Source organism: Methylobacterium sp. P1-11 (assembly GCF_008329595.1).
In the GTDB taxonomy this organism is placed as follows: domain Bacteria; phylum Pseudomonadota; class Alphaproteobacteria; order Rhizobiales; family Beijerinckiaceae; genus Methylobacterium.
Genome location: NZ_NPKS01000021.1, coordinates 1 through 56185 on the forward strand (window position 1 = coordinate 1; position 56185 = coordinate 56185).

Consider the following 56185-nt stretch of genomic DNA (forward strand, 5'->3'; position numbering starts at 1 on the left):
CGCGATGATCCTGCTGCATCTGGAAGCTGTCCCGGAGGAGAGCGCGGAGGAGCGCAGGCTCAATGAGGGCTGGCGTCACCGCTTCCACTCGGGGCGACGATAGGCAAGATCCAGCTCTGACGGAACAGCCCTGACGGCCAGAGCCTTCGGCCAATGACCTCCCATGTCTGCAATGGCGCTTGTCAGCCGCCGTTCACTGGCTCGGCTTGTTCGCAAGAACCTATCGTTTTGTTGGATTCAGGTCTCCGGAGCGATCATTACACTTGAAGTCTTTATCGGCAAAATCTCGCCACCGCTTCCTTCGGGAACCGGAAAAGGGGGAAACCTCGCGCTGAGGATTTGACTTGCGCCTCGTCGTGTTATTCAGGGGCGATCCAGCCATCCACAAGCACCATCTTCGATGGCGCGGTGTCTAGAGGCTGTGATGAACCTGTGGCGAGTTGAGCGGCCTGCCTGAGCATGAGGCTGACGAAAGCGACGAGGTGCAGGTCTGCCAGGGTGATGGCATAGTGCTCGTAATCTTTGACAAGCCTGCGGAAACGGGTGGCCCAGGCGAAAGAACGCTCCACGACCCAACGGCATGGGAGAAGCACGAGGCCGCGATTGGCCTCGGGCAGCTTCACCACCTCCAGTTCGACGCCGTGCTCGCGGGCTGCCGCGGCCGGCTTCTCACCGGTGTAGCCCTGATCGACGAAGGCGACCTCGACACTCTCACCGGTCGCCGCCTGCACGGCCTCTGCCAGCCGGCCCACCTGTGCCCGATCATCGGCATCGGCGGAGGTGACGTGCAGCGCCAGGAGGTGGCCGAGCATGTCCACCGCCATGTGCAGCTTCGAGCCCTTCTTGTGCTTGGCCCCATCGTAGCCGGCCCGCTCGCCGCTCTCGGGAGAAGAACGTAAGGTTCGGCTGTCGAGCACGGCCGCCCTCGGCTCCGGCGCCCGACCCGAGGCGCAGCACCGCGCGTAGATTTTCGGCCAGTTGCTCGAAACAGCCGGCTGCTAGCCAGCGCTGGGCCTGCTGATACACGGCAAACCAGGGCGGCAGGCCGTGAGGCATCAGCCGCCACGGGCAGCCGCTCCAGACAACGTATCGCAGCCCGTTGAAGACCTCGCGCAAGGCATGCTCACGCTGACCGGCATCCTCGCGCAGCAGTGTCAGGTAGGGCGCGACCAGAGCCCACGCCTCATCGGAAACGTCGGACGGATACGGCTTGCGGGCAGGGCTCATCTCCACTCATCTGAGCATCGGCCCCAACCAGGTCTATAACAGCCTCTAGCATCCGGAAGGCCGGCAGCGAGTTCGCGCGCCATGGCAGGCGGGGTTGCTTGGTCATGCTCGCCGACCAGCACCAGAACGGGGACGCGGACCTCGGATCGCTGTTTGGGCGCACTGCGGCCGGCCGGTCCAGGCCGATCGCGGCCTGTCCGCTTCGAGACCTGGGTCATCGGCAAGCGGACGGCCGCCGCGGCTCAGGTGAAGGCCTTGAGGCGTCCCTGACCGGTCAGTGGCTCGAACAAATACGGAGGACTGCTCACCGTGGCGCAGCGGTGCTTCGGATGACAGTTGAAGGGCAAGCCAAGCTCAGATTCGCCACGCCCCCGATCATTTTTACGGTTTGCGGCGGTTGGCTGAAGCAGGGAGCGCCATTCAGGCGCGCGTGCGCACGGTAGCCGAACGCTCCGTCGGCTTGAGGCGGGCGCGCCAAACGGAGCGCTCGACAAGACCGCCGATCACGCCCGCCAGAATTTCGGCGACAGCCTCGCTGCCGCGGGCATTCAGCGTTCGTTGGGAGACCACCACCGAGAGCCTCCAGGATGGCGTTGGATCGACGATCGGTATCGCGACCATCTCGCCACCCTCGATTTCCGCAGCCAAGGCGAAATGCGGCATGACGGTCGCGAAGGCCTGAGCGCGCACGAGCTCCGCGATCGCGGGCAGGCTCTCGCAGTCCGTTGCCGTCGGTGTGACATCGTGGCGGGCCGCGAGCTGTTCGATCACGGTGCGCAGCACGTTCGGGCGGCCCGGGAGTACAACCGGAAGCGCTTGGTTGAAGACCTGCCGGAATGAGATCTGGCGGCGGGCGGCGAGCGGATGAGCCGCCGGCACAATGAACATCAGGTCTTCGACCATCATCTCGGTCCAAGCCACGTGCTCGAAGGCTTTGTGGTCGTAGAGCAGGGCGACGTCGAGTCGGCCCGACTGGATCCACTCGTCGAGCGTGCCGCTCATTGCTTCGACGACGTGCAGGGTGATGTTCGGCAGCGCGTCCGAGATCGCCCGGTACAGCGGCAGCGACAGACCCCGGCAGGCCGAAGTCGGCAGCCCGACCGAGATGCGTCCGCTCGGGCTCGTCGCCTGGGAGCGCACGACCTCCTTCGCACGCTCGACCTCCTGCAGGATGCGCCGCGCGTGCTCGTAGAACTTGAGCCCGAGTTCCGTCGGCGTGACTCCGCGGGCATGTCGAAACAGCAGATCGACACCGAGTTCCTCCTCAAGGTTGAGCATCTGCTGGCTAAGCGAGGGCTGCGCGATTCGCAGCACCTCGGCAGCCCGCGAGACGTTCCCGCTCTCTGCGATCTGCGCGAAATACCGAAGCTGACGGAGATCCATGGCGATCCTACCGGGGACGTTCGCCAGGATCCGCGGAACACCACGGTGATGTCAAACTGCTCTCGACCTGGGCAATCTGCGCAAGCTATGTGCACCGCGCCAAAATTTCGTTTTGCAATGCAAGGGTTTGGCAAACTGATACCAGCCGCATCTCAGCCTATGATCCATGCTCATAGGAATTTCCAATAGCTCGTATCGGAAATTTGTCTTTGATGTCTGCTGTATTCGTTGCGTAGCCTGACGCTCGTCGACCGAGGATCGGAACCGAGCCCGGATCATCATCAGGAAATCGGAGTCCATTCATGGATGCGCGCAAGTATTTGCGCGGCCTATTCCTGGCTGCGCCTTTTGCTATCACGATTCCTGGTACGGCACTGGCTCAGCAAGAGCCCTGCATCGGTAACTCCGCCGCGATCACTGGCCCAGCGGCGTTCGGTGGCCAAGCAATCAAGATGGGGGCCGAGATCGCCATCGACGAGATCAACGCGAAGGGCGGCGTACTCGGCAAGCCGCTGCGCTTCGTCCAGTACGACGACGCCGGCGCCCCGCCGCGGGGCATCGACAACACACGGCGCATCGCGCTTGCCGACAAGTGCGTGGTAATCCTCGGCGGCTATCACTCCACTGTCTCGGTGGCGCAGGTCGAACCGGTGCACGCCATCGGGATTCCCTTCGTCGGCGTACTCGCCGCCAACACCCAGGCGATCGAGAACGGCCGCAGCCCGAACTACATGTTCCGGGTCTCCGCCAAGGACAAATGGGTCGCCCGCTTCCTCGTCGAGCAGGCCGCCAAGGTCTCGAAGACTGGTAAGATCGCCTTCTTCTACGAGAACACCGGCTGGGGCAACGGCGCGGTTCCTGACGTGAAGGCGGCCATCGCCAAGGGCGGCAAAGAGCTCGTCGCCGTCGAGACCTTCAACTGGAACGACCAGGACATGACCGCGCAGGCGATCCGCGCGCGGGATGCCGGTGCCGACGTCGCCCTGTTCTGGGCCCTTGACCGCGAGGGCAACCAGCTCGTCCGCTCGATGGACAAGGTCGGGTTCAAGCCCACCATCATCGGCGCCTGGGGCATCGCCGGCAATCTCGGCGAGCTCGCCGGCCCGCTCGCCAACGGCGTCGAGGTCGTGCAGACCTACAGCTTCATGGGCGACCTCGACCCCAAGGGCCAGGCGCTCTGGCAGAAGATCCAGGCGAAGTACGGCCTGAAGGATCCGGCGCAGATCAAGATGGGCTCCGGAATCGCCAATGCCTACGACGCCGTCCACATCGTGGCGCAGGCGATCGAGAAGGCCGGCGCCTACGACTGGAAGAAGGTCCGCGAGGCGCTCTATCAGGTCAAGTACGACGGCCTCGTCGCCAAGTACGACCCCGCCTTCGACGCCTCCGACCCCGAGCGCCAGGACGCGATCCTGCCGAGCTACTACAAGCTGACCGTCTGGTCCGACGGCAAGCTGCTGCCGATCGCGCAGACCCCGTACGGCAAGACGAACTGAAGGCGCGCGCGCCTCTCGCTCCTTCCCCAGCGGGAGGGGCCGGGGCGGTTCGTCCGGATCCCCCCTCACCGGGCCGGACCGCCCCGACTCCGCTGAACGACCCGCCCGCCTCGCATCGGGAGCCCCCGCGGCAGCCATGACGACCGCCCTGCAATACACCCTTTCGGGCCTCGCGATCGGAGGCATCTACGCCCTGGTCGCGCTCGGCTTCCACATCATGTGGTCGGCCGCCAAGGCCGTGAACTTCGCCCACGGCGACACTCTGATGATCGGCGCGGTGCTCGCGGTGATGGGCGTCGATGCCGGCCTGCCGCTGCCGCTCGCCTGCCTCCTGGCGATCCTGGCCGGGGCCCTGTTCGGCGTTGTGCTGGAGCGCTTCGCGGTGCGTCCCTTCATCGGCGCCAACGCCTCGATCGGCTGGATGCTGACCACCATCGCGGTCGGGATCATGGCGGAATCGCTCGCCACCATGCAGTTCGGCGGCTTCTCCCGCCCGCTGCCGTCGCCCGGCGTCGCCGGCCCCATCTCGATCTTCGGCGCAGGCGTCTACCCGCAGGAACTCGTCATCCCGGCGGTCGCGGTGCTGGCGATGGTGGGGCTCCACGTGATGCAGCGGCGAACCCTGGTCGGGCGCGCGATGCAGGCGGTGGCCTACAACCGGCAGGCGGCGGCCCTGATGGGCATCGACGTCGATCGGATCGTGATGTTCTCCTTCGGTCTCGCCGCCATGTTCGGGGCAGGCGCAGGCGTACTCGTCGCACCCGTGATCCAGGCCTCGGCCAGCATGGGCGTGCTGCTCGGGCTGAAGGGCTTCGCGGTCGCCATCATCGGCGGCATCACCAGCGGGCCGGGCGTCGTCCTGGCCGGCCTCGCCTTCGGGGTCATGGAGAAGTTCGTCGAGGGCTACGTCTCGACGGCGGCGCGCGAGATCGTCGGCTTCAGCGCCATGATCCTCGTGCTCCTCGCCTTCCCTCAGGGCCTGTTCGGCCGCCGGGAGATCTTCAAGGTATGAAGGCCCTCCACATCCTCGGCTTCGCGCTGCTCGCGGCCATCCTCGTCGTCGTGCCGCTCACCTCCGGCAACGAGTACGAACTGCGCCTGTTCATGCTGTTCCTGATCTACGGCGTTATCGCGGTCGGCCTGAACGTCCTCGTCGGCCTCACCGGCCTCGTCTCCCTGGGGCAGGCGGGTCTGTTCGCGCTCGGCGCCTATACCGGCGCGATCCTGGCGATCCGGTTCGGCCTCGACCTCGTGCTCGCAAGCGTCGGCGCGGCAGTCGTCGCCGGCCTCTTCGGCGCGGCTCTCGCCTATCCGAGCGTGCGGGTGCGGGGCGTCTATCTCGCCGTGGTGACGATCGCCTTCGGCCTCATCGTCGAGAACGTCGCCATCGAGTGGCAGAGCCTCACCGGCGGGACCACGGGGCTCACCGGCATCCCCGGCCCGAACCTCTTCGGGTACCCGCTCTCGGGCTACACCTTCTACGCGGTGCTCGCGGTCACGCTCTTCCTCGCCACGCTGGCGACGCACAATCTGAAACACTCGGGCTACGGCCGCGCCATGCTGGCGGTCGCCCAGAGCGAGACGGCCGCGCGCAGCCTCGGCATCGGCGCCACGGGGATCCGCACGCTCGCCTTCGCCGTCGCGGCGGTCACGGCGGGAATCGCCGGCAGCTTCTACGCCTTCCTGAACGCCTATATCTCGCCCGACATCTTCACCTTCGCCGATTCCGTCCGCTTCCTGCTGATGGTGATCTTAGGGGGAGCGGCCTCGACCTTCGGCCCCGTGCTCGGGGCCTTCATCCTGACCTATCTGCCGGAAGTGCTGCAGCGCTTCGCCGAGTGGCAGAAATTCGCCTACGGCGCCCTGCTCCTCGCGGTGATGTTTGGTCTCCCCGGCGGCGTTCTGGGTACGCTTGGCAGCCTTTACGCTCGCCTACGCCCCGGCCCGCGCGGCGTCGATCCGGCCGAGGGTACCCCCGTCGCCGAGATCATGGCGGCCCGCGAGCCCGCGAGCCTGGAGACCGACCGCCTGACCGTTCGCTTCGGCGGGCTCACGGCCCTGGACGCCGCGAGCATCCGGGTCGCCCCGGGCGAGATCCATGCCCTGATCGGACCGAACGGGGCCGGCAAGTCGACCTTCGTCAACACGATCTCGGGCTTCTACCGGCCGAGCGAAGGAGGCGTGCACCTCGACGGGACCGACCTCGTCGGCTGCAAGGTCCACGGCATCGCGCGGCTCGGCCTCGCCCGCACCTTCCAGAACACCGAGCTGTTCGGTCAGATGACGGTTCTGGAAAACGTCATGGTGGGTGGCTTCCACCATCTCGGCTACAGCCTGCCCAGCGCGATCCTGCGCACGCCCCGCTTCCGCCGTGAGGAGGCCGCCTGCCGCGCTGCCGCGATCGGCCTCCTCGACTTCGTCGGCCTCAACGACGCGGCCAACGAGCAGGCACGCTTCCTGCCCTTCGGCCACCAGCGCCGCCTGGAGATCGCCCGGGCGCTGGCCACGCGTCCGCGCCTGCTGCTCCTCGACGAACCCGCCGCCGGACTGACAACGCACGAGATCGACGAGCTGGAGGCGATGATCCGGAAGATTGCCGGGCTCGGCGTCTCGGTGCTGCTCATCGAGCATCACGTCGACCTTATCATGGCTGTGGCCGACACCGTGACAGTGCTCGACTATGGCCAGATCATCGCGAGCGACCGGCCGGAGGCGGTGCAGGCCGACCCGCGGGTGATCGAGGCCTATTTCGGCGGTCCCTCCGCCATCCTCGACGAGGAGGCCGCCTGATGACCGATACTCCCCTTCTGGTGGTCGAGGACTTGGAGGTCCGCTACGGCGCGGTGACGGCACTCCGCGGTGCGAGCCTGACCGTACGACGCGGTCAGTTGGTTGCCGTGATCGGCAACAACGGCGCCGGCAAGACGTCCCTGATGCGCGGCCTCACCGGGCTCGTGCGCCCGAGCGCCGGGCGCGTCCTGTTCAAAGGCGAGGAGGTCACGCGGCTTCCCGCCCATGCGAAGGTGGCCCGCGGACTCGCGATGGTGCCGGAGGGGCGGCTCATCTTCCCGGACCAGACGGTCGAGGACAACCTCATCCTGGGCGCCTATGCCCACGGGGGGCTGAAGACCAAGCGCTCGAGGGAGGCCCTGGAGCGTTCACTCGCCCTGTTCCCGCGCTTGCGCGAGCGCGTTCGCCAAACCGCCGGAAGCATGTCGGGCGGCGAACAGCAGATGCTCGCCATAGCCCGCGGGCTGATGGCCGAGCCCGACCTCCTCGTCATCGACGAACTTTCGCTCGGCCTCGCTCCCCGGGTCGTCGAGCAGTTGATCGGCGTCCTGCGCGAGCTCAACCGGCAGGGCCTCACCATTCTTCTCGTCGAGCAGCTCGCATCCTACGCGCTGGCCATCGCCGACCACGCCTACGTGGTGGCGCAAGGGCGCGTGGTGCGGGACGGCCCGAGCAGGCTTCTCGCCCGCGACCCGGAGGTCATGGAGACCTTCCTCGGCAAGAAGAAAGCCGCCTGAGAACGGCACCTCCGAAGACCCGATCCGACGCGGCACCGGGCGGCGCCGCGAACGGTCTCCCATGCCCGACAAGGAACCGTCATGCCCCAGCGCGTCGTCGACCTGAGCCTCCTGATCGAGGACAACATGCCGGCCCACAAGCTCTTCCAGCGGCCGGTGCTCACCACCCATCTCAGCCACGAGAGCTCGGCCGCCCTCGGACTCGGCGTCCCCGGCGACGCGATGACGTTCCAGACCAACTTCATCGCGATGCTCGATCACGTCGGCACCCACGTTGACGCGTTCCTTCACGTCAACCCGAACGGACAGCCCGTCGACGAGATGCCGCTCGAGATGTTCATGGGCAAGGCCGTGTGCTTCGACCTGCGCCACATCCCCGACCTCGGCGACATCACGGTCGCCGACATGGAGGCGGCCGAGGCCAAGAGCGGCGTGACGGTCGACGGTCACATCGTCCTGCTCTGCACCGGCTTCCATGCCCGCAACTACCCGGGCCCCGACTCGGTCTGGAAGAACCCGCTGCTCACCGCGGAGGCGACCAGGTGGCTGCACGCGCGCGGCTCGAAGATGCAGGGCGTCGAGGGGCCCTCCACCGACAAGCCGAGCGACAACATCTTCGCCCAGCACCGCCTCTGCCGCGACCTCGGCATGAGCCACTGGGAATGGCTGGTGAACCTCGAGGAACTCGTGGGCAAGGGCGAGGTGCAGTTCTTCGGCGTGCCACTGAAGTTCAAGGGCGGCTCCGGCTCGCCGGTGCGTGCCTTCGCCATCGTCAACGACTGATGCGACCGCGGCGCCCCCAGGGCGCCGCACCGCGATCTCCGGAGAGTGGGCGATGACGAGCGACCTGGACTTCATGACCGCGCTGGAATTGCGGGGTTTGATCGCGAGCCGGTCGGTCTCGCCCGTGGAACTCACGGAGCTCTCCCTGGCGCGTGCGGAGGCGAGCCAGGGAACGCTGAACGCCTTCTCCCATCTCATGCCCGAGGAGGCCCGGTCCGCGGCCCGCCGGGCCGAGGAAGCCGTGATGCGAGGGGGCCCGCTGGGGCTGCTCCACGGCCTGCCGGCCTCGGTGAAGGACCTGATCGCGGTGGGCGGTCAGCCCTACGCCTCAGGTTCGCGGGCCATGATGGGCAACATCGCCGCCGCCGACGCCCCCTCGGTCGAGAGACTGCGCGCGGAAGGCGCCATCATCATCGGCAAGACCACGACGAGCGAGTTCGGGGCCAAACCTGTGGGTGACTCGCCGCTCACAGGGATCACGCGCCATCCCTGGGACCTTACAAAGACCCCGGGCGGATCGAGCGCCGGCGCGGCCGCATCGGTGGCGGCTGGGATCACGCCCTTCGCTCTGGGCACGGACGGCGGGGGCTCCCTGCGCATTCCGGCGGCGCTGACGGGCCTCGTCGGCCTCAAGGCGCAGTTCGGGCGCGTTCCGGTCTGGCCGACTTCGGCGACACCGACACTCGCCCATGTCGGCTCCGTCGCGCGCAATGTGGCCGATGCCGCGTTGATGACGTTGGCGGTTGCAGGCCACGATCCCCGTGATCCCTTCGCAGTGGCCGGGCCCGTGCCCGACCTTCTGGGCGCGGCGAAGGCTTCCGTCGCCGGACTCCGGGTCGCCTGGAGCGCGACGCTCGGCTACGCAAGGCCCAACCCCGACGTCGCCGCCGTTGCCCGTGCGGCGGCGATGGCGTTGGCAGACCAGGGCGCGATCGTGGAGGAGGTCGACGAGGTCTTCGAGTCCGATCCGGCCGATCTCTGGACCGCCGAGTTCTATGCCGGCATCGGCACACGCCTGCGTAGCGTTCTCGAAGCACGACGCGACCTCCTTGACCCGGCAGTCGCGGATGTGCTCGACGCCGCCCTCGCCCAGGAGATGCGCGCCTACTACGAGACGGTCTTCGCGCGCTACGCGTTGCGGGACCGGATGGTTAGCTTCTTCACCGGCTACGACGTCCTTCTGTCGCCGACACTGCCGATCTCCTCCCTGGAAGCAGGCCGGAACATTCCCGAAGGTCTGGAAGACCGCAGCCTCGTCTCCTGGGCCTTCTACACCTATCCTTTCAACCTAACGGGCCAGCCCGCAGCCTCCGTCTGCGCGGGACTAGCATCGGACGGCATGCCGGTCGGTCTCCAGATCGTCGGCCGCAGCCTCGGCGAGATCGACGTGGTGCGAGCGGCTGCGGCGGTCGAGAGAACGCAGCCGCAGGGCTATAATCTTCGGCCGTTTACAGGACAGTGAAGAGCAGCTGCGGTGGGGATGGCCGGAGGCAGGCTCCTGCTCCGGCGAAGTTGTCCTGAGCGGCGTTGCTGTCGCGACCCTCTACGAGGGCCGCCAGCGCGGCATGCCGGCATGGCGCGGCAAAATCCCGGACGAGCAGATGTGGCAGCTCGCGGCCTACGTGAAATCGCTGAGCCAGCCGGGCGGCATCGCGCCCCCGCTGTGACCGCCCGATCGAACGCAGGCGGGCCCCAAATCATACGCGACCGCCTTCAGGGGCGCGACGCTCATCTCGATTAATGAACCGCTCCCGATCCAGATGACCGAGATGGGCGCGCAGCCTTCACGTCCGATCCTTCTCGCATCGGCGGTCAGGCGTGACATAGTCTGGCCGAAAGCGGAAGGACCGCTTCGGAGAAGGCCGGCGTGAAAAGCGGACAGACTCCTACCGACCCAACCCGGTCTGTGGGTTGCCGACGACACCGCTGGAAGCAGCCGTTCGAAAGCGCTGACCAGGACCAGCTTCGCGTGCCCATTCCGGTTTGACGACTGCCGCTATCTCATCGACAGCCGTCGATGATGGCTCGGGGCGATCACTTCTTCAAAGCGAGGACGACACCTCCGAGCGTCAGCGCCATAGACACCATCTCGCGCGCGCCCAGGGGCTCACCGACCAGGAGGGCAGCCGAGCCCGACCTGCCAAGCGGTCAGCGCGAACGGGGGCACCGCCCAGGCGGCTCCGTTGAGAACGGCGCCCAACGCGAACAGCATCGCGGCGGCAAGCGCGAAGCCGATGCCAGGAAGATTCTCGGCTCTGAGCGCCCCTCCGCCGGCACCGAGCAGAACACCGATACCGGAGAGACCAAGCGCGAGCGCAACGAAGCCCCGCACCGTCGGGCGACTGCCGATGAGCGCCCAGGCGAACAAGGTGGCCCAGATCGGCATCGAGTAGACCAGCAGGGCCGCCTCGCCGACGGTGATCCAGCGCAGGCACAGGGCCGAGAAGCCCATCCAAGCGAAGACGTTGGTAAGGCGGCCATCGCCAACCGGGCCCGAGCCCCGTGGGGCACGGCGAGATGCTCGCCGCGCACGAGCGCTAGGGCGGCGAGCAGCATCGCCGCCGTCACTCCCGCCAAGCCCCGCCCGAACAGCGGGGGTCAGCTTTGCAGGACGACCTTCATCGCCAGCCATCCCAGCCCCCAACCGAGCGCGGTAACAAGTAGCGCCGCAACGCCCAACGCGCGGTTCGGTTCTGCGGATGACATCGCTTGCTGACGTAGAGGGCGGCGCATGGAACGCGTCCGAAGACCGTCTCTGAGGCTTCTTGCATTTAATAATCAACCGGTCTATTTCTAAATCATGCAGCTCGATACCTCCTCTGTTGTCACGGTACGCAAGCGGGGCCGGCCGCCCAGGCCCGATCCGGCCTACGGCACGTCGCGGGCGGCTTTGATCCGGGTGGGTGTCGCGCTGCTATCGGAGAAGGGATACTCGGCAACCGGTCTTGAAGAGGTTCTGCGCAGCGCCGGTGTGCCGAAGGGTTCGTTCTACCACTACTTCGCGAGCAAGGATGTTTTCGGCGCCGAACTGATCGAGGCGTACGCAGCCTACTTCGCGCGCAAGCTCGACCGCTGGTTGCTTGATGGGAGTACGGCTCCAATCCAGCGCATCAGGAATTTCGTCGCGGATGCGAAGGCCGGCATGGCACGCTACGAATTCCGCCGCGGCTGCGTCATCGGCAATCTCGGGCAGGAGATGAGCGCTCTGCCGGAGATCTTCCGGGACCGCCTGCATGGCGTGCTCCTCGACTGGCAGGCACGGACGGAGCGCTGCTTCCTAGACGCCCAAGCGGCCGGCGAGATCGCCGCGGATGCCGATTGCGCGGCGCTGGCGGCGTTTTTCTGGATCGGCTGGGAAGGCGCGGTCCTACGCGCCAAGCTCGAGCGCAGCCCCGAGCCGCTTGACCTGTTCGCGACGCAATTCCTGACCTGTCTGGCGCGCTGAGCGCCCCACGGAGTGCCCCGGATGTTCAAGGCGATCCTGATTGAGAAGGATGAGACGGGCTACCGCGCCAGCCTGCGTGAGATCGACGAGGCGCAGCTGCCCGAGGGCGACGTCACCGTGGACGTTGCCTACTCGACGCTGAACTACAAGGACGGGCTGGCGATCACTGGCAAGGGCCCGGTCGTGCGCAAGTTTCCGATGGTGCCGGGCATCGACATCGTCGGCACCGTCCGCGAGTCTCGCCACTGCGACCACAAGGCCGGCGACCGCGTCGTCCTCAACGGCTGGGGCGTCGGCGAGACCCACTGGGGTGGGCTGGCACAGGTCGCGCGCCTGAGGGGCGACTGGCTGGTGCCGCTGCCCGAGGCGCTCACACCACGCCAGGCGATGGCGATCGGCACCGCCGGCTACACGGCGATGCTGTGCGTGATCGCCCTGGAGCGCCATGGGGTCACACCGGACAAGGGCGAGGTCGTGGTCACCGGCGCGGCCGGCGGCGTTGGCAGCACGGCGATCGCCCTCCTGTCGCGCCTCGGCTACACGGTCGTGGCAGTCAGCGGGCGTCCCGAAGAAGCGGACTACCTACGCGGTCTCGGGGCGGCCGAGATCCTCGACCGCGCGACATTCTCGGAACCGGGCAAGCCGCTCGCCCGGGAGCGCTGGGCCGGAGCCGTCGATGTGGTCGGCAGCCATACGCTCGCCAACGTCTGTGCCGCCATGAAGTACCGGGGCGTCGTCACGGCCTGCGGGCTGGCACAGGGCATGGACCTGCCGGCGAGCGTGGCTCCCTTCATCCTGCGTGGCGTCAGCCTGATCGGCATCGACAGCGTGATGTGCCCGCGGCCCGAGCGGATCGAGGCCTGGAACCGGCTGGTCCGCGACCTCGATCCGGCCAAGCTCGACGCGATCACCGACGAGATCGGCCTGACGGACGTCGTGACGACCGCGGAGCGCCTGATGGCTGGCCGGGTGCGCGGCCGCGTCGTCGTCGACGTGAATCGCTAGGCGTTCGCGCGGCCGTTCAACGGCGGAGCGGATGGGATGCGTGCGAGGAAGATCTGGGTGCGATGACGTAACGACGAACGCGGCACCGCCGCCGGACTGACAAGAACAATCGCAGTCCGCTCACAACACTGGAGGAACGACCATGAAGGGTGTCTTCGCGCTCGCGATGCTGGCCGGCAGCCTGTCCGCCGCGCAGGCCGACCCGCTGCCGACCTTCCGCATCGGCGTGCTGAACGATCAGTCCGGCCTCTACGCTGACATCGCCGGGCCGGGCTCCGTCGAGGCCGCGCGCATGGCCGTCGAAGACTTTAAGCCGGACGCTGAAGGCTTCCGCGTCGAAGTTCTCTCGGCCGATCACCAGAACAAGCCCGATATCGGCGCGGCCATCGTGCGACGCTGGTTCGACGTCGACCGGGTCGACGCGATCGTGGACGTGCCGACCTCGTCGGTGGCCCTGGCCGTGTCGAACATCGCGAGCGAGAAAGACAAGGCGTTCCTGATCACCAGCGCCGGCTCCTCGGATCTGACCGGAAAGAATTGCACCCGCACGAACGTCCACTGGACCTACGACACCTGGGCCCTCGGCAACAGCACGGCGCGCGCCGTGATCAAGCAGGGCGGAAAATCCTGGTACTTCCTCACGACGGATTACGCGTTCGGTCACGCCCTGGAGCGTGACGCCACCGAAGCTGTGACGAAGGCCGGCGGCAAGCCCCTCGGGCACGTCCTGGCTCCGTTCCAGAGCACCGACTTCTCCTCCTACCTGCTCCAGGCCCAGGGTAGCGGGGCGCAGGTGGTCGCGCTCGCCAATTCCGGTGGCGACACGATCAACGCCATCAAGCAGGCCTCCGAGTTCGGCCTCACCGACGGCGGCCAGAAGCTCGTCGCGCTCCTCGCCTTCATCTCGGACATCCACTCGGTCGGCCTGAAGGTCGCCCACGGCCTCACCCTGACCGAGGCGTTCTACTGGGACCTCAACGACGGCACGCGGGCCTGGGCGAAGCGGTTCGCAGCGCGCAACGGAGGTCGTTACCCGACGATGAACCAGGCGGGCACCTACGCGGCGACGCTGCACTGGATGAAGGCGATCGCTGCCCTCGACAAGGACAAGGCACATCGTGGCACCGATGTCGTGGCGCAGATGAAGGTAATGCGCACCGACGACCCGCTGTTCGGCCACGGCTCGATCCGCGCGGACGGACGAACCATCCACGACCTCTACCTGTTCCAGGTCAAGGACTCTTCGGAATCCAAAGGACCGTACGACTACTACAAGCTCGTCGACACCATCCCGGGCGACCAGGCGTTCCGGCCCATGGCCGACGGCGGCTGCCCCCTCGTGGCTCACACGGCCGCGAAGTGAGGCGGCATGGACAGGGCCTTCCCTAACGCGGGCGGCGCGACCGTCGCCGCCAAGCGGGCGGCGATCGGACTGCTGCTCCTGAGCGAGGTGGCGGCCATGGCGACGTGGTTCGCCACCACGGCTTCGATCGGCGCGATCCGCACGCACTGGACGCTGAGCCCGTTTCAGGAGGCCCTGCTCACCAACAGCGTGCAGGCTGGCTTCGTCGCCGGCACCCTGGTCAGCGCGTTGCTGGGGTTGGCTGATCGGTTCGACCTGCGCCGGCTGTTCTGCGGCTGCGCCGTCACCGCCGGCCTCGCCAACCTCCTGATGCTGGCCTTCGCGCCGACCTCGCCGATGGTGCCGCTGCTGCGCTTCGTGACGGGAGCTTGCATGGCCGGGGTCTACCCGGTCGGCATGAAGATCGCCGCGACCTGGGCGGTGGGCGACTTAGGGTTGCTGATCGGCCTGCTCGTGGGTGCGCTCACCCTCGGCTCGGCCCTGCCGCATCTCGTGGCGGCGTTCGGCCAGCTCGACTGGCACCTGCCGGTGCTCGGTGCGGCGCTGGGCGCGCTCCTGTCGGCGGCCCTGATCCGCTTCGTGCAGCTCGGGCCGATCCGGTCGGAAGCCCCTCCCCTGCGCCTGGAGAACGCCCTGGAAGCGTGGCGCAACCGCGGCGTGCGCTTGGCCAATCTCGGCTATCTGGGCCACATGTGGGAACTCTACGCCATGTGGGCTTGGATCGGCGCCTTCATGGCTGCGAGCTTCCGGGAACGCTACGGCAACGCCCCGCCGTTCCCGCCGGAACTGGCCGCCTTCGCGGTGGTCGCCGCGGGCGCGTTCGGCGCCATGGTGGGCGGCTGGGCCGCGGACCGGTTCGGGCGCACCCTGGTCACCGGTGCCTCGATGCTCGCCAGCGGCTGCTGCGCCATCGCGGTGGGATTCCTGTTCGGCGGACCCGCCTGGGCCGTGCTGTCGGTGGGCTTGCTTTGGGGTGTTGCGGTGATCGCGGATTCGGCCCAGTTCTCCGCGGCGGTGAGCGAGCTCAGCGACCGTCGCCTGATCGGCACGATGCTGACGGTGCAGACCTGCATGGGCTTCCTGCTGACGCTCGTCAGCATCCAGCTTATCGCCTTCGCGGGGACGTATCTCGGTTGGCGCTTCGCCTTCGCGCTGCTCGCCATCGGGCCGTTCCTGGGACTCGCCTCGATGCTGCGGCTGCGGCGCCTGCCCGAGGCCAAGCGACTGGCTGGGGGACGCAAGTGACAGCGAGGCGCCCGTGACTGCGAGGAGAAAGCCGCCCGTGGCCTTCACGACGATCACCTACGAGACGCTCGCGTCCGTCGCGCGGATCACCCTCAACCGCCCGGAGCGGACCAACGCGATCAGCGCGACCATGCTCGACGAACTCGCGCGGGCGATGGACGCGGCCGAGGCCGACGCCGATGTGCGCGCCGTGATCGTGCGCGGGGCCGGCACGGCCTTCTCGTCGGGCTTCGACCTGAAGGACCAGATGGCGCTGCGCCCGGAAGGCGTGAGCCAGTGGCGCCCGATCCTGCGCAAGGATTTCGACGTGCCGATGCGCTTCTGGCACTGTCCGAAGCCGACCATCGCGGCGGTGCGCGGCCCCTGCCTCGCCGGCGCCTGCGAGCTGGCGCTGGCCTGCGACGTTACCGTGGCGGCCGAGGACGCCTTCTTCGGCGAGCCGGAGCTGAAATTCGGGGCCGGAATCGTGGTGATGATCCTGCCCTGGATCGTCGGTCCGAAGATCGCCAAGGAGATCATCCTCACGGGCGAGGACCGCATCCCGGCGCGACGCGCCTACGAGATCGGCATGGTCAATCGGGTCGTGCCGGTCCCCGACCTCGACGCGCACGCTCTGCACCTCGCCCGGCACATCGCCGCGATCGACCCGAATCTCGTCAAGGAGACGAAGCGGGCCATCAACCGGTCGATCGAGGCGCGCGGCATGCTGGAGGCCTTGGAGACGGCCCTCGACATCGACCTGCTGATCGAGGGCGAGGGCTCGCCGGACAAGCGAGCCTTCATGGACATCGCCCGCGCGCAGGGCCTGAAGGCGGCGCTGGCCTGGCGCGACAGCCGCTTTCCGGGAGCCGGATCATGACCGGGGCGCTGGCGGAGATCCTGCGCGCGGGACTCGCGCGCCCGGGCAGCCGGGTGGACGAGAGTTCCGGCCTGGGGATGTCGGGACACGAACTCGACGCGCACGCGGATCTGGTCGCGGGCCTGCTGCGCGAGGCCGGCGTGCGTCCACACGAGCCCGTGCACGTGGCCATCGGCAACCGGGCCCTCGATCTCGGGACTTTGCTCGGCCTCTGGCGGGTGGGCGCTGTCGCGGTGCCCGTGCATCGGGCCGCCGCACCGCTCACCCGCGGGGCGATCGAGCAGGCGACGCGCGCCCGCTTCCGGATCGACGGACTCGGCCTCAACAGGATCGCGGAGGCGCCGCCGCCGGAGCGGCCCCTCCTGGAGGGGGCGGCCCTCGTGGTCTTCACCTCGGGCAGCACCGGCGCGCCCAAGGGCGTGGTGCTCGGGCACGACGCCTTGGGGCGCAAGCTCGCGATCCTCGACCGGCTGCTGGGCTTCCGCCCCGACGACGTCGTCGTGGTCCCGCTCCAGCTGACCTTCATCTTCGGGATCTGGGCGAGCCTGCTGGCGATCCGGTCCGGGGCAACCCTCGCTCTCGTGCAGAAGTTCACGCCGGCGACGCTGGCTGGCCTGCTCGCCGCGGAGGCGACGGTGCTGGCCGCGGTCCCCACCATGCTGCGGGCCCTGCTGGCCGACGGCGCCCCGCCGGCCCCCCGACTGCGGGCGGTACTGACCGGCGGCGAGGCACTCAACCCATCCCTGGCCCGGACGGTCTGCAGCGGATGGCCCACGGCCGAACTCGTCGATCTGTACGGCTCGACCGAGACCGGATCCTGCGATTTCTGCCACCGTCCGCGGGATGCCGCGGAGGCCGGGTCGATCGGCGTGCCGACCGAGGGCGTCTCGTTCCTCATCGTCCGGGACGACGGCGCGCCCGCGCGTCCGGGCGAGACCGGCGAGCTGCGGATCCGCACCGCCTGCGGTATGCTGGGCTATCTCGACGGCGCCGAGCTGACCCGCCTTGCCCTGGAGGCGGACCATTTCCGGACGGGGGATCTCGCGCGCCTGCGCCCGGACGGCCAGGTCGAGCTCGTCGGTCGCTCGAAGGAGATCATCGCTCGCGGGGGCAACAAGATCGCGCCGCTCGAGATCGAGAACGCCCTGTGCACGCACCCGGACATCGCGGCCGCGCTGTGCGCCGGCGTGCCGGACGCGCGCCTCGGCGAGGCGATCCACGCGGTCGTCGTGCTGAGGCCCGGCCTTGCGCTCTCGGCGGATGAGCTCCGGCGCTGGGCGTCGGCCCATCTCGAGCGCTACAAGGTGCCTGACGTGATCGTCTTCAGCGACACGCTGCCGGCGGGTGCGACCGGCAAGGCCAGCCGGGCGATGGTTAGCACGCTCACGCTGGTCCGCGCGGAGACGGCATCGGCCGGCCTGCGAGGCGCGCCGGCGGGCTCCTGAGACGAGGCGACGGAAGTGGCGCCGGTCCGCCCCGTTCCGATCGGTGTCGATCGATCGGCTTTAACCAGGCGCGTCCGCGAAGGTGCTCGACGCCGCGGCGAGGTCCGTGAGCAGGCTCGGGATCGATGTCGCGGCGTCCGCCGCGTAGACCGCGTGGAACTCCACCAGCGGGCCCTCCGGACAGGTCTCCAGGACCCGGAGGGCGCCCGCCGTGATCTCCGAGCGATAGCATTGGACGGGAAGGAGGCTGACGCCCACGCCGGCCTGGGTCAGGGAGGCGACGGCGCCCATGCTGTTGCAGAGATCGACGACCCGCGGCGCGTCGCCCCGCTCGGCGAGCCAGTGCTCCACAGTGCGATGATGGAAGCTGTTCTTGCCGAGCGACAGGATGCGGATCGCCCGGAAGTCCGCGGGCTCGATCGTCCGGTCCGGAAGGTCGAGCCCGCAGCTCGCCATCCAGGCGAAGCGCACCCGCCCGAGGGAGCGCGTAGCGAGGTGCGTGTCGAAGCGCGTACCCGGCATCAACGCCAGATCAATCTCGCCGTTCGCCATGAGGGTCTGGAGGTCGGCCGTCAGGGCGACTTGCAGTTCCAGGGTCAGGCGCGGGTAGGCCCGATGGATTGAGTCCACGAAATGCGGAAGCCATGTCACCGCGACCATTTCGGCCACGCCGAGCCGGACGAGACCGGACAGGGCGTCGCCGCTGCCGACCCGCATCCGGATCTCGCCGCACGCCGTGATGGCGCGCTCGGCATAGACCTGCAATTCCCGGCCCTTGGCGGTCAGCCGGACGCGGCGCTGCGAGCGATCGAACAGCGAGACCCCGAGATCCTGCTCCAGTTCCTGGATGCGAGCCGAAATCGTCGACGGCGTTGCGTTCAACCGGTCCGCGGCGGCCGTGAAGCTTCCGCATCGCGCGATCTCGAGAAAGGTCTCGAGCTGTTTGATGTTCACGACCGAGCAGCCTTGATCACGGTGCAATCTCGTGGGGATCCGGAGGCATGGGGGACGCACCGGAGCAGGCGCGGCAACGCGATCCCAGTCCTGCAGAATATCTACCGGGCGTCAACAATGACGCGACGGTTCGATGTTTTCGAACGCACACCTGCGAAAGAATTCGCTTTTCTCGAGTCCGGCCGGCGCTATCGTGTCCTTACGTAGAAAAACGACCGCCGGCCTCAGAATACCGCTGCACCGCCCCCGCGATACGCCGCACGGACCACGGGATCGGCCGAATGCTGCGCGCGTCTCGACCGCAGGAAGGATGTGTTGTGATGATTCCACCCCGGAGCATATCGGGCGATCAGTTCAAATCGGTGATGCGGCGGTTCGCGGCTTCCGTGAATGTCATAACATCCGTCGACGGAGCCGTGATGAACGGCATGACCGCCACAGCCGTCTGCAGCGTTTCCGCCGATCCGCCGAGCCTTCTCGTCATCGTCAACAAGTCGAACCGCTCGCATCCGGTGATCAGTCGCTCCGGGACCTTCGCGGTCAACGTGCTGTCGAGTGACCAGGAGGAACTGGCCGGGCACTTCGCCGCCAAGAAGCCGGATCCGTTCGCCGACGTCGACTACCGGATCGGCCAGACCGGCTGTCCCCTGATCCGCGACGCCGACGCCACACTCGAATGCGCCGTCGTGCAGGAGACGGATTTCGGCACGCACACGATCTTCATCGGACGGATCGTGACCTGCGAGGTCGCGAGCAAGTCTCCGCTCCTCTACCATGCGGGCCGCTTCTGCCGGCTGGAAGACATGGCCCTGCACTACGCCTGACGGCAGCCCGACCCTCTCCCCAAGCAGCCGACCCGCCACGCCAGCGGGAATCGACCGGAGAGCCGCCTAAGCCAACAAAAACGAGCGCAATCGCTCGAAACACCAACATAAGGGTGGAAACGATGGCTTCTGCAGCAGACAGCCGGCCCGGCTTGGATCCCGGGCAGGCGAAGCACGCGCGCCGCGCCGTGATCGCCGCCACGATCGGCACGATGATCGAGTGGTACGATTTCTACCTCTACGGTCTCGTCGCCGCGCTCGTCTTCGGAAAACTCTACTTCCCGTCGCATGACCCGTTCGCCGCAACGCTCCTCTCCTTCTCGACCTTCTTCCTCGGCTTCGTGGCGCGTCCCTTCGGGGCGGTGATCTTCGGACATTTCGGCGACCGGATCGGCCGCAAGGCTACGCTCGTGGTCACGCTGTTGCTGATGGGGGTGAGCACCGTCCTCATCGGCCTCATCCCGACCTACGCGTCGATCGGCATCTGGGGCGCGGTCGCCCTGACCACCCTGCGGATCCTGCAGGGCGTCGGCGTCGGCGGCGAATGGGGCGGGGCCATCGCGGTCGCGACCGAGTGGGGTCAGTTCAACAAGCGGCGCGGCTTGGCCGGGAGCTGGCCGCAATTCGGCTCGCCGCTGGGGATGCTGCTGGCCGTCCTCGTGCTCACGGTCGTCACTCATGCCGGCTCGCCGGAGTGGTTCGAGACGATCGGCTGGCGCATCCCCTTCCTGCTGAGCGCCGTGCTGATCGCCGTTGGCCTCTACATCCGCCTGGGCGTGCTGGAGACGCCGGTCTTCGAGGAGATGAAGGCGAAGAAGCAGGTCGCCAAGGCGCCGGTCCTCGACGCCGTGCGGCTGTACTGGAAGGATATCCTGCTCACCTGCCTGATCCGCACCGGACAGCAGGCGCCGTTCGTCCTCTTCACCACCTACCTGCTGTCCTACGGCACCAGCGTGCTGAAGCTCGATCGATCGTTCCTGTTCAACTGTGTGCTGGCTGCCGCCGCAACCTCCCTGATCACGACGCCACTGTTCGGCTACTTGTCGGACCGTATCGGCCGGAAGCGGATGTACCTGATCGGCGCCCTCACGATGCTGCTCTTCGCCTTCCCGTATTATTGGCTGATCAACAGCGCTATCCCGGCCGTGATCGCCTTGACGGTGGTTGCTTCCCTCGTCGTTCACGACATGCAGTACGGGCCGCAGGCTGCCTTCATCGCGGAGAGTTTCCCGCCGAACGTGCGCTACAGCGGCGCCTCGATCGGCTACCAGCTCGCCTCCCTGACCTCGGGCGGGCCGGCGCCGATCATCGCGACGTGGCTGATGCACACCTACGGCACCTCCACGGCGATCAGCTGCTACCTCGCGATCATCGCGGCGATCAGCCTGATCTCGGCGGCGCTCCTCAAGGACCGCTCGAAGGAAAACTACACCTCGGTCGCGCCGCGCGTGCCCGATCCGAATGCGGGCCAGTCCCTCGTCGCGACGAGCGCGAAGCCCACGCTCTCCTGAGTCTCGCCTGTCCATCGTCTGACCAGTGAAGGTGACGAGCATGCTCACCCAGAACCCCCTCGCGCCGCACGCCGGCGACGCGCCAGCCTCTCCGCTGGAGCGGCTCGCGCCGAACAAGCTCATCCTCGGGCTGTTCCTGCCGATGCAGGAGGGCGCCTGGAGCCCGTCGCGGGCCCCGCGCTCCACCTCATGGACCTTCGACTACCTCGCCCAGTGCACGCGGCAGGCCGAGGATCTCGGCTTCGACCTCGCCTTCGGGCTTGCCCAGTGGATGAGCAAGGGCGGCTACGGCGGCGCGATGCATTTCCGCGAGCACGAGCTCGATCCGATCATCGTCAACACCGCGCTGGCGGCGATGACCAAGCGGATCGTCCTCATCAACACGGTGCACATCCTCTACGCGTGGCACCCCCTGCATCTCGCCAAGTTCGGGGCCGCCCTGGACCACATTAGCGGCGGGCGCTGGGGCGTGAACGTCGTCACGGGCTACAAGCCGAGCGAGTACCGCATGTTCGGCCTCGACATGATCGAGCACGACCTGCGCTACGACATGGCCGACGAGTTCACGACGCTCCTAGAGCGCCTCTGGGCCGAGGACGAGAACCTGACCTTCGAGGGGCGCTGGTGGAAGACCGAGAAGGCCTTCCTGGCGCCGCGTCCGGGGGCCCGCCGGCCCTTCCTGGTCAACGCAGCTTCGTCGGGCGCCGGGCTCGCTTACGCGGCCAAGCACTCGGACCTGATCTTCATCACGAGCCCCGGCGGCGCCGAGCCCGCCAAGGCCTACGAGACCCTGCCGCCGGTCAACGCCCGGATCAAGGACCTCGCCGCCTCCTACGGTCGGCAGGTCAAGACGATCATCAACCCCCACGTGATCTGCCGACCGACCGAGAAGGAGGCACAAGAGGCCTACCGCCGCATTCTCGAGCACGAGGACACGGTCGCGGCCGACAACTTCGTCCAGACCTTCGCGGGCGGCGACACCAAGTCCTGGCGCGGGCACAGCCGCGCCCAGTGGGTGATCGGCGGGAACGTCCACCTCGTCGGCACGCCCGAGCAGATCGTCGAGGGCTTCGTGAAGCTGCAGGCGGCCGGCTGCGACGGCGTGCAGGTCAACTTCTTCGACTACCTGCCAGACCTCGCCTATTTCGGCGAGGCGGTCATCCCGATGATGCGGCAGGCGGGGCTGCGGGCATGAACCACGGCGTTCGGTCCCGGTGAGCGGGTCCGCTGAGCCCTCCTCGGCTATGGGGGAGGCAGGCGGCCGGCTGCCGGTCCCGGCTCTGGCCGCCGGCTTCCTGGCGCTCGCCGTCGCGATCGGCATCGGCCGCTTCGTCTACACGCCGATCCTGCCCGCCATGGCGGACGGGCTCGGCCTCACCCGGGCCCAGACGGGCCTGATCGGCTCCGCCAACTTCGCGGGCTACCTCGCCGGCGCCCTGGCCTCGGCGCACCCGCTGCTCCTCCGGGGGCGCAGGCTCTGGCTCGGCGGTGCCCTTGCGACCTGCGTCGCGACGCTCGTCGCCATGGGCGGATGCTCGACGCTCGCCGCGTTCGTCGCCCTCCGCTTCGTGGGCGGCGCGGCGAGCGCCCTCGGCTTCGTCCTCGCCACGGCCCTGGTCATGGACCGCCTGATGCGGACCGGGCGCCCCGACCTGGCCCCGCTCCACTACGCGGGTGTCGGGAGCGGGATCGCACTGTCGGCTGCATTCGTGGCCGTCGCGCGGGAAGCGGGGTGCGACTGGCGTGCCCTCTGGGTGATCAGCGGGGTGCTGGCCCTGGGGCTCGCCGGGCCGATCCTCTGGCTGCTCCGGGGGGCCCCTCCGGCCCCGTCTTGGGCCCCGGCAGAATCCGCGACCGCCCCATCGATCGCCCGGCTCGTGATCGCCTACGGCCTGTTCGGCTTCGGCTACGTGATCACCGCCACCTTCCTGGTCGCGATCGTGCGGACGTCGCCGCACCTCGCGGCGGCCGAGGCCTATGTCTGGCTCTGCGTCGGGCTCGCCGCGGCGCCCTCCGTGGCGATCTGGGGCCGGGTCGAGCGGCGCCTGGGCTTCCGGACCAGTTTCGCCCTCGCCTGCCTCGTCGAGGCCTCGGGGGTGCTGGTCAGCGTCCTGACGTCTCGGGTGCCGGGCATCCTCTACGCGGCCCTCGCCCTCGGCGGGACGTTCGTCGCCCTGACGTCGCTCGGCATCGACGGCGCGCGGCGGCTGCGGGCGGGGGATCGTCAGCGCATCGTCGCGGTGATGATGGCAGCGTTCGGCACCGGTCAGGTCATCGGTCCCGTGGCGGCGGGCGTCCTGGCCGACGCGACCGGAAGCTTCACCGTCCCGTCCTGCGCCGCGGGAGCCGCGCTCCTGATCGCCGCGGCCCTGGTCTTGTCGCTGCCCGGCGCGGGCGCGGCGGCCTGAGAGCCTGCGGCGTTCACTCCGCCGCGGTGGCGATCTCCGGCGCGGCCCTGAGATAGCCGTCGCGGGTCTGGGGCGTCTTGATGCCCAGGATGGAGGCCGCCACCTGCGTGCGCAGGATCTGCGCCGTCCCGCCCGCGATCGTGAACATGCGGGCGTCCCGGACATGGCGCTCGAGCGGGAGATTGCGCGAGTAGCCCTGGGCGCCGTGGATCTGCAGGGCATTGGCGGTGACGGTCTGGGCCGTCTCCGAGGCCAGGATCTTCGCCTGGGCGGCGGCACAGAGTTCGGGAAACCCGTCCACCGTGTCGGACGCCGCCGCCTGGATCAGCGCGCGCGACGCGCGCAGCCCGATGGACATGTCGGCGAGCATCCATTGCAGCCCCTGGAACTCCGCGATCGGCCGGCCGAACTGCCGGCGCGCGCGGGCATAGGCGAGGGCTTCCTCGTAGGCGCCCTGGGCGATGCCGAGGGCCACCGTGGCGGCTCCGACGCGCTGGGCGTTGTAGGCCCGCATCAGACCGGCGAAGCCCTTCCGGATGCCGCCCGGCGGCACCACGATCATGTCGGCCGCAATCTCCATGTCGTCGAACCGGATCTGCGTCTCCGGAATGCCGCGCAGGCCCATTGCGGGCTCGCGGGGGCCGACCACCAGGCCCGGCGTCTCCCCGCGCATCGCCAGGAAGCCCGCGATGCCGCGCTCGACGCCGTCCTCGATCAGCTTGGCGAAGACCAGATGCAGCTTCGAGACGCCGCCGCCGGTGATCCAATGCTTCGCCCCGTTGAGGACGTAGGTATCCCCGCGCTTGACGGCGCGGGTTGTCATCTCCGAGGCCGCGCTCCCGGCCTCCGGCTCCGTGATGCAGATGGCGGGCTTGTCGCCCGCGAGGACGAGGGCTGCGGCGCGGCGCTTCTGCTTCTCCGAGCCGTAGGCCATGATGGCGCCGATCGCGCCCATGTTGGCCTCGACCGTGATCCGGCCCATCGTGCCGCAGCACCGGGCCATCTCCTCGACGACCGTGACGGCGGCGCGGTAGGAATGCCCGCCGCCGCCGTACTGCGTCGGGATGGTCATGCCCATGAAGCCCGCCGCGGCGAGCTTCTCGACGCTGGCCCACGGATAGGCCTCCGTCCGGTCGACCTCGGCGGCGAGAGGGCGGAACTCCCGCTCCGCTAGGTCCCGCGCAGCCTCCTTCAGCTCCGTCAGGAGCGCCTGCCCGTCACTCATGGTTCCTCCTGAGCCGATGACGCGATCCCGCGCCGTCCCGCCGGACCGGAGCTGCCGGCCGCCGCGCGGAAGGATCTAGCCGCGTCCCATCCCGTAGAAGGCCGTATTTGGCCGAAGGTCCGCCACGTTGGCGAGCCGGTTCGACAGACCGAAGAAGGCCGCGATGGCCGCGATGTCCCAGATGTCGTCCGCGTCGAAGCCGTGGGCGCGCAGCGCGGCCTTGTCCGGCTCGCCCACCGTGTGGGCCTGCTGCGAGACCCTCATGGCGAAGTCGAGCATCGCCCGCTGACGGGCGGAGATGTCGGCCTTGCGGTAGTTCGTGGCGACCTGATCGGCGAGGAACGCGTCCCTGGCGCGGACGCGCAGGATCGCCCCGTGCGCCACCACGCAATACAGGCACTGATTGGCGGCGGACGTCGCGACGACGATCATCTCGCGCTCCGCCTTGGTCAGCCCGCCCTCCTTGTCCATCAGGGCGTCGTGGTAGGCCATGAAGGCGCGAAACTCCGCGGGGCGATGCGCCAGCATCAGGAAGACGTTCGGGATGAACCCGAGCTTCTCCGCGGTGTCCGATATCCGCTCTCGGATGTCCGGGGGCAGATCCTCCACCGCCACGGCGGGCGGAGGTGCGCTCCGCCCGCCGGTTCCGTTGGCCATCGGGGCTGCCTCAGACATGCCGTCGGGTCTCCGTCTCGGGTTGCGCCGAGCCGCGTCAGATCTGGGTCGGCGGAACGGCCTCGCAGGCCGGGAGCGCGGGGCTGCGCAGGATGGCGGTGGCATGGCCGTGGCGCAGGCGTCGGCGCAGGTACAGGACCACCTGCGCGGTCACGAGGAGGACGGCGAGACCCAGGAACGTGGCGCTGATCGGGCTCTCGATGAAGACGTTCAGATCGCCCCGCGACAGCAGCATCGCCCGCCGGAAATTCTCCTCGAAGCGCGGTCCGAGCACGAAGCCCAGAAGGATCGGGGCCGGGTGGAAGCCGAGCCGGAGCAGCACGTAGCCGCCGATGCCGATCGCCAGCGTCTCGCAGACGAGGAACAGGTCGTTGCTGACGCCGTAGACACCCATGCAGATGAAGAACAGCGCGCTCGGATAGAGGTAGCGATAGGGAATCGCCAGCATCTTCACCCAGATGCCGATCAGCGGCACGTTCATCACGATCAGGAGGATGTTGCCGATCCAGAAGCTGGCGATCAGCCCCCAGAAGATGTCCGGGTGCTCGGTGATGAGCTGCGGACCCGGCTGGATGCCCTGGACGATCAGTGCGCCGAGCAGCAGCGCCATCACCGAGTCGCCCGGGATGCCGAGGCTGAAGGTCGGGATGAAGTCGCCCTGCACGGAGGCGTGCGTGGCCGCCTCGGGCGCGGCCACGCCCCGGATCTCGCCGCGGCCGAAATCCGCCTTGTTGCGCGAGAGGTTCTTCTCGCTGGCATAGGCCACGAACGACGCGATCGTGGGGCCGGTGCCCGGGATCAGCGCGCAGAGGCTGCCGATCAGCGTGCCGCGGACCATCGCGGGGGCCGCCCGCTTCAGCTCGGCCCGGCTCGGGCGCATGTCCCGCAGGCGCACCTGCGTGCCCCGCACGTTCAGGGTCGGCACGTTGTTCACGCTCTTCAGGAACTCGGCGATCCCGAACAGTCCGAGGGCCAGCGCCACGATCTCGATCCCGTCGGCGAGTTGCGGAATGCCGAGGGTGAGGCGCTGCTCGCCGGAATTCGGATCCGACCCGACGATCCCGAGGATCAGGCCGAGGATCGTCATCGAGATCCCCTTGAGGGGCGAGCCCTTGGACAGGGTCGAGCCGGCGAGCAGCCCGAGCAGCATCAGGGCGCAGATGTCCTCCGGACCGAACTGCAGCGCGAAGCCGACCAGCATGGGGGCGAAGAAGATCATCTCCACGATGCCGAACGAGGCGCCGACGAACGACGACAGCATCGTGATGCCGAGGGCCGTCGCACCCTTGCCCTGTTTCGTCATCGGATAGCCGTCGAGACACGTCACCGCGTGCGGCGGGTGGCAGGGCAGGTTCAGCAGGATCGAGCAGATCGCGCCGCCGTACTGGGCGCCGTAATAGATGCCGGCGAGCATCAGGATCGCTCCGACCGGCTTCATCGCGAAGGTCAGCGGAAGCAGGACCGAGATCGCCGCTAGCACGCCCATGCCGGGCAGAACGCCGACGATATTGCCGAACAGGACCCCGACGAAGCACCACATCAGGTTCTGCGGCTCGAAGGCGACGCCGAAGCCGTGCCACAGGTCGTTGAGAGCGGTCGCCAGCATTTCACAACCTCACGAGCGGGAGCGGCATGTTCAGCGCGTAGGAGAAGAGCAGCGCGGCGAGGAGCGAGAGGGTCGCGGCGAGGACCAGCGCGCCCGTGACCGACATCTTCCGGTCGCCGGCAGCGGCGATGAGCGCGGACAGGAACGTGGCGGGCAGCAAACCCGCGTACTCGCTCAGCAATACGAAGGCGACGACACTGAGGATGATCGCCGCGCATCCGCGCAGATCGATCGGATGGGCGGCCTCGCCTTCGGACTCCTCGGCGACGAGGCCGGACAGGCTCGTGAGCACCCCGAGGACGATCAGCAGGATTCCCAGCAGCAAGGGGAAATATCCTGCCTGCATGTGGCCCAGGGTGCCGATCGCGTGGCCGCGGGCATCGACGACGACGCCGGCTCCGATCAGGGCCAGCAGGCCGCCGGCCAGCAAGTCTCGCCGTGCTGTCGCGCCGTTCATGGATCCTCCTTCCGCGACCCTGACGGGTCGTCTCGTTGACGCGACGGCCGATGCGGAGGCGGCGACAAGCCGTTCCACTAAGACGTCTTTTTTGCGCGACATCCGTCCGCCGCGGCCATGCCGTTGCCGTGGTGGCCTTCCCTCGACACCTGTTCGACAGGCGCTCCGAAGTGTCACGAGATTTCGTGTCTGTTCTAATATTTAGAACAAAATTTTATTTATTAGGATAGACAGCCCGGAAATTGGGTGTCAAGAAGCGGATGGCGATTGTGGAATAAAAATGCAGTCCCGCCGGAACGGGAGCGTCATGCGCGATCGACTGACAGTGCTGTTCGGACATCCGGCCTACCAGCTTGGGGACGTCTTCCGCGCGCGCTGCCCGGATCATTCCTGTCTCGAGGTGCGCACGCTGCCGGAGGTGGAGGCACACATCGCCGAGGCCGACGTCCTGGTCGTCTCGCGCTTCTGGCGGGACGCGTGGCTGGATCGCGCCGAGAGACTCCGCTTCATCCAGGCCATCAGCGCCGGGACCGAGGTGTTCGACCTCGCCCGGCTCCGCCAGCGGGGCATCCGCCTGGCGAGTGCCCAGGGCGGCAATGCCGGCGCGGTCGCCGAGCACGCACTCGCGATGATCCTCTCGCTCACGCGTCACCTGCACACGGCCCGCGATTTTCAGAAGTCCCGGCGCTGGCGCGGCCTGATCGCGGATCCCCAGCGCCGTGAGATGGAACTCGCCGGGAAGACCATGGTCATCGTCGGTCTGGGCGGCATCGGATCCCGCATCGCCGCGCTGGCGGCCGCGCTCGGCATGCGCGTCGTCGGCATCCGCCGCAACGCCGCCGGGGCGGCGCCCCCATTCGAGGCGGTGTTCCCGCCGAATCGCCTCACGGAGGCGCTGGGCCGCGCCGACATCGTCGTGCTGGCCTGCCCCCTCACGCCCGAGACCGAGGGGCTGATCGACGCGGCGGCGCTGGCGGCGATGAAGCCGTCGGCCGTGCTGATCAACGTCGCGCGCGGACGGGTCGTCGATGAGGCTGCCCTGATCCAGGCCCTGCAGGACGGCGCGCTCGCGGGGGCCGGGCTCGACTGCTTCGCGCAGGAGCCGCTGCCGGATTCCTCGCCCCTTTGGGGCTTCGAGAACGTCGTCATGACCAGCCACACGGCCGGCGAATCCCGCGCCGGCGAGGGGCGTGTCGTCGACATCCTCGTCGAGAACCTGTCGCGGCTCGCGAGCGGCCGCGCCGATCTGCGCAATCAGATCCTCTAGGCCGCCGCTCCGGGCTCGCGGCGGGCCGGCCCCGTCAACTGAAACCGAGGACGACGCGTATGCGCATCAGCGAGATCAAGACCTTCTGCTGCGACGCCGGCTGGCGCAACTACCGGTTCGTCAAGATCACGACCGAGGACGGGATCGCCGGCTGGAGCGAGTTCGACGAGGGCTTCGGATCACCCGGGGTGACCTCCGTAATCGAGCAGCTCGGCCGGCGCCTCGTCGGCCAGGATGTCCGCCACCACGAGCGGTTCTTCGCGGAGGCGTCCTGCCTGACGCGGCCCGCCCCCGGCGGCGTCGTCGGCGAGGGCATCGGGGCGATCGAGAACGCGCTACTCGACGCCAAGGCCAAGACCCTCGGCATTCCCTGCCACGAGTTGCTCGGGGGCAAGATCCGGGACCGGGTCAAGGTCTACTGGTCCCACGCGCCGACGTGGCGGATCAACCATCCGACCTTCTTCCCGCCCGCGATCACGGATCTCGCCGGCGTGCAAGCCGTCGGCGCGGAGGTGCGGGAGCGGGGCTTCTCCGCCTGCAAGACCAACCTCTTCCTGCACGACGACGGGCCGCTGCGGGCGTGGCGACCGGGCTTCGCGGTCCCGTTCTACCCCGAACTCAACGTCGATCCCGCTCTCATCCGCAGCATCCGGACGCATCTGGAGGCCCTGCGCGCGGGCGCCGGGCCGGACGTGGAGCTCCTGATCGACCTGAACTTCAACGCCAAGCCGGAAGGTCTCCTGCGGATTGTGCGGGCCCTCGAAGACCTCGATCTCTTCTGGATCGAGATCGACAGCTTCAACCCCAAGGCGCTGGCCTACGTGCGGTCGCACAGCCGGAACCCGATCGCCTCCTGCGAGACTCTGATCGGCCTGCGCCAGTTCCTGCCGTTCTTCCAGGAGCAGGCGATGGACGTGGCGATCGTCGACGTCCCGTGGAACGGGGCTTGGCAGTCGATGAAGATCGCCGCCCTGGCGGAAGCGCACGACGTCAACGTCGCGCCGCACAATTTCTACGGTCATCTCAGCACGATGATGAACCTGCACTTCGCGGCCGCCGTCCCGAACCTGCGGATCATGGAAGTCGACGTCGACCGGCTCGCCTGGGACCGGGAGCTGTTCTCGCACGAGCCGGAATTCGAGGCCGGTCACCTGGTGGTGCCGGACCGGCCGGGCTGGGGAACCGAGCCGATCGAGGAGGCGATCCTGGCGCATCCGCCCAAGGTCTCCGGCGGCCTCCTCCAATACAAGAGGAGCTGATCGCCCCCATCTGAAACCAAGGTTTCGAACCAAAACAAAACGTCGTCTGGGAGGGAAGATGAAAAGTTTTGCTTCGGCGCTTGCGCTCTGTGCCGCGATCGCCACGGGTGCCGCGCAGGCGGAGAGCGCCTATCCCGATCACACGGTCCGCATCGTCGTGCCCTTCCCGCCGGGCGGCATTACCGACGTCGCCGGGCGCCTGCTCGCCGACAAGCTCGGGCAAAAGTTCAACCAGTCGTTCATCGTCGACAACCGCCCCGGCGCCGGCAGCATCATCGGCTCCGACATCGTCGCGAAGGCGCCCGGAGACGGCTACACCCTGCTGATGGGTTCGATCGCCAACGCGATCATCCCGGTGCTCTACAACAAGGTCCCGTACGACCTGCACAAGGACCTGACCCCACTTTGCCAAGTGGTCACGGTCCCGAACTTCCTCGTGGTCGGGGCGACCGCGCCGTACAAATCCGTTGATGATCTGATCAAGGCCGCCAAGGCCAGTCCCGGCAAGCTCACCTTCGCGTCGACCGGGGTCGGAGCCAGCCCGCACCTCACCGGCGAGATGTTCAAGTCGATGGCGGGGATCGACGTTGTCCACGTCCCCTACAAGGGCAGCGGACCCGCGCAGCTCGACCTGATGGCGAACCGGATCGCCTACATGTTCGACAATGGGGCGCTGGGTCAGGTGAAGGGCGGCAAGCTCCGGGCGCTGGCCATCAGCTCGGGTACGCGCACTCCGGTGACGCCCGACATCCCGACCGTGGCCGAGGCCGCGATCCCCGGCTTCGACATCACCTCCTGGTACGGGCTCTGGGTGCCCAAGGCCACGCCGGAACCGGTGGTCGCGCAGCTCCGCACCGGGATCGCCGAGGCGTTCGCCGATCCCGGCGTGCAGGAGAAGCTCGCCGGGCTCGGGGCCGAGACCAAGGTCCGGTGCGGGCCCGACTATGCCGCCTTCATCGACTCCGAGACCGAGAAGTGGGGCGCGCTGATCAAAAAGATCGGCCTGAAGCTGGAGTATTGACCATGAGCGCAGCGCAGATCTGCGAGAGCATGCCGGTCGATCTCGCCCGCACCACCGTCGATGCGGATCCTGCGCCCGCCGGGCCGGCCCGGTTCGTGGACCTGATCCGCGCCGCCGCCGCCCGGACGCCGGACGCCCTCGCGGTCGCCGACGGGACGCGCACGCTGACCTACGGGGGTGTTGTCCAGGCGGTCGAGCGCCTCGCGCGTCAGCTCGGCGCGCGCGGCATCGGGCCGGGCGACCGGGTGATGGTCGTAGGCGAGAACGGCGTGGCGCTGGCGGCGCTCCTGCTCGCCGCCAACCGGGCCGGCGCCCGGCTCGTGCTCGAGAACGCCCGGCGCGCGGGGCCGGAGGTGGCGGGCATCGTCGCGCATTGCCGGCCGCGCGCCGTGATCTTCGTCACCGAGGGCTCCGAGGACGCGGCCCGCCACGCGGCCCGGTTCGAGGCCGAGCCCGGGACGGATCCGGCGGTCGGCACCTTCGCCTTCCTCCCCTGCGCCGAGTCGGACGGGCCGGGCGAGGAAGGCGGCGTGCTGATCTACACGACCGGCACGACCGGCACGCCCAAGGGCGTGATCCTAAAGGACGGCAGCCTCATCTTCATCGCCACGATGATGGAGCGGCTGCGCCGGATCGGTCCGGCCGACCGGGTCTACGGCATCCTGCCGATCACCCATATCATGGGGCTCGCCTCGGTCTTCCTCGGGACCCTGCGAAACGGCGGGGCGCTGCACCTGCGGGCCCGGTTCGCGGCGGACCAATGCCTCGATGAGATCGACGCCCTGCGGATCACCGCGCTTCAGGGGGCGACGGCGATGTTCGCCAAGCTCGCCGAGCGCGGACGGGCCCGCGGCTGGCGGGCTCCGGCCAGCTTGCGCTTCACGGCCGCCGGGGGCTGCCCGATCGACCTCACGGTCAAGCGCAAGGTGGAGGATCTCTTCGGCACCACCCTCCACAACGGCTACGGGCTGACCGAGGCCGCCGCGATCTGCTGGACCCGCTTCGAGGACGGCACGCCCGACGATTCCGTCGGGCCGCCCCTGCCGGGCGTCGCGGTGAAGCTCGTCGCCGTGGATGGGGGCGCGGCGGAGCCGGGCGGCACCGGCGAGCTGTGGGTGCGCGGGCCCAACGTCACCACCGGCTACTTCCGGGATCCCGACCTGACCGCCCGGTGCCTGACGGAGGACGGCTGGTTCAACACCCAGGATCTCGCGCGCATCGGGCCGGACGGCCGGGTCTTCATCGTCGGCCGGACCAAGGACGTGATCATCCGATCGGGGTTCAACGTCTACCCGCTGGAGGTCGAGACGGCGCTGAACCGCCACCCCGCGGTCGCGCAATCCGCGGTGATCGGCCGTCCCGTCGAGGGCAACGAGGAGATCGTCGCCTTCCTCGAACTGAGCGGTCCGGGCTCGGCCATCCCTGACGATCTCGGCGACCACCTGCGGGCGGCGCTGTCGCCCTACAAGCACCCGACCACCCTCATCGTCCTTCCCGCGCTGCCGCTGGCGGCCAACGGGAAGGTCCTCAAGGCACAGCTGCAGAGTCTGGCCAAGGATAGGCTTCCATGAGCGATCTTCTCTACGAGTCCGCCGACGGCATCGCCACGATCACCCTCAACAGGCCGGACAAGCTCAACGCGATCAACCCGGGCATCGAGACGGCGCTCGCCGAGGCGTGGCGCCGCTTCAGCGCGGGCGATGACCGCGTCGCCATCCTGACCGGGGCGGGGGAACGCGCCTTCTCGGTCGGCAAGGACACGACCTCCGACGCGTTCCCGAACTACCGGCGCTTCCTGCCCGGCCTCGACATCCCGGTGACGAAGCCGGTGATCGCGGCGGTCAATGGCTGGTGCATCGGCGGGGCGATGACCCTGGTCCAGATGTGCGATCTCTGCGTCGCCGGCTCGGGCACGCGGTTCATGTACCCCGAGCCGAAGTTGGGCTTCGCGGGCGGGCTGATCGCCGGCCTCGCCGGACGGATCCCCCATAAGGTCGCCATGGAGATCATGCTGCTCGGCGAGGAATTCTCCGTCGAGCGCGCCTATCAGGTCGGCCTCGTGAACAAGATCGTCCCGCCCGGGGAGGTGATGGACGCGGCCCGCGCCTACGCGCGTCGGCTCGCCGACAACGCGCCCCTCGTCCTCGCCATGCTCAAGGAGCTGTCGGCCGAGACGGTGCCGCGCTCGCCGATCGAGCGCGTCAGCCTCGCGATGCGCTCGGTCGAGGCCGTGGCGGCCAGCCAGGATTTCCGGGAGGGCTTCGCCGCCGCCCGGGAGAAGCGGACACCGACCTACACCGGTTCGTGAGCCTTCCATCTTCGACCTTCCCGGCCCCGCGGCCGGCCTACCTGCACGAGCGACAGGAGATTTCGATGAGCATCCGACGCCTCAGGGACTGCGTTCAGGACCTTACCCGCCTGGCCGACCGGTCGATCGCGGATCCCGAGGCCATGATCGCGGGTGGCCAGGACATCCTCGGGCGATTGATTGCGCAGGATGACTGGCTGCCGGACTTCGCGACCGTTCCGCACGCGCAGTTCTATCGCCAGTACCTGCTGCACTGCGATCCGCTCGAGCGGTTCTCCATCGTCAGCTTCGTCTGGGGACCGGGACAGAAGACCCCGATCCACGATCACACGGTCTGGGGCCTCGTCGGCATGCTCCGGGGCGAGGAGCGGTCCCGGCGCTTCGAGCGGATCGGGGACACGCTGACGGAGGCCGGGACGGAGATGCTCCACCCGGGCCAGATCGACGTCGTCTCGCCGACGCACGGCGACATCCATCAGGTGGCGAACGCCTTCGAGGATCGCGCGTCGATCAGCATACACGTCTATGGAGCGAACATCGGTCGCGTCCATCGCAATGTCTACGATGCGGAAACGGGGAAAAATAAGCCCTTCGTTTCGGGATACAACAGCGATGTCGTGCCGAATATCTGGTCAATGCAGTGATCTTGTCAGGCAACAGAGTTCATCAAATGAAGCTTTTCTACTCCCCATCGTCGCCCTTCGTGCGGAAAGTGATGATCGCGGCCCATGAACTCGGGCTGGTCGACCGGCTGGAGCGGCAGCCCGCCGCGGCGCATCCGGTCAAGCGCGATGCCTCGATCCGCGCCGAGAACCCCCTCGGGCAGGTGCCGACGCTGGTCACCGACGGCGGTCTCGTCCTGTTCGACAGCCGCGTGATCTGCGAGTACCTCGACGCGCAGGGCGGTGGCGCCCTGTTCGGGTCCGGCGAGACGCGCTGGCGCAATCTCGCCGGGGCGGCCATGGGCGACGGGTTGCTCAACGCGGCGCTCCTGGCGCGCTACGAGGGCGCCGTGCGGCCCGAGGCCCTGCGCTGGAGCGACTGGGCCGACGGGCAGATGAGCAAGGTCACCGACGTCCTCGCGGTGCTCGACAGGACCGCGCCCGCGTTCGGCGACCGGGTCGACATCGCCACGATCACACTCGCCTGCGCCCTGGGCTATCTGGATTTCCGCTATCCGGCGCTCGACTGGCGCCGCGACCATCCCGCCGCGGCCGCATGGTATGCGGCCTTCGCGGAACGCCCGTCCATGGTGGCGACGCAGCCGCGCGATTGACCAACTCCCGCCCGTCAAGCGCTGGTCTTGACGGGCCTCACGCCGGCACGAAGTGAGTGCCGGGCATGCGATTGGCGGTACGGTGGACACCACACTCCTCAAGGGACTGACAGTTCTCGAACATCTCGCGCGGAGCGATGCGCCGCGGGGCCTGACGGACCTCGCGCGCACGCTCGGCCTGACGAAGAGCAACGTCCACCGTACGCTCCAGACCCTCGCGGCCGCGGGCTACGTCCGCGCCGAACCCGGCGGCTACGCCTGCACCCTGAAGCTGTTCGAGCTCGCGAGCCCCGTGGTCGCGCGGATCGACGTCCGGCAGGTCGCCGACCCGTACATGCATGACCTGGCGGAGGCGACCCAGGAAACCATTCACCTCTCGCTGCTGGACCGGACCGAGGTGATCTACCTGCACAAGGTCGAGAGTCCGCACCCGGTCCGGGCCTATTCGTCGATCGGCGGCCGCGCGCCGGCCCATTGCGTGGCCTCCGGCAAGGCGCTGCTCGCCTATCAGGAGGACGAAGCCCTGCGGCATTTCCATGACCCGCTGCCGATCTTCACGCCGCGCACGATCGGCACCCTGGCACAGCTGCGCGGCGAACTGGAGCAGGTCCGGGCCCGGGGCTTCGCGATCAACCGCGGCGAATGGCGGGACTCGGTCTGCGGGCTCGGCGCCATCGTGCAGGACGGGATGGGCAAACCGGTCGCCGCGATCAGTATCTCGGGTCCCGCCGACCGCCTGAAACTCGCCGTGCTGCGCCGTTTCAGCACCGTCGTGGTGGACACGGCCAAAAACCTCTCGCGCGCGCTCGGCCACAACCCGGCCCTGCGCATGCCGGCCCTGCCGGGACGGCCCGGCAGCCGGACGGGCGCGACGCTCAAACCCTGCCAGGCGTCCGCCGCGCCGTCGTCGGATCAGGAAAGGCCGCCAACCGCGGAGGCCTAGCCGACCACTCGGCTCAGACCGGCCGGCGGATGGTTCGCGCATCACGGGCGGCCAGCAGGCCGCGCAGCGCCTTGCGATCGGTCTTGCCGACTCCGTTGACCGGCAGAACGTCGAGGCGTCGGATCTGCGCGGGCACGTAGATCCGGGCGAGCGAGCCCCGCACGAAGTCCTTGAGCCCCGGCTCGTCGAGGCCCTCGCCCTCCCGCAGCACCACGAAGGCCACCGGCACCTCGCCGAGATCCCCGTCGGGGGCACCCACCACGCAGCAATCGCGGATGGCCGGATGGGCGGCGAGCTGCCGCTCGATCAGCGCGGGCGAGATGTTCTCGCCGCCGCGGATGATCACGTCCTTGATGCGGCCGGTGATGGACAGAAACCCGTCGGCGTCGAAGCGGCCGAGATCGCCCGTGCGCAGCCAGCCGTCCACGATCGGCTGGTCCGCGCTGCCGAGATAACCGGCCATCAGGGCGGGGCCGGCGATGCGGATCTCCCCTTCCCGGCCGGCCTCGACCGGGCGATCCGTGACCGGATCGAATAGGTTCACCGTCTGGCCCTCCAGCACGGTGCCGATCGTGCCGATCCGACGCCGGCCCGGCGGATTCATGGTCGAGGTGCAGGTCGCCTCCGACAGGCCGTAAGAGACCAGAAGGGGCACGCCGAAGGCGTCTTCGATCTGCTGGTGTAGGGTCGGGGTGATCGGCGCCGAGCCGCAGCGCAGGAAGCGCAAGCCCGGGAAGCGCTCTCCCGGGCGCAGCAGGGGCAGCATCCGCGCGTAGATCGTCGGCACGCCGGTCATGTAGGTGATGCCGCCGGACCGCAGCTGGTCGAGGGCGGCCTCGGCCTGAAAGCGCTCCATCAGCACGATCGCGGCCCCGGCCAGGAGGGGCACGATCAGCTGGTTGTTGACGCCGTTCGTATGGTGGAGCGGCATGACGTGGAGGAGCCGGTCCGCGGGCCCAGTGCCGGTGTGGCTGAGCACGCCGGCGGCGTTGCAGATGAGCCCTTCGTGGCGCAGCAGCACGCCCTTCGGCCGGCCGGTGCTCCCCGAGGTGAAGAGCAGCATGGCCTCGTCCCGCGGGCCGATCTCGGCCGCGAAGGCGGCGCCGTCGCGGAGGCTATCCAGCGCCCGCACATCCAGCTCGGCCAGGGCAGGACCGGCGACGTGCCCGGCATATGCCTCGGCCACGATCAGGTGCCGCATGCCGACGAGCGCGGCCTGCTCGGCCACTACCTCCGGCGCGAGCCCGGGCTCGAGGAAGCAGACGCAGGCCCCGGCCTGCAGGGCGCCGAAATAGGCTGTGATCGCCGCCGCGCCCTTGGGCGCGATCAGCCCGACCCGGTCGCCCCGGGCAACCCCCCAGTCCCGGACCGCGCCGGCGGCGGCGTCGATGCGCGCGCCGAGTTCGGCGTACGACACGGAGTCCCGGCCCGCGAGAGCCGTGCGGCCCGCCTCGGCATGATGCGCGATGGCCGCGCGCAGCCGCGCGCTGATCGAGTCCGGCCTGGCAGCGATCATGGCAGCGATTTCCTGTCCCATTGGTCCGCCTGGGCCTCAGCGCAGGCGGATGCCCGCATCGGATTCGAAGCGGCCTTCCGAATCGAGGGCTGCCAGCGCCGACCGCTCGTCCGGGGTCGGCAGGGGCGTCGGCGCGGCGCCGTCCGCCGCGAAGGCGAAGCCGGTGCGGTCGCGGACTTCGTCGAGGCTCGCCTCCGGATGCCAGGAGGCCAGCACGAGCCGGCCCTCGTGCTTGGTGAAGACGGCGATCGGCGTGACCACGCCGTGCATGCCACCGGCCGCGGTGACGAAGTCGAGGGTCTCGACGAGCGTGCGCCGGGAATGCTCGGTCCGCCACGTGACCGCCCGGCGGGCGGTCGGCAGCATCACGGCGCCGCCGCCGCCGCCCGGCAGCCGCACCCGCGGGGCGTGCCAGTCGCCGATGCAGGAGACGTTGGTGCGGCCCAGCCCATCGACCTGGGCGGCGCCCAGGAAGCACAGGTCCATCAGGCCGCGGGTGCAGAGATCGTAGAAATCCTCGTTGGCGAAGATCGACCGGGAGCCCTCGGCGAGTACCGGGTCCGAGGAGGAGATCGGTACCGCGGAGGGGATCGGATCGACCCCGCCGGCGACGTTGATGTAGGTGAAGGCGAACGGGTAGGCCCGCTTGGCGAGCAGACAGGCCAGCATCGGCAGGGCCGAGTTCACCCCGCTGAAGGTGATCTCGTTCGGCCGCACGAACCGGGCGAGATTGGTGACGATGTAGGAGAAGCCCGACCAGGCGCCGGTCGCATCGGGCGCGGCTTCAGAGATCCGCTCAGACATGGGCCGCCTCCCGCGCCTCGGGGCCGGCGGCGAGGTGGGCGTCGAGCACGCCCGGTTTGTCGGCCATGTAGGCCTCCACGGCCGGGTAATCGATCGCGTAATCGGGCCAGAGCGATCCGGGCCAGGCCCCGTTCGGCACGATGCTCACCGCCTCGATGAGGAAGTGGGGCACCAGCGTCAGTTCGGGCTGGTCGCGGAAGGAGGCGTCCGGCGCGACGCGCTCGGCCACCACGAGCACGCGCTTGGCCGAGCGGCTCATAATCCGGTCCCAGTGCGAGGTCCCGTAGACGCGCACATCCCCCGACTCGCTGACCTCGTTGGCCTGGATCACCGCGAAGTCCGGCTGGATGCGCGGGATGGCGTAGACCGCCTCGCCGCTGCCGTAGGGGTCCTCAATCGTCTTCCAGCCGTTGAGCGCCGGCAGGTCCGAGCCGTGGATGCCGCCACAGGGCATGAACGGCACCCCGAAGGCCGCCGCCCGCAGGCCGGCGGTCAGGCTGGCGCAGGCATGCTCCTCCAGGCGGACGTGGCCGGATTCGATCGCACGGCGGTACCAGGGCGCGAGACCGAAATTGCCCTCCATGGCGACGATCCCGGCCTTGGCCCGCGACAGGGCGCCGGCGCGGCACAGGATGTCGATGTCGTAGCCGGGGGACTGCTTCACGACTTCGAGGTCGCGGCGCCCCTGGCGGATCAGCTCGCGCACGAACGCGAAGGGGCCGCGGTGCAGGAAGCTGCCGCCGAGCGCCAGGGAGCTGCCGTCCGGAACCCGGGCGGCGAGATCTGCGAGGGGGATGATCTTCTGGGTTCCGGCGCTCACGGGGCGTCCTCCGGTCGAAAAACGTGTCAGGCCGCACGGTAGGCGCGGATGCGGTCCTTCAGCCCCGGGCGCGCGGCCGAGGCGACGAGGTCGGCGAGGTCGTCCGCGCGGGTGTCGCGGGCGGCGGCGCGGTTGAGGGCCGCCCCGGCCCAGGGGGACAGGCGCGTCGCCGCCTCCGACGCGACCGCGACGGCGTCGGGCCAGGACCCGTCCGCCGCGACGGCGGTGAGGAACCCGTCGGCCAGGGCCTCGGGCGCATCGAACGCCCGGCCCTCCTGCAGGACGAGCCGGGCCTTGGAGCCGCCGACCCGCTCGGCGTAGCGCCGCGTGCCGAGCACCAGCCCGAAGGACAGGCCGGGCATGCGGAAGGTGGCGGCCGGGTCGCCGACGCGCCGGCCGCAGGCGCAGATCACGTCGACCCCGGCGCCGAAGTTGCGCCCGTGCGCCAGGGCCAGCGTGTCGAAGGGCGCGTGAGCCAGGGCCTGGAGGAGCTGCTCGATCCGCACGAACCGGAGCAGCAGGTCCCCCTCCGACTGATCCGCGTAGCCGCCGAAGTCGAACCCGGCGCTGAAGTTGCGCCCCGCGCCCTTGAGCACGAGGAGCCGGGTCCCGTCGTGGCCCGCCGCCGCGACGGCGTCGAGGAGCGCGTCGACCAGGGCGGCCGACAGGGCGTTCATCTTGTCGGGGCGGTTCAGCGTCAGGGTCAGCGTGTCGCCGCTGCGGTCCTTCAGGAGCTCGTCCATGGCGCCGCCCCTCACGCCGTGCGCGCGCGGGCCGGCGCGGCCTCGCTGAACAATTCGGCGTTGTGCTGGCCGAGGGACGGTGGTTCCCGGTAGATCGGGAAGCCCGCGCCCGAGAATTTGAGCGGCGACACGAAGGTGCGCGTCTCGGCCCCGGACGGGAGGCTCAGCGGCTGGACCCAGCCCATATGCTCGACCTGCGGGTCGGCCAGGGCGTCGGCGTAGCCGTTGATCGGCGCGCAGGGCACGCCCGCGGCGCGGAACCGGCCGAGCAGGTCGGCGCAGGTGAGGTCGGCGAAATCGCGCTCCAGAATCGCCAGGAGATCGCCCTGGTTCTGCGCCCGCAAGGCGGTCGAGGCGAAGCGCGGATCCTCGGCGAGGTCGTCGCGCCCGATCGCCCCGCAGGCGGCGCGGTAGAGGGCGTTATTGCCCGCCGCCATGGCGAAGTATCCATCCTTGGCGCGAAAGGCCTGATAGGGCGCGTTGCGCGGATGGGCCGAGCCCAGGCGCTTCGGGTCGCGGCCGCTGCCGAAATACTCGCTGGTCTGGAGCGCCCCCATCGCCAGCGATGCCCCGAACATCGAAGCGTCGATGTGCACGCCGGGTCCGCCCGCCCGCACCTGGAGCAGCGCCGCCGCGATCGCGTAGGCCGCGTAGAGGCCGGTGCCGAAATCCGAGATCGGCACGCCGCACTTGACCGGGGGGGCGCCGGGCTCGCCCGTGACGCTCATCACGCCGCTCATCGCTTGTAGCGTCAGGTCGAACCCAGCCTCGGCCGAGCGCGGCCCCTCCTGGCCGAAGGCCGAGATCGAGCAATAGACGAGGCCGGGCCGTTCGGCGCTGACGCTGGCGTAGTCGAGCCCGAGCCGCTTCATCACGCCGGGGCGATTGTTCTCCAGCACCACGTCGGCGGAGCGGATCAGGTCCAGGGCGCGCGCCTTGTCGGTCGGATCTTTCAGGTCGAGCGTCACGGAGCGCTTGTTGCGGTTGAGCGAGGCGAAGTTCTCGCTGAAGCCCTCGTTGAGGGGCGGCCAGGCCCGCATCGAATCGCCGCCGTCCGGGTTCTCGACCTTGACGACGTCGGCCCCCATGTCGGCAAGCAGCATGGCGCAGAACGGCCCGGCCGCGACGCTGCAGAACTCGATCACGCGGATACCGGATAGCGGTCGCACGGGCTTCTCCTCGATCAGGCAACCGTCGCCGTCGCACGCCCGGGCACGGGGCCTCGGGCGTATCGCGGCGCGGGATGGGATGAGACGGTGATGGGGTTGTAGCCGAGGGCGCGCGACAGGCCGCGCGCCGCATCGACGACCACGTCGCTGAAGCGGCGCAAAGCCGTCGGACTCAGGCGATCGGCCGGCCCGGAGATGCCGATCGCGGCCGCGGGCCGGCCCATCGCATCGTGGACGATCGCGGCGAGGCCGCAGACGCCCTCCCGCCACTCCCCGCGATTGATTGCGAAGCCCTGGATCCGGACCTGCTCCAGATCCCGCCGCAGCAGGTCCAGGGATGCGATCGTGCGCGGCGTGTAGACTTGGAGCGTCTCCGGCAGATGGGCCAGCGCCTCTTCCTGGTAGGCCAGAAGCGCCTTGCCGGAGGCCACGCAGTAGGCCGGCGCTCGGCCGCCGATCGACGAATAGGCGCGGACCGGCTGGGGGCTCTCGATCTTGTGCAGGTAGATGACGTCGGCCCGGTCGAGCAGGGAGAGGTGGATCGTCTCCTGCGTCTCCTCGGCCAGTGTCCGCATGAAGGGCTCGGCGACCTGCCGGACGTCGATCCGCGCCACCACGGGACTGGCGAGCTCGAAGAGCTTCAGGGTGCACGCGTAGGTGCCCCCGGGAAGGGCGCGCACGTATCCGGCAGCCACCAGGGTCTGGAGCGTGCGGTGGACGTTGCTCTTCGTCAGGCTCAGCGCGCGCGCCAGTTCGCTGACGCCGCGGGGCGACTCGCTGCCCGCCAAGTGCTCCAAGAGCATCAGTCCCTTGAGAAGCGTGCTGTCCATCGTTCCAACATTCGAAACAGCGTTCCATCAAAGCCTATCTCTAGGCGCTGCAAGGCGTCAAGAGCGGGACCGCTGCCCTCAGGAGCGCGGACCCGCTGAACGCTACCTGTCCTGTCGCAGCTGGCGTGGACGCAGATTCGCGGTTGACTGCAACCGAAGGCCTTCATAGCCTATCGCCAAATGAGACGATGTTCTAAAATGTAGAACAATAGCATCGTCTCGCAGTGGCGGCCGGCGTCTTCGGACTCGACCGATCCGCCGACGGGAGAGAAACCATGGACGCTTCGGCTCAACGCCCGCCCACCAAGGGAGACGTCTTCCGCGTCGTCAGCGGCAACTTCCTCGAAATGTTCGACTTCATGGTCTACGGCTTCTACGCCGCCGCAGTGGCGAAGGCCGTGTTCCCCAGCGACAACGAGTACGTCTCGTTGATGCTGTCGCTGGCCACGTTCGGGATCGGCTTCCTGATGCGCCCGCTCGGCGCCATCGTGCTGGGCGCCTATATCGACCGGCATGGCCGGCGGGCCGGCTTGGTCATGAGCCTCGCCATCATGTCGGTGGGCGTCGCGCTGATCACCTTCACGCCGACCTACGCGTCGGTCGGTATCGCCGCCCCCATCCTCGTCCTGATCGGCCGACTGCTGCAGGGTTTCTCGGCGGGCGCGGAATCGGGTGGCGTCTCGGTCTACCTGTCGGAGATCGCAACGCCCGGGAACCGCGGCTTCTACGTGAGCTGGCAATCGGCTAGCCAGCAGGTCGCAGTGGTCTTCGCAGCCATCATCGGCGTGACCCTGCGCGGCTTCCTGACAGAGGAGCAGATGCTCGCCTGGGGATGGCGCATCCCGTTCCTGATCGGCTGCCTGATCATCCCCGTCCTGTTCTGGATCCGGCGCTCGATGCACGAGAGCGAAGATTTCGCGAAGCGGGCCCGGCATCGCCGCGCCACGCTCGGCGAGATCTACCGGTCGCTCCTTCAGAACTGGGCGATCGTGTTCAAGGCGGTGCTGCTCGTCACGCTGACGAGCGTCTTCTTCTACATGATCACCGCCTACACGCCGACCTATGCCCGTCAGGTGCTGGGTCTGAGCGTCCATGACAGCTTCGTGGTCACGGTCTGCGTCGGCGTCGCGAACTTCATCTGGGTTCCCATCATGGGCGCCGTCTCGGACCGCGTCGGGCGTCTGCCGGTCTTGATGACCTTCTCGGTGCTGATCGGCCTCACGGCCTATCCGGTAATGGCCTGGCTCGTGTCGGACCCGTCCTTCGGCCGGCTGCTGGCTGCCCTGATGTGGATGTCGTTCCTGTACGGCGGCTACCAGGGTGTCATGGTCGTCACGCTGACCGAGATCATGCCGGCCGAGGTGCGCGCGACCGGCTTCTCGCTGGCCTACAGCCTCGCGCAAGCCATCTTCGGCGGATTCACGCCGGCGGTGTGCACCTATCTGATCCACGCGACAGGGAACCGCGCCATGCCGGGACTCTGGCTCGCCTGCGCGGCGCTGTTCTCGATCGTGGGCACGCTGACACTCTACCGCAACGTGCACATCTCGCGACGCGGGGCGGCTGTCACGCCGGCTTGAGCGCGGACCGACACTGAAGCGCCGGCGGTGCCGGCATCGAACCCTGAACGGCACGCCACCGGGAGGAATGCGAACCATGATGGACAGGCGCAGTCTTCTGGCGGCTTTGGCCGCGGGCGCGGGCGCGGGCAGCCAGGCTCTCGCGCCGCTCCGCGCCGCGGCGGGCGAGAAAATCTTGACGCTGCCCTTCGGCAACGGCGAGCGACCGCTCGTGGCCTATCCGGGCAAGCGCCCGCTCCTGCAGATGACCGCCCGGCCGCCGCAGCTGGAGACACCGTTCGCGGTCTTCGACGAGGGCGCGATCACGGCGAACGATGCCTTCTTCGTCCGCTACCATCTCGCCGACATCCCCACCACGATCGACCCGCAGGCGTTCCGCGTCGCGGTGACGGGCCATGTCGCGCGGCCCCTCGAGCTGTCGCTGGCCGACCTCAAGGCCCTGCCGGGGCAGACCGAGATCGTCGCGGTCAACCAGTGCTCGGGCAATTCCCGTGGCTTCTTCGCGCCGCGCATCGCCGGCGGGCAACTCGCCAACGGCGCCATGGGCTGCGCCCGCTGGACCGGCGTGCCGCTGAAGAGCGTCCTCGACAAGGCCGGCGTGAAAGCCGGGGCCGTGCAGGTCTCGTTCGGGGGCCTCGACGGGCCGGTCCTGCCCGAGACGCCCGATTTCACCAAGGCGCTCGCCCTCGACCACGCGAACGGCGGCGAGGTCATGCTGGCCTGGGGCATGAACGGGCAGGACTTGCCTTGGCTCAACGGCTTCCCGCTGCGCATCGTGGTGCCCGGCTTCTACGGCACTTACTGGGTCAAGCACCTCAACGCCATCACCGTCCTCGACAAGCCCTTCGAGGGCTTCTGGATGAAGAGCGCCTACCGCATCCCCGACAATCCTTGCGCCTGCACCGAGCCCGGCAAGGCGCCCGACAGGACCGTGCCGATCGGCCGGTTCAACGTCCGCTCCTTCGTGACCAACCTCGCGGACGGCGCGCAGGTGAAGGCCGGCCGCGTGCCGTTGCGCGGCATTGCGTTCGATGGCGGATCCGGCATCAGGGCGGTGGAGATCTCCACCGACGACGGCCAGACCTGGAGCCCGGCCCGGCTCGGCCAGGATCTCGGCCGCTACGCCTTCCGCACGTGGAATGCCGAGGCCGATCTGGCACCTGGCGCCCATGCCCTGCGCGTCCGGGCGACCGGCAACGACGGCGGCACGCAGCCGATGGAGCCGCGCTGGAACCCGGCCGGCTACATGCGCAACGTCGTCGAGACGACCCGCGTGCGGGCGGCCTGAGGGAGATCGACATGCCCCGCTTCACCGCGCCGCCCGCCCTCTGCCTCGCGCTCGCCGGGACGGCCGCGCTCGCCGCCCCCGAGACCTACCCGCTGCCGGAGCCGACCGCGCAGTTCAAGGCGCCCCTGGAAGCCAGCCACGCGGCCGGCTTCCAGGCCGCACAGGAGAACTGCATGACCTGCCACTCGGCGGACTACATCGCCATGCAGCCACCCCGGAAGGGCTCCGCCTTCTGGGACGCAGAGGTCGCCAAGATGGTCAAGGTCTACCGCGCCCCGATCGAGGCGCAGCAGGCCGAGGCCATCGCGGCCTATCTCGGCGCGACCTACTGAGCGCCGGCGCCGGGCAGGGAGGCCCCTCATGACCGCCAGAAGCGCCGACCGCATCGCGGCGGGAGCTGCACCCGCCGGGCGTGCCCGTGGATCCGTCTGGGCCGGGGCGGCCGGCGGCCTGCTGCCGGGGCTGCTCCTGTGCGGTGTCATCACCGGGGTGGCGCAGGTGCTGCAGGCGGGCGAGGAGAGCCTCACCGGCCACCCCTATGTCGAGGCCCTGGTGCTGGCCATCCTGCTGGGGACGGCCGTGCGCACCGCCTGGGTGCCGGGGGCGCGGTTCAAGGCCGGGATCGCCTTCTCAGCCAAGCAGGTGCTGGAGGTGGCCGTCACCCTGCTCGGCGCCTCGGTGAGCCTCGGGGCGATCGTCGCCTCGGGCCCGGTGCTGCTGGCCGGCATCGTCGGAGCGGTTGCGCTGACCATACTGGCGAGCTGCGCCCTCTGCCGCGCGCTAGGCCTGCCGGTGCGCATGGCGCTGCTGATTGCCTGCGGCAACGCCATCTGCGGCAACTCGGCGATCGCGGCGGTGGCGCCGGTGATCGGGGCCGAAAGCCGGGACGTGGCGGCCGCGATCGCGTTCACGGCGGTGTTGGGCGTGCTGATGGTGCTGGGCCTGCCGCTGTTCGTGCCGCTGGCGGGCTTCAGCGAGCACCAGTACGGGGTGCTGGCGGGGATGACGGTCTACGCGGTGCCGCAGGTGCTGGCCGCCACCGTGCCGGTGAGCGCGCTCGCCACGCAGGTCGGCACGCTCGTCAAGCTCGTGCGCGTGCTGCTGCTCGGGCCCGTGGTGCTTGCGCTCTCGCTGATCGCCCCGCGCCTCCCCGCGGAGGGAGCCGCGGGCAATGCTGCGCCGGGTCGGCTCGGCTTCTTCAAGCTGGTGCCGTGGTTCATCCTGGGCTTCCTCGCGCTCGCGACCCTGCGCTCACTGGGACTGATCCCGGACAGCGCGGTCGGGCCGCTGGCCCGGATCGCGGGCTTCCTCACGATCGTATCAATGGCCGCGCTGGGCCTGGGCGTCGATGTCCGCGTGCTGGCGCAGGTCGGCGGCCGGGTGACGCTGGCGGTCACCGCCTCGCTACTCGTGCTCCTGGCCATCGCGGTCCTGCTCATCCGAGGCTTCGGGATCGGCTGAGCGCGGCCGAGATCGCGGTCATTGTCGCCGTCATAAAATCTACCAGTGCCCCAAGTTGATTCTCCATTCTGTGACGTCTGCTTCTGCGGCGGCGTCGCATTCGGCTGAATGACTGGAATGGGCGCGAAGCCGAATGTCCGGCCCTGGAAAATTCAGGCAAGTCAGCGCGGGGGGCTGACCGTAAGCGGCCTGTCCGCTTCGGAGCAGGCCTGTCGGAAAAGCGGACGCGCAGCTTGCGACCCATGCCAGCCGCTCATGCCGCCGTTGGCCTTTCCAGCCGCCGCCTGGAGCGTGAAGCCGGCCGCAACGTCGAGCTGATGTGGCTGACCGGCCGCCTCGCCCCCGACTTCAAGACCATCGCCGACTTCCGGCGCGACAACGGACCTGCGATCCAGGCCGCCTGCCCCCAGTTCGTGGTGCTGTGCCGTCAACTCGGCCTCCTGGCCGGTGGCATCGTGGCGCTCGACGGCAGCCGCTTCAAAGCGGTGAACGCGCGACCGCAACTTCACCCCGGCGGCGGTCCGGCGCCGCATCGAGCAGGTCGAGGCGAGCATCGCGCGAAGGGCACAGGGATGGTTGGCTACAACGTGCAGGCGGTCGTCGACACCGGGCGTCATCTGATCGTCGCGCACGCGGTGACGACCACCGGGCACGACCGCACCCAGCTGGCGCACATGAGCCGCCAGGGGCAGGCGGCAACCGGGCATGAAGCGCTCAGCGTGCTGGCGGACCGCGGCTACTTCTCGGGCGAGGAGATCCTGGCCTGCGCGCAGGTCGGCATCGCGGTGACGCTGCCCAGGCCGCTGACCTCGGGCGCCAAGGCGGAGGGGCGCTTCGGCAAGCAGGACTTCGTCTACGAGCCGGAGGCGGATGCCTACCGGTGTCCAGCCGGCGAGCGGCTCTCCTACCGCTACACGAATGTGGAGGGCGGCCTGACGCTGCGCCGCGACTGGACGACGGCCTGCCGCGACTGCACGATCGAGGCACGCGGCACGCCGGCCCAGGAGCGGCGGGTGACGCGTTGGGAGCACGAGGCGGTTCTGGAAGCCGTGCAGCGCCGGCTCGACAAGGATCCCCACGCGATGCGCACACGCCGCCAGACGGTCGAGCACGTGTTCGGGACGCTCAAGGACTGGATGGGAGCGACCCACTTCCGGATGCGGCGGTTGCGGAACGTGGCCACCGAGATGAGCTTGCAGGTCCCGGCCTACAATCGGAAGCGGATCATGGCGCTCCTCGGAACCGGACCGCTCCTCACCGCCCTGCCGGCGTGAGAGCACGCGGCACCGCGCGCGCCATCACCGCTCCGCGGCCACCACACCAAACCGCGTTCTCACACAGCCTCCACCCATTGCAGCCATGCCGCTTCGGACCCGCAGCAGCCCTTCTGCACAGTCATGAGCGCTCCCCGAGAGCAGACAAATCTGCCTCGGGCCGGTGAGCAGGCTTCAATGCTTCGGCCATGGGCGGCCTCTCAACTTGAGCGAGCCGCCCGTCCAGCTGGTCAAAAATCGACCGAGTCGCTCGGATGCGCGACGCGCTCCTTCAGAGCCTCGGACATCGGGAAGTTCAGGTTCTCGTCGTGAGGTGGGATCGGGCTCTCGAACCACTTGGCGTAGAGCTTCGTGAAGGCGCCGGAGGTCATCATGCCCTTCAGGACGTCGTCCGCGAGCGCCTTGAACTCGACGTCGTCCTTCGGCAGCATCAGACCGTAGGGCACCAGCGTGTAGGTCTCGGGCAGGAAGGTGTACGCGGCGGGATCGGGTGTGCGGGCCTTCAAGCTGGCGAGTAGGATGTCGTCCTCCATGAACGCGACGGCGCGCCCGCTCTGTAGCGTCAGCATGGACTCGGCGTGGTCCTTGCCCTGGACGATGTTGAACGTGCCGCCCTTGGCCTTGATGCCGAACGCGAAGCCGGTGGCGTTCGAGCCCTGCGTGACGACCACGGTCTTGCCGTCGAGCCCCTTCACGTCGTGGATGCCGGAGGAGACCTTGGTCAGCCACCGCGCCGAGGAGACGAAAATCGCGACGGTGAAAGACACCTGCTTGAGCCGGGCCGGGCTGCTCGACGTCGCCCCGCACTCCATGTCGATGGTCCCGTTCTGGATGAGCGGGATCCTGTTGGACGAGTCGACCGGCTGAAGCTTGACTGCGAGCTTGTCGAGCTTGAGGTCGGCCTTGATCCGATCGACGACCTGGGCGCACAGATCGAGCGAGAAGCCGACGGGCTTCTGGCTGTTGTCGAGGTAGGAGAACGGGATCGAGGACTCCCTGTAGCCGAGCGCCACGCTGCCGGTTCGCTTGATCTTGGCCAGCGTCGGGCTATCGGCCGATGCCCCGGTGGCGGCGAGACCGAGTGCGAACGCGCAAGACAGCCGTACGAAGTCTTTGCCCTGAAACATCGATCATCTCCTCTGATTGGATGCGGACCTCGGGTGGGTCTCGCGGAGCCTGAGCACGCGGCACGCGTCGCGTGATCGGTTTGATCGGCTAGGCTGAAGCGCCCTGGGCCGCGCCGGACGGGCCGGTCGGCGTCATGCTGCCGACCGAGGACAGGAATTCGTCATTGTCCTCGACCGGAGCGCCGAGCACGTTCTCCCACTTGCCGGCAACGATCAGGATTGGAGAGGCGCATCGGCCTATCCGAGCTTGGACAGCACGACCGTGCGGGCCTGCGTCGAGGGCACGTTGCGGGCACGGATCGCCTCGATCAGCCGGTCGATGTCCGCCGTGGTGTTGAACATCCCGAGCGACACGCGGATGCCGTCGCGCTCGGGCGAGACGCGGATGCCGTTCTGCGTGAAGTAGTCCAGCCACTCGGCCGCAGGCAGGGCGATGACGTAGATATGCGGCGCGCGATGCTGACGGTCGCGTGGACCGACCAAGGCGATATCGAGTTCTTCGAGGCGCTCGATGAGGTAGTCGCCGAGGTCAAAGCAGTGGCCCTCGATGTTCTCGATGCCGAGCGTGTTGATGAGGTCGATGGCGGCGCCCAATCCCTGGATGGCCGGGAGGTTGTAGTTGCCGAGTTCGAACCGGGCCGCCGTGGAGGGAAGGGCCATGTTGTCTGCCCTAGCAATGAAATCGCTCGGCGGCTCGGCGAGGCTGGCGGCGGCGAGGTAGGCCGGCTCAAGCTCGATCTTGGAGGCGTCCCAGTAGAGCAGGCCCAGTCCTTGGGGCACGAGCAGGCCCTTGTGCGTGCCCGAGCCGATAAAGGTGGCCTTCATGGCTTTCGCGTCGATGGGCGTCACGCCGATGCCCTGCATCACGTCCACGACAAAGTAGAGACCGTGCTGGTCACAGAGCGCGCCGACGCTCTCGACATCGAAACGATGGCCGGCGTGGAAAGTCACGTGCGACATGGAGATCGCCCGCGTCTTCTCGTCTATGTGAGAGCGGAAGCTGTCCGCGTTCACCACCTCGGTCATCGGGATGAACACAACCTCGACGCCCTTCTTCTTCAAGTTGAGGAAGGCGTAGGCGTTGTTCGGGTGATCGCCGTGGATCATCAGAACCTTGTCGCCGGCCTTCAGCGGCAGCGCGTTGGCGGCGATGTTCATGCTCTCCGAGGTGTTCTTGGTGAACGCGATCTCGTGCGCCTGCGCGCCGAGGAGGGCCGCGACCTTGGCGCGGGTCTCTTCGAGGCGGCTGAGCCAGATCTGCTTGGGACCGGCGGTCTCGAACCCTTCTTGCAGGAACCGCTCGTACGCCTCTTTCACGGGGCGGGACAGCGGTGTCTGGAAGCCGCTGTCGAGGTAGACCACGTGCTCAGCGGCCGGAAACGCCTGTCGAACGGCGGCGACGTCGTAGTGCTCGGTCATGATCCCCTCCGGTTGCGCAGACGCGACGAGGCGTTGCGCCGGGAGTTCCGGCGAGCCTTCGACCCATCTCAAGTCTTGAATGACGGCAGTGCTACAAGATCCGCCAGCCAGCGCTCAAAAACTGAGCATGTCAGTGCCGTGATCAGAAAATACACTACGTCCGCTTCACGTCGAGCTAGATCATCATCAGGCGGTAGTTTTCATTCCGAAAATTGAGAATTATCAAAATCGTCGTTGTCCTGCAGGATGGTGTTGGACAGGAGAGCGGCCGCCTCTTGCAGAGGGTTGATAAAGGCGTCGAGGTCCTCGAAGCCGACGCGTGCCGAGGGTACCGACACGCCCAGGCAGGCGATCAGATCGCCCTTAGGCGAGACGATGGGCACGGCGCAGCCGACCACACCGCGGACAAATTCCTGGTTGGTCTTTGCCCAACCCCTGCGCCGTATCACTTCGAGCTGGACGAGCAGCGTCTCCGGATCGGCAATCGTCGTAGGGGTGTACTGGACGAGGGGAAGCGAGTGGGCCAGCCGCTGCCGGACCTTTGTGGGCAGGCGGCTCATGTAGATCTTGCCCGTCGAGGTGCAGTGGAGCGGGGCGGCCGACCCCGGGTTGAACTGCAATCCTTGCTGTTGCTTGGTTTGCACGCTGTCGACATAGGCCACTGCGTTGTCGCGGACGATGCCGATCTCGCACTGCTCGCCGATCCTGTCAGCCACAGCGGTAAGGACGGCGTGCCGCCGCACCGTGCGGAAGGCCGCCCCGATGGTCTTGGCCGAGAGGGTGACCAGTGTGCTGCCGACGACGTAGCGCTTCGTGCCCAGCGCCTTCTGGACGAGGCCACGGTCCTCGAGATTGCCGATGAGGCGATGCGCGGTGGGGAGCGGTAGCGCGAGCGCCGAGGCAATCTCGGCGGCCGAGAGCGCCTTCCTCTGCTCAGCCACGAAAGTCAGGATGGCCAGGGCCCGATCCAGGGGCGCGTCACGCGACCTGTCAAGTTCATTCGCCAAGATGGCTTCCTCACACAAGTGGCGTCTGGCAGTGCCCTATCGGCGCGAACATGCAAGGGGTCGCTGAGCGGCAAGAAGACCTCACCAAGACCTCGGCTTGAGGACCACTCTGCAGCTTATCAGCGTCCGGTCGAACTCAGTTGTCCTCAGTCGCCAGACCAAGAGGACGTAGGCTGCCCGAGTATCATGCAAGGGCCACGAGTTGCCGGTAGGGCTGCGCCCGCTTCAATGCCTCCACAAACCGGAAGCGGACGGGCAGGAAACCACCCCGAGCAGCCATTCCGGTAGCGACCCAGGTCGGACATCATGGACACGCTATAGGCTTCTCGAAAGCTGCCATTCATCGGCCGCCACACATAGCCAGCTCGGGGGGCGTGCGGGGTTTCATGCACGCCGAGCGTGCTCCTGTGCTTCTTCGAGGGCGAGCAACTATGATCTACAATATGGCACTACCTCCGGCTCCTAAGCTGAGCTGACCCCTTTTGCTGTAAACACAATTCACAGTTGCGCGATAATCGTAGCCCCTTAGGCAGGTGGTAACCCCAGATGGATGGTATGCGATCGGGCACCTCGTAGCATTCCACTATCCGCCGGACCAACGATGCGTATCTCAATCAAGGCCGCGCTTGCCGGGCTTTTTGCTTTGCTGGCCGTCATCACAGCCGGCGAAAGTGCCCTCACGCTGATTAAGCTTAGCGCGATCCGGCACAGCGCGATGGAGGTCGCAGGCAACTGGCTGCCCTCGGTTCAGACCCTCGGCGAGTTGAACTCAGCCGTCGATAAAGCTCGCGTTCGCCAGTACCGGCTCGTCGCCGCGACGCGTGACACTCAACAATTGGCCGAGCATCGTAAGCAATACCTGTCTGGGATCGAGGCCACTGAACAGGCCCGCAAACGCTATGAGGCACTCATTTCATCGGCAGAGGAGCGCGCGCTCTACGAGCGCTTCGTGCAAGACTGGACCCAGTTCGGAGCCATCGGCAAGCGTGCGGTCGAGCTGATGGATGCAGGCCGCCAGCCGGAGGCGCTGACCGAGATCACGCAGCCTGAGATCGTGAAGCTCTACTCAGGCCTGTCTCAGATCATCACACAAGCTGTGACCCTCAATCGAAAGGGTGCTCAAGACGAGGCGGACACGACCGTGTCCAACGTCGAAGACACATCGCGCGTGACCTACGTCGCTATGGTTATCGCGCTTATCCTTGCGCTCGGAGCGATGCTGTTCAGCCTTCTGCGCGTCTCGCACCCGATCACCCGCATGACGGCCACGATGGGCGCGCTCGCGGCCGGCGATACCACGATCACGGTTCCCGGAGCAGACCGACGCGACGAACTCGGCGCGATGGCGGCCGCCGTGCAGGTGTTCAAGGACAACCTGATCCGCACTCGGCAGCTCGAAGCAGAGACTGCCCAGGCCCGTTTGGCCGCAGAGGAGCAGCGCAAGGCCGGCATGCGGCAGATGGCTGACGGCTTCGAGGCCGCTGTCGGCGGCATCATCGGCATGGTCTCGTCCTCGGCGACCGAGCTGCAGGCCACCGCTCAGACTATGACCGCCACGGCCACCGAGACCGCCAGCCAGTCGACCACGGTGGCCGCTGCCGCCGAGGAGGCCGCCTCCAACGTCAACACGGTCGCCGCAGCCGCCGAGGAACTCGGTTCGTCCGTTCAGGAGATCGGTCGGCAGGTGGCCGGCTCGGCGGATCTCGCCAAAACCGCTGTTACTGAGGCCGGTCAGACCGGCGGACTCGTTCAGGAGCTGAGCGCCGCGGTCTCGCGCATCGGTGACGTCGTTACGATGATCTCTTCGATTGCTGGGCAGACGAACCTTCTAGCTCTGAACGCGACGATCGAGGCGGCACGCGCCGGCGCGGCGGGGCGCGGCTTTGCAGTCGTGGCCTCTGAGGTGAAGGCGCTAGCTGAGCAGACTGCCAAGGCGACGGGTGAGATCTCGGGTCAGATCGCTCAGATCCAGGCCTCGACCGGTCAAGCGGTCACGTCGATTGCCGGGATTACCGAGCGGATCCGCGAGATCAGCGGCGTTGCGACTTCGATCGCAGCTGCGGTCGAGGAACAGGGTGCGGCCACTCAGGAGATCGTCAGAAATGTCTCCCAGGCGGCGCAGGGCACCGGCGAAGTGACGAGCAACATCGCGGGCGTTGCCGGTGCTGCCGAGGAGACGGGCGCGGCGGCGAGCCAAGTCCTCGGCGCGGCCTCGGAGCTGTCGCGCCAATCAGAGCACCTCAGTGCTGAGGTCGCGCGCTTCCTAGCTACCGTGCGGGCGGCGTAACGCCCAACGAAGCCGTGTTCTCCAGGAGCACGGCTTCAATCATGCTGTCCGCTTCACCACATCCGCTTACGGAAGCTGAGCGCCTGAGACTGCCAGCTAAGCTGGAAGGTCTCCATTTCACTAAGTGGTTAGAAAGCCAACGTGCCCGGCCTGCGCAGAACATCGCGATGGGCGCAGGAGACGACGTCCGCTTCCTTGCTTTGCCGCCTCAGAGCGGACCGGCGGAAATCCACCCATCTGAGACGCTCACGCGGTGCCTACGCGGCGGCCGATTCTGCCTGTAAGCCGCTCGTCTGCTTCCGGGGTTTAATGCGATGAAGCGGACATCTGACATGGCCGGGTTGGTCGCCTCAAAGTGCCCCGATGCGTACGTAGGAGCCGCTGCCGACCAAAGTCGGGATAAGCTGATAACCGGACTTTGCCCTTCTGCTCCATAACAGCCGCTTCGTATTGGCCCCATACCGGACCCAGAGCTACATCCCGCTGCTTGTCAAAAGCAGGTGGCTTCGCCCTCGATGATCCTGGCGAAGTAGCTGGCGCCATACACGAGTGCATCGTCGTTGAAGTCGTAGCGCGAGCTGTGCAGGCGCCGCCCTCCTTCATCGCCACCATTGCCGATCCAGGCGTAGCAGCCGGGGCGGTCATGCAGCATGAACGCGAAGTCCTCCACGATCATGGTTTGCGGTGGATCGTGGTTCACGTGTTCTTCACCGAACACCGCGACGGCAGCTGCCGCCGCCTGCGCGCACGCGCCAGGCTCGTTGACCAGCGTGGGGTAATCCCGGCTGTACTCGATTTGACAACCTGCCTCGAAGGAGGTGCAAATCCCCGTGGCGACGCTCCGCACGCGGGCCTCGACGCGCTCGCGGACAGTCGGTTCAAAGACGCGCACAGTGCCGCGGATCTCCACGACATTCGGGATGACGTTGTAGGCATCCCCGCCATGGACCTGGGTGCAACTCACCACCACGGCGTCCAAGGGGTCGGTGCTCCGGCTCGTAATGCCCTGGAGCGCAAGCAGGACGTGCGCCGCAATATGAACCGGGTCGATGGTCTTCTGCGGCTGCGCTGCATGTCCGCCGCGACCAATGATGCGGATGAGGAAGCTGTCGCCCGAGGCCATCATCGGTCCGGCTTTGATGGCCATCCGACCCACCGGCATCCCCGGCCAATTGTGCAGGCCAAAAACGCGGTCGGCTGGGAATCGCTCGAACAGTCCATCGCGCATCATGCGCGCTGCACCACCGTCCTCACCACCCATCTCCTCCGCCGGTTGGAAAACGAAGTGCACCGTTCCGGCGAAGTCTCTGGTTTCGGCCAGGTAGCGCGCGGCACCGAGCAGGATGGCCGTGTGGCCGTCATGGCCGCAGGCGTGCATCACGCCGGGCCTACGCGAAGCATAGGGCAAGTTGGTCTCTTCTTGGATCGCCAACGCGTCCATGTCCGCTCGCAAGGCAGTCCTTCCAGATCCGGTGCGCGCGCCTCTCAAGGTGCCAACCACACCGGTCCCCGCCAGACCGGTGTCGACCTCGATGCCGAAGGCGCGAAGCTTATCCGCCACAAAGCGCGAGGTATCCGTCTCCCGGTAGGAGAGTTCGGGATGAGCATGCAGATGACGGCGCCATTGCACCATCTCGTCGGCGAAGCCAACGATGCGGCTCAGGACAGTCATGCGAGGCTCCTCTTGTCGATGGCTGTCGAGCGCAGGTGGCTTATCAGTGTTTCCGATGCGGCGTGTAGGTGCGCATCCAGGATCCCGATCGCCTCCGCCAGATGACCTGCGCGGCAAGCTGCCAGCAGGGCGCGATGTTCGTCCGCCGAAGCATGCGAGCGCAGCCGCGTGGACCGGCCCATGATGAGGTACCGACTTGCTGTCTGGTTCAGCGCCTTGAGTGTCGACAGCAGGAAGGGGTAGGGCGTCGCCCGGTAGAAGCTGTGATGAAAGCTCCAGTTAGTCTGGGCCCAATCATAGTCAGTGCTCGCACGCTGCTCCTCTTCAAGCGCATCCTCGGCTGCACCAAAGTCGCTCTGCGACAACCGATCGAAGGCGCTGCGGAGCGCGACGGGTTCCAGAGCAATCCGCATTGCAAAGGCTTCCTCGACCGCTGTCAGGGATAGCGGCGCGACGACAGCCCCCTTGTGCGGCACCATCTCCACAAGCCCCTCCGCCTGCAGGATCGTCAAAGCATCGCGGACGGGGATGCGGCTGACTCCAAGGCTTCGAGCCAAGTGTTCCTGACGCAGCGGCGCGCCGCTGGGCCATGCACCGGACATGATCTCTCGACGTAACTGGTCGGCCACCCTCGCGCTATCCAGCATATCTTCCTCCCTCAACCCAGATTGGATACAGTGTATCCAAAAGCCAGCGCAAGCGAGAGACGGATTTGAGATGTCGGCGGATGCAGGCTCCGAACGGCCGAGTTGCAAACCGCCCGTCCCGCTTGGACGCTCCTGAGCAGGGCCGGACCGGGACAAGCGGCAGGCGACGGTCAGGTGAGTTTCGTGACCGCCAGGAACGCGACGACGGTCACGCAAGCGAGGATGAGCGGGGCGGCTCCGGCTGTCGCAGCCATAGGAGCAGGCTGCTGCCCCCCGGCCCACCGCCTCAAGGCACCCGACTGCACCCCGTGCAGCGCCGACAGGAGCACGACAAAGGCAAGCTTCATCTGCAGCCATAGGTCGGAAAACCAGCGGCCTTCCAGTGCCAGGACCAGCCCGAAGGTCCAGACCAGCAACATAGCGGGAGCCGTCACCCTTCGTGACCAGCGCAAAGCCAAATGCGACACCGGCCTCGCCGCCAACGGCAGGCGGCGCGACGCGGGCAGGAGCACTGCGGTGGCAAGCAAGCCTCCGACGAAGGTCATGGCAGCCGCGACGTGTGCACCTTTCAGAAGGCCGTAACCGTCCGGCACGCTCATGCGCCGGTCTGCCGAAGCGCGGCGGCACGCCGGCGGAGCCAGCCCAGGCTGGCGAAGCCGCCGAAGGGAACGAGCGCGGCCAGCGCGAGCCGTGACATGTCCCGTCCGCTCCATCCCCCGCCAGCCACGGTCTCGACCACGGTCCACGCATAGAACGCGAAGGCTACACCGTGGATCGGGCCCATCCAGCGAACCATCGTCGGCAGGCCGGCGAGATGCTTGAGCGGAACCGCGAGGCACACGAGCAACAGAAGCGTCATCCCTTCCAGCGCCGAGGCAATCTCAAGCCTCCGGAGTTGACGGAGTTCGAGGCCGGCCCGCGTCGATGAAGTCGGTGCCGACTCGACGTCCATCGGGCCGGCGGTAATTCGGGTGGAGGATCGGAACATGAAGGATGCCTCCGGGCGCATGATGCCTCGGCCTTCGTAGC

The 56185-nt window shown here is 68.2% G+C and carries 51 protein-coding genes and 1 pseudogene; 30 read left to right on the top strand and 22 right to left on the bottom strand.

From position 1 onward, the window contains the following. Positions 1–425: 425 nt before the first annotated feature. The 3 genes and pseudogenes from CIW48_RS20515 to CIW48_RS20525 all read right to left on the bottom strand — a co-directional run. Positions 426–1227: pseudogene (locus tag CIW48_RS20515) on the bottom strand (IS5 family transposase); the annotation flags it as partial. Further along, positions 1224–1445: an alpha/beta hydrolase gene (locus tag CIW48_RS34585; RefSeq protein WP_281407369.1), complete on the bottom strand. Its 222-nt coding sequence runs from the start codon at positions 1443–1445 to the stop codon at positions 1224–1226. The pseudogene CIW48_RS20515 and the gene CIW48_RS34585, both read right to left, overlap by 4 nt. Positions 1446–1647: 202 nt before the next feature. Continuing rightward, positions 1648–2610 carry a LysR substrate-binding domain-containing protein gene (locus CIW48_RS20525; RefSeq protein ID WP_149312419.1) on the bottom strand — a complete coding sequence of 321 codons (963 nt, stop codon included), beginning with the start codon at positions 2608–2610 and terminating at the stop codon, positions 1648–1650. A 302-nt stretch (positions 2611–2912) separates the two neighbouring features. On the opposite strand from CIW48_RS20525, the gene CIW48_RS20530 reads away from it, so the two are divergent. From CIW48_RS20530 to CIW48_RS20555, 6 genes are all read left to right on the top strand, one after another. Then, positions 2913–4106, top strand: coding sequence for an ABC transporter substrate-binding protein (locus CIW48_RS20530; protein ID WP_149312420.1), 1194 nt, complete (start codon positions 2913–2915; stop codon positions 4104–4106). Positions 4107–4242: 136 nt separating this feature from the next. Further along, positions 4243–5118: a branched-chain amino acid ABC transporter permease gene (locus CIW48_RS20535; protein ID WP_149312421.1), complete on the top strand. Its 876-nt coding sequence runs from the start codon at positions 4243–4245 to the stop codon at positions 5116–5118. Then, complete coding sequence (locus CIW48_RS20540) at positions 5115–6896, top strand: branched-chain amino acid ABC transporter ATP-binding protein/permease (protein WP_149312422.1); 1782 nt, start codon at positions 5115–5117, stop codon at positions 6894–6896. Before CIW48_RS20535 ends, CIW48_RS20540 begins: the two co-directional genes overlap by 4 nt. After that, complete coding sequence (locus CIW48_RS20545) at positions 6896–7633, top strand: ABC transporter ATP-binding protein (protein ID WP_149312423.1); 738 nt, start codon at positions 6896–6898, stop codon at positions 7631–7633. The genes CIW48_RS20540 and CIW48_RS20545 overlap by 1 nt, the downstream gene beginning before the upstream one ends. An 81-nt stretch (positions 7634–7714) precedes the next feature. Beyond that, positions 7715–8416, top strand: coding sequence for a cyclase family protein (locus CIW48_RS20550; protein ID WP_149312424.1), 702 nt, complete (start codon positions 7715–7717; stop codon positions 8414–8416). Positions 8417–8468: 52 nt separating this feature from the next. Next, positions 8469–9878: an amidase family protein gene (locus CIW48_RS20555; protein WP_149312425.1), complete on the top strand. Its 1410-nt coding sequence runs from the start codon at positions 8469–8471 to the stop codon at positions 9876–9878. 645 nt (positions 9879–10523) lie between these two features. On the opposite strand, the gene CIW48_RS34135 is transcribed toward CIW48_RS20555, so the two are convergent. Next, entirely contained in the window at positions 10524–10868 is a 345-nt protein-coding gene (locus CIW48_RS34135) for an EamA family transporter (protein WP_246695343.1), read from the bottom strand. A gap of 348 nt (positions 10869–11216) precedes the next feature. Between CIW48_RS34135 and CIW48_RS20565 the strand changes: the two genes are divergently transcribed. The 6 genes from CIW48_RS20565 (at position 11217) to CIW48_RS20590 (ending at position 17778) form a co-directional block, all read left to right on the top strand. Next, a complete protein-coding gene (locus tag CIW48_RS20565) occupies positions 11217–11861 on the top strand; it encodes a TetR/AcrR family transcriptional regulator (protein WP_173009331.1) in 645 nt (214 codons plus the stop codon). Positions 11862–11882: 21 nt separating this feature from the next. Further along, complete coding sequence (locus CIW48_RS20570) at positions 11883–12866, top strand: MDR family oxidoreductase (protein ID WP_149312426.1); 984 nt, start codon at positions 11883–11885, stop codon at positions 12864–12866. A gap of 142 nt (positions 12867–13008) precedes the next feature. After that, the gene (locus tag CIW48_RS20575; RefSeq protein ID WP_149312427.1) at positions 13009–14229 is read left to right on the top strand and encodes an ABC transporter substrate-binding protein; all 1221 of its coding nucleotides are present in this window, start codon (positions 13009–13011) and stop codon (positions 14227–14229) included. Positions 14230–14235: 6 nt separating this feature from the next. Further along, the gene (locus tag CIW48_RS20580) at positions 14236–15474 is read left to right on the top strand and encodes an MFS transporter (RefSeq protein WP_149312428.1); all 1239 of its coding nucleotides are present in this window, start codon (positions 14236–14238) and stop codon (positions 15472–15474) included. Positions 15475–15511: 37 nt separating this feature from the next. Beyond that, positions 15512–16333: an enoyl-CoA hydratase-related protein gene (locus tag CIW48_RS20585; RefSeq protein ID WP_149312429.1), complete on the top strand. Its 822-nt coding sequence runs from the start codon at positions 15512–15514 to the stop codon at positions 16331–16333. After that, the gene (locus tag CIW48_RS20590; protein ID WP_149312430.1) at positions 16330–17778 is read left to right on the top strand and encodes a fatty acid--CoA ligase family protein; all 1449 of its coding nucleotides are present in this window, start codon (positions 16330–16332) and stop codon (positions 17776–17778) included. The genes CIW48_RS20585 and CIW48_RS20590 overlap by 4 nt, the downstream gene beginning before the upstream one ends. A 60-nt stretch (positions 17779–17838) precedes the next feature. Here CIW48_RS20590 and CIW48_RS20595 read toward each other — a convergent pair whose 3' ends face one another. After that, entirely contained in the window at positions 17839–18732 is an 894-nt protein-coding gene (locus CIW48_RS20595; protein WP_149312431.1) for a LysR family transcriptional regulator, read from the bottom strand. Positions 18733–19097: 365 nt separating this feature from the next. On the opposite strand from CIW48_RS20595, the gene CIW48_RS33385 reads away from it, so the two are divergent. The 4 genes from CIW48_RS33385 (at position 19098) to CIW48_RS20615 (ending at position 23475) form a co-directional block, all read left to right on the top strand. Next, a complete protein-coding gene (locus CIW48_RS33385) occupies positions 19098–19556 on the top strand; it encodes a flavin reductase family protein (RefSeq protein ID WP_281407371.1) in 459 nt (152 codons plus the stop codon). Between the two features lie 122 nt (positions 19557–19678). After that, positions 19679–21067, top strand: coding sequence for an MFS transporter (locus tag CIW48_RS20605; protein ID WP_149312433.1), 1389 nt, complete (start codon positions 19679–19681; stop codon positions 21065–21067). A gap of 40 nt (positions 21068–21107) precedes the next feature. Next, the gene (locus tag CIW48_RS20610) at positions 21108–22262 is read left to right on the top strand and encodes an LLM class flavin-dependent oxidoreductase (protein WP_149312434.1); all 1155 of its coding nucleotides are present in this window, start codon (positions 21108–21110) and stop codon (positions 22260–22262) included. 49 nt (positions 22263–22311) lie between these two features. Next, the gene (locus tag CIW48_RS20615; RefSeq protein WP_149312435.1) at positions 22312–23475 is read left to right on the top strand and encodes a YbfB/YjiJ family MFS transporter; all 1164 of its coding nucleotides are present in this window, start codon (positions 22312–22314) and stop codon (positions 23473–23475) included. A 13-nt stretch (positions 23476–23488) separates the two neighbouring features. Here the strand turns inward: CIW48_RS20615 and acdA are convergent, their stop codons facing one another. The 4 genes from acdA to CIW48_RS20635 form a co-directional block, all read right to left on the bottom strand. Continuing rightward, on the bottom strand, positions 23489–24700 hold the full coding sequence (acdA, locus tag CIW48_RS20620) for a 3-sulfinopropanoyl-CoA desulfinase (protein WP_149312436.1): 1212 nt from the start codon (positions 24698–24700) through the stop codon (positions 23489–23491). 75 nt (positions 24701–24775) lie between these two features. Beyond that, positions 24776–25357, bottom strand: a complete 582-nt coding sequence (locus CIW48_RS20625; RefSeq protein ID WP_149312502.1) for a peroxidase-related enzyme — start codon at positions 25355–25357, stop codon at positions 24776–24778. Positions 25358–25412: 55 nt separating this feature from the next. Then, positions 25413–26981, bottom strand: coding sequence for a tripartite tricarboxylate transporter permease (locus tag CIW48_RS20630; protein WP_149312437.1), 1569 nt, complete (start codon positions 26979–26981; stop codon positions 25413–25415). Between the two features lies 1 nt (position 26982). Next, positions 26983–27438 carry a tripartite tricarboxylate transporter TctB family protein gene (locus CIW48_RS20635; RefSeq protein WP_173009333.1) on the bottom strand — a complete coding sequence of 152 codons (456 nt, stop codon included), beginning with the start codon at positions 27436–27438 and terminating at the stop codon, positions 26983–26985. Between the two features lie 307 nt (positions 27439–27745). Between CIW48_RS20635 and CIW48_RS20640 the strand changes: the two genes are divergently transcribed. From CIW48_RS20640 to CIW48_RS20675, 8 genes are all read left to right on the top strand, one after another. Next, positions 27746–28705: a D-2-hydroxyacid dehydrogenase gene (locus CIW48_RS20640; protein ID WP_149312439.1), complete on the top strand. Its 960-nt coding sequence runs from the start codon at positions 27746–27748 to the stop codon at positions 28703–28705. Positions 28706–28764: 59 nt separating this feature from the next. Next, positions 28765–29964, top strand: coding sequence for a mandelate racemase/muconate lactonizing enzyme family protein (locus CIW48_RS20645; protein ID WP_149312440.1), 1200 nt, complete (start codon positions 28765–28767; stop codon positions 29962–29964). A gap of 58 nt (positions 29965–30022) precedes the next feature. Then, positions 30023–30985: a tripartite tricarboxylate transporter substrate binding protein gene (locus CIW48_RS20650; protein WP_149312441.1), complete on the top strand. Its 963-nt coding sequence runs from the start codon at positions 30023–30025 to the stop codon at positions 30983–30985. Between the two features lie 2 nt (positions 30986–30987). Further along, complete coding sequence (locus CIW48_RS20655) at positions 30988–32556, top strand: class I adenylate-forming enzyme family protein (RefSeq protein ID WP_197739361.1); 1569 nt, start codon at positions 30988–30990, stop codon at positions 32554–32556. Then, positions 32553–33293 carry an enoyl-CoA hydratase-related protein gene (locus CIW48_RS20660; protein ID WP_149312442.1) on the top strand — a complete coding sequence of 247 codons (741 nt, stop codon included), beginning with the start codon at positions 32553–32555 and terminating at the stop codon, positions 33291–33293. The genes CIW48_RS20655 and CIW48_RS20660 overlap by 4 nt, the downstream gene beginning before the upstream one ends. Positions 33294–33358: 65 nt before the next feature. After that, positions 33359–33937 carry a cysteine dioxygenase gene (locus CIW48_RS20665; protein WP_149312443.1) on the top strand — a complete coding sequence of 193 codons (579 nt, stop codon included), beginning with the start codon at positions 33359–33361 and terminating at the stop codon, positions 33935–33937. Positions 33938–33963: 26 nt separating this feature from the next. Continuing rightward, entirely contained in the window at positions 33964–34569 is a 606-nt protein-coding gene (locus CIW48_RS20670; protein WP_149312444.1) for a glutathione S-transferase, read from the top strand. A gap of 82 nt (positions 34570–34651) precedes the next feature. Further along, positions 34652–35512 (top strand): IclR family transcriptional regulator, encoded by an 861-nt coding sequence (locus CIW48_RS20675; protein ID WP_149312445.1) that lies wholly within the window; start codon positions 34652–34654, stop codon positions 35510–35512. A 13-nt stretch (positions 35513–35525) separates the two neighbouring features. Here CIW48_RS20675 and CIW48_RS20680 read toward each other — a convergent pair whose 3' ends face one another. From CIW48_RS20680 to CIW48_RS20705, 6 genes are read right to left on the bottom strand one after another with little or no spacing between them, the layout of a single operon-like run. Beyond that, the gene (locus tag CIW48_RS20680; RefSeq protein ID WP_149312446.1) at positions 35526–37028 is read right to left on the bottom strand and encodes a class I adenylate-forming enzyme family protein; all 1503 of its coding nucleotides are present in this window, start codon (positions 37026–37028) and stop codon (positions 35526–35528) included. 36 nt (positions 37029–37064) lie between these two features. Next, positions 37065–37832 carry a CoA-transferase gene (locus tag CIW48_RS20685; RefSeq protein ID WP_149312447.1) on the bottom strand — a complete coding sequence of 256 codons (768 nt, stop codon included), beginning with the start codon at positions 37830–37832 and terminating at the stop codon, positions 37065–37067. Continuing rightward, positions 37825–38652: a CoA transferase gene (locus tag CIW48_RS20690; RefSeq protein WP_149312448.1), complete on the bottom strand. Its 828-nt coding sequence runs from the start codon at positions 38650–38652 to the stop codon at positions 37825–37827. The genes CIW48_RS20685 and CIW48_RS20690 overlap by 8 nt, the downstream gene beginning before the upstream one ends. Positions 38653–38678: 26 nt before the next feature. Beyond that, entirely contained in the window at positions 38679–39395 is a 717-nt protein-coding gene (locus CIW48_RS20695; RefSeq protein WP_149312449.1) for an enoyl-CoA hydratase/isomerase family protein, read from the bottom strand. Between the two features lie 11 nt (positions 39396–39406). After that, complete coding sequence (locus tag CIW48_RS20700; RefSeq protein ID WP_149312450.1) at positions 39407–40564, bottom strand: CoA transferase; 1158 nt, start codon at positions 40562–40564, stop codon at positions 39407–39409. Positions 40565–40578: 14 nt separating this feature from the next. Continuing rightward, on the bottom strand, positions 40579–41394 hold the full coding sequence (locus CIW48_RS20705; protein ID WP_149312451.1) for an IclR family transcriptional regulator: 816 nt from the start codon (positions 41392–41394) through the stop codon (positions 40579–40581). Between the two features lie 275 nt (positions 41395–41669). Here CIW48_RS20705 and CIW48_RS20710 point away from each other — a divergent pair, with 275 nt between their 5' ends. The 5 genes from CIW48_RS20710 to CIW48_RS20730 all read left to right on the top strand — a co-directional run bounded on the left by CIW48_RS20710 (position 41670) and on the right by CIW48_RS20730 (position 46997). Further along, positions 41670–42974, top strand: coding sequence for an MFS transporter (locus CIW48_RS20710; protein WP_149312452.1), 1305 nt, complete (start codon positions 41670–41672; stop codon positions 42972–42974). A 76-nt stretch (positions 42975–43050) separates the two neighbouring features. Continuing rightward, the gene (locus tag CIW48_RS20715; protein WP_149312453.1) at positions 43051–44262 is read left to right on the top strand and encodes a molybdopterin-dependent oxidoreductase; all 1212 of its coding nucleotides are present in this window, start codon (positions 43051–43053) and stop codon (positions 44260–44262) included. 11 nt (positions 44263–44273) lie between these two features. Continuing rightward, positions 44274–44594 carry a cytochrome c gene (locus tag CIW48_RS20720; protein ID WP_149312454.1) on the top strand — a complete coding sequence of 107 codons (321 nt, stop codon included), beginning with the start codon at positions 44274–44276 and terminating at the stop codon, positions 44592–44594. A gap of 28 nt (positions 44595–44622) precedes the next feature. Beyond that, a complete protein-coding gene (locus tag CIW48_RS20725; protein ID WP_149312455.1) occupies positions 44623–45723 on the top strand; it encodes a putative sulfate exporter family transporter in 1101 nt (366 codons plus the stop codon). Positions 45724–45965: 242 nt separating this feature from the next. Beyond that, the gene (locus CIW48_RS20730) at positions 45966–46997 is read left to right on the top strand and encodes a transposase (protein WP_246695345.1); all 1032 of its coding nucleotides are present in this window, start codon (positions 45966–45968) and stop codon (positions 46995–46997) included. A gap of 230 nt (positions 46998–47227) precedes the next feature. On the opposite strand, the gene CIW48_RS20735 is transcribed toward CIW48_RS20730, so the two are convergent. The 3 genes from CIW48_RS20735 to CIW48_RS20745 form a co-directional block, all read right to left on the bottom strand. Beyond that, positions 47228–48124, bottom strand: a complete 897-nt coding sequence (locus CIW48_RS20735; RefSeq protein ID WP_149312456.1) for an amino acid ABC transporter substrate-binding protein — start codon at positions 48122–48124, stop codon at positions 47228–47230. Between the two features lie 237 nt (positions 48125–48361). Next, positions 48362–49543 (bottom strand): aminotransferase class V-fold PLP-dependent enzyme, encoded by a 1182-nt coding sequence (locus tag CIW48_RS20740; protein ID WP_149312457.1) that lies wholly within the window; start codon positions 49541–49543, stop codon positions 48362–48364. A gap of 200 nt (positions 49544–49743) precedes the next feature. Then, on the bottom strand, positions 49744–50550 hold the full coding sequence (locus CIW48_RS20745) for an IclR family transcriptional regulator (protein ID WP_149312458.1): 807 nt from the start codon (positions 50548–50550) through the stop codon (positions 49744–49746). A 601-nt stretch (positions 50551–51151) separates the two neighbouring features. Between CIW48_RS20745 and CIW48_RS20750 the strand changes: the two genes are divergently transcribed. Further along, entirely contained in the window at positions 51152–52837 is a 1686-nt protein-coding gene (locus tag CIW48_RS20750) for a methyl-accepting chemotaxis protein (protein ID WP_149312459.1), read from the top strand. A gap of 490 nt (positions 52838–53327) precedes the next feature. Here CIW48_RS20750 and CIW48_RS20755 read toward each other — a convergent pair whose 3' ends face one another. The 4 genes from CIW48_RS20755 to CIW48_RS20770 form a co-directional block, all read right to left on the bottom strand. Beyond that, on the bottom strand, positions 53328–54509 hold the full coding sequence (locus CIW48_RS20755; RefSeq protein WP_149312460.1) for a M20 aminoacylase family protein: 1182 nt from the start codon (positions 54507–54509) through the stop codon (positions 53328–53330). Continuing rightward, positions 54506–55156, bottom strand: a complete 651-nt coding sequence (locus tag CIW48_RS20760; protein WP_149312461.1) for a GntR family transcriptional regulator — start codon at positions 55154–55156, stop codon at positions 54506–54508. Before CIW48_RS20760 ends, CIW48_RS20755 begins: the two co-directional genes overlap by 4 nt. 170 nt (positions 55157–55326) lie before the next feature. Continuing rightward, positions 55327–55755 (bottom strand): CopD family protein, encoded by a 429-nt coding sequence (locus CIW48_RS20765; protein ID WP_149312462.1) that lies wholly within the window; start codon positions 55753–55755, stop codon positions 55327–55329. Continuing rightward, a complete protein-coding gene (locus CIW48_RS20770) occupies positions 55752–56165 on the bottom strand; it encodes a DUF3817 domain-containing protein (protein WP_348645135.1) in 414 nt (137 codons plus the stop codon). The genes CIW48_RS20765 and CIW48_RS20770 overlap by 4 nt, the downstream gene beginning before the upstream one ends. Between the last annotated feature and the right edge of the window lie 20 nt (positions 56166–56185).

Excerpts from the sequence above, each read along its gene's own strand:
- CIW48_RS34585 (WP_281407369.1), bottom strand. The coding sequence starts at position 1,445 with ATGACCCAGGTCTCGAAGCGGACAGGCCGCGATCGGCCTGGACCGGCC.
- CIW48_RS20525 (WP_149312419.1), bottom strand. The coding sequence starts at position 2,610 with ATGGATCTCCGTCAGCTTCGGTATTTCGCGCAGATCGCAGAGAGCGGG.
- CIW48_RS20530 (WP_149312420.1), top strand. The coding sequence starts at position 2,913 with ATGGATGCGCGCAAGTATTTGCGCGGCCTATTCCTGGCTGCGCCTTTT.
- CIW48_RS20535 (WP_149312421.1), top strand. The coding sequence starts at position 4,243 with ATGACGACCGCCCTGCAATACACCCTTTCGGGCCTCGCGATCGGAGGC.
- CIW48_RS20540 (WP_149312422.1), top strand. The coding sequence starts at position 5,115 with ATGAAGGCCCTCCACATCCTCGGCTTCGCGCTGCTCGCGGCCATCCTC.
- CIW48_RS20545 (WP_149312423.1), top strand. The coding sequence starts at position 6,896 with ATGACCGATACTCCCCTTCTGGTGGTCGAGGACTTGGAGGTCCGCTAC.
- CIW48_RS20550 (WP_149312424.1), top strand. The coding sequence starts at position 7,715 with ATGCCCCAGCGCGTCGTCGACCTGAGCCTCCTGATCGAGGACAACATG.
- CIW48_RS20555 (WP_149312425.1), top strand. The coding sequence starts at position 8,469 with ATGACGAGCGACCTGGACTTCATGACCGCGCTGGAATTGCGGGGTTTG.
- CIW48_RS34135 (WP_246695343.1), bottom strand. The coding sequence starts at position 10,868 with ATGGGCTTCTCGGCCCTGTGCCTGCGCTGGATCACCGTCGGCGAGGCG.
- CIW48_RS20565 (WP_173009331.1), top strand. The coding sequence starts at position 11,217 with ATGCAGCTCGATACCTCCTCTGTTGTCACGGTACGCAAGCGGGGCCGG.
- CIW48_RS20570 (WP_149312426.1), top strand. The coding sequence starts at position 11,883 with ATGTTCAAGGCGATCCTGATTGAGAAGGATGAGACGGGCTACCGCGCC.
- CIW48_RS20575 (WP_149312427.1), top strand. The coding sequence starts at position 13,009 with ATGAAGGGTGTCTTCGCGCTCGCGATGCTGGCCGGCAGCCTGTCCGCC.
- CIW48_RS20580 (WP_149312428.1), top strand. The coding sequence starts at position 14,236 with ATGGACAGGGCCTTCCCTAACGCGGGCGGCGCGACCGTCGCCGCCAAG.
- CIW48_RS20590 (WP_149312430.1), top strand. The coding sequence starts at position 16,330 with ATGACCGGGGCGCTGGCGGAGATCCTGCGCGCGGGACTCGCGCGCCCG.
- CIW48_RS33385 (WP_281407371.1), top strand. The coding sequence starts at position 19,098 with ATGCGGCGGTTCGCGGCTTCCGTGAATGTCATAACATCCGTCGACGGA.
- CIW48_RS20605 (WP_149312433.1), top strand. The coding sequence starts at position 19,679 with ATGGCTTCTGCAGCAGACAGCCGGCCCGGCTTGGATCCCGGGCAGGCG.
- CIW48_RS20610 (WP_149312434.1), top strand. The coding sequence starts at position 21,108 with ATGCTCACCCAGAACCCCCTCGCGCCGCACGCCGGCGACGCGCCAGCC.
- CIW48_RS20615 (WP_149312435.1), top strand. The coding sequence starts at position 22,312 with ATGGGGGAGGCAGGCGGCCGGCTGCCGGTCCCGGCTCTGGCCGCCGGC.
- acdA (WP_149312436.1), bottom strand. The coding sequence starts at position 24,700 with ATGAGTGACGGGCAGGCGCTCCTGACGGAGCTGAAGGAGGCTGCGCGG.
- CIW48_RS20625 (WP_149312502.1), bottom strand. The coding sequence starts at position 25,357 with ATGGCCAACGGAACCGGCGGGCGGAGCGCACCTCCGCCCGCCGTGGCG.
- CIW48_RS20630 (WP_149312437.1), bottom strand. The coding sequence starts at position 26,981 with ATGCTGGCGACCGCTCTCAACGACCTGTGGCACGGCTTCGGCGTCGCC.
- CIW48_RS20635 (WP_173009333.1), bottom strand. The coding sequence starts at position 27,438 with ATGAACGGCGCGACAGCACGGCGAGACTTGCTGGCCGGCGGCCTGCTG.
- CIW48_RS20640 (WP_149312439.1), top strand. The coding sequence starts at position 27,746 with ATGCGCGATCGACTGACAGTGCTGTTCGGACATCCGGCCTACCAGCTT.
- CIW48_RS20645 (WP_149312440.1), top strand. The coding sequence starts at position 28,765 with ATGCGCATCAGCGAGATCAAGACCTTCTGCTGCGACGCCGGCTGGCGC.
- CIW48_RS20650 (WP_149312441.1), top strand. The coding sequence starts at position 30,023 with ATGAAAAGTTTTGCTTCGGCGCTTGCGCTCTGTGCCGCGATCGCCACG.
- CIW48_RS20655 (WP_197739361.1), top strand. The coding sequence starts at position 30,988 with ATGAGCGCAGCGCAGATCTGCGAGAGCATGCCGGTCGATCTCGCCCGC.
- CIW48_RS20660 (WP_149312442.1), top strand. The coding sequence starts at position 32,553 with ATGAGCGATCTTCTCTACGAGTCCGCCGACGGCATCGCCACGATCACC.
- CIW48_RS20665 (WP_149312443.1), top strand. The coding sequence starts at position 33,359 with ATGAGCATCCGACGCCTCAGGGACTGCGTTCAGGACCTTACCCGCCTG.
- CIW48_RS20670 (WP_149312444.1), top strand. The coding sequence starts at position 33,964 with ATGAAGCTTTTCTACTCCCCATCGTCGCCCTTCGTGCGGAAAGTGATG.
- CIW48_RS20680 (WP_149312446.1), bottom strand. The coding sequence starts at position 37,028 with ATGATCGCTGCCAGGCCGGACTCGATCAGCGCGCGGCTGCGCGCGGCC.
- CIW48_RS20685 (WP_149312447.1), bottom strand. The coding sequence starts at position 37,832 with ATGTCTGAGCGGATCTCTGAAGCCGCGCCCGATGCGACCGGCGCCTGG.
- CIW48_RS20695 (WP_149312449.1), bottom strand. The coding sequence starts at position 39,395 with ATGGACGAGCTCCTGAAGGACCGCAGCGGCGACACGCTGACCCTGACG.
- CIW48_RS20705 (WP_149312451.1), bottom strand. The coding sequence starts at position 41,394 with ATGGACAGCACGCTTCTCAAGGGACTGATGCTCTTGGAGCACTTGGCG.
- CIW48_RS20710 (WP_149312452.1), top strand. The coding sequence starts at position 41,670 with ATGGACGCTTCGGCTCAACGCCCGCCCACCAAGGGAGACGTCTTCCGC.
- CIW48_RS20715 (WP_149312453.1), top strand. The coding sequence starts at position 43,051 with ATGATGGACAGGCGCAGTCTTCTGGCGGCTTTGGCCGCGGGCGCGGGC.
- CIW48_RS20720 (WP_149312454.1), top strand. The coding sequence starts at position 44,274 with ATGCCCCGCTTCACCGCGCCGCCCGCCCTCTGCCTCGCGCTCGCCGGG.
- CIW48_RS20725 (WP_149312455.1), top strand. The coding sequence starts at position 44,623 with ATGACCGCCAGAAGCGCCGACCGCATCGCGGCGGGAGCTGCACCCGCC.
- CIW48_RS20730 (WP_246695345.1), top strand. The coding sequence starts at position 45,966 with ATGCCAGCCGCTCATGCCGCCGTTGGCCTTTCCAGCCGCCGCCTGGAG.
- CIW48_RS20735 (WP_149312456.1), bottom strand. The coding sequence starts at position 48,124 with ATGTTTCAGGGCAAAGACTTCGTACGGCTGTCTTGCGCGTTCGCACTC.
- CIW48_RS20740 (WP_149312457.1), bottom strand. The coding sequence starts at position 49,543 with ATGACCGAGCACTACGACGTCGCCGCCGTTCGACAGGCGTTTCCGGCC.
- CIW48_RS20750 (WP_149312459.1), top strand. The coding sequence starts at position 51,152 with ATGCGTATCTCAATCAAGGCCGCGCTTGCCGGGCTTTTTGCTTTGCTG.
- CIW48_RS20755 (WP_149312460.1), bottom strand. The coding sequence starts at position 54,509 with ATGACTGTCCTGAGCCGCATCGTTGGCTTCGCCGACGAGATGGTGCAA.
- CIW48_RS20760 (WP_149312461.1), bottom strand. The coding sequence starts at position 55,156 with ATGCTGGATAGCGCGAGGGTGGCCGACCAGTTACGTCGAGAGATCATG.
- CIW48_RS20765 (WP_149312462.1), bottom strand. The coding sequence starts at position 55,755 with ATGAGCGTGCCGGACGGTTACGGCCTTCTGAAAGGTGCACACGTCGCG.
- CIW48_RS20770 (WP_348645135.1), bottom strand. The coding sequence starts at position 56,165 with ATGCGCCCGGAGGCATCCTTCATGTTCCGATCCTCCACCCGAATTACC.